This window comes from Enterococcus sp. AZ048 (assembly GCF_051715125.1).
Taxonomy (GTDB): domain Bacteria; phylum Bacillota; class Bacilli; order Lactobacillales; family Enterococcaceae; genus Enterococcus_A; species Enterococcus_A gilvus.
Genome location: NZ_JBIOTD010000001.1, coordinates 2,737,181 through 2,785,000, shown reverse-complemented (window position 1 = coordinate 2,785,000; position 47,820 = coordinate 2,737,181). Strand labels below are relative to the sequence as shown.

General features: G+C 44.1%; 41 protein-coding genes (2 of these 41 only partly in view). 25 read left to right on the top strand and 16 right to left on the bottom strand.

Going from position 1 to position 47,820, the window contains the following annotated elements; all coding sequences use genetic code 11:
- The 4 genes from IGI66_RS13625 to gor form a co-directional block, all read left to right on the top strand.
- On the top strand, nucleotides 1-2,117 hold the 3' portion of the coding sequence (locus IGI66_RS13625) for an ATP-dependent Clp protease ATP-binding subunit (protein ID WP_086306239.1). Its footprint begins 385 nt before the window's first position; 2,117 of the gene's 2,502 nt are visible here — the last part of the coding sequence; its start codon lies beyond the left edge, outside the window; its stop codon occupies nucleotides 2,115-2,117.
- 105 nt (nucleotides 2,118-2,222) lie between these two features.
- On the top strand, nucleotides 2,223-3,137 hold the full coding sequence (locus IGI66_RS13620) for a peptidase U32 family protein (RefSeq protein WP_086306240.1): 915 nt from the start codon (nucleotides 2,223-2,225) through the stop codon (nucleotides 3,135-3,137).
- A gap of 13 nt (nucleotides 3,138-3,150) precedes the next feature.
- Complete coding sequence (locus IGI66_RS13615; RefSeq protein ID WP_010779370.1) at nucleotides 3,151-4,392, top strand: peptidase U32 family protein; 1,242 nt, start codon at nucleotides 3,151-3,153, stop codon at nucleotides 4,390-4,392.
- A gap of 164 nt (nucleotides 4,393-4,556) precedes the next feature.
- Entirely contained in the window at nucleotides 4,557-5,906 is a 1,350-nt protein-coding gene (gor, locus tag IGI66_RS13610; RefSeq protein WP_438849259.1) for a glutathione-disulfide reductase, read from the top strand.
- A 32-nt stretch (nucleotides 5,907-5,938) separates the two neighbouring features.
- Here the strand turns inward: gor and IGI66_RS13605 are convergent, their stop codons facing one another.
- The 4 genes from IGI66_RS13605 to IGI66_RS13590 all read right to left on the bottom strand — a co-directional run bounded on the left by IGI66_RS13605 (nucleotide 5,939) and on the right by IGI66_RS13590 (nucleotide 9,703).
- Nucleotides 5,939-6,892, bottom strand: a complete 954-nt coding sequence (locus tag IGI66_RS13605; RefSeq protein ID WP_438849258.1) for a biotin--[acetyl-CoA-carboxylase] ligase — start codon at nucleotides 6,890-6,892, stop codon at nucleotides 5,939-5,941.
- Nucleotides 6,893-6,994: 102 nt separating this feature from the next.
- Nucleotides 6,995-7,798: an ABC transporter ATP-binding protein gene (locus IGI66_RS13600; protein WP_010779373.1), complete on the bottom strand. Its 804-nt coding sequence runs from the start codon at nucleotides 7,796-7,798 to the stop codon at nucleotides 6,995-6,997.
- The gene (locus tag IGI66_RS13595; protein ID WP_010779374.1) at nucleotides 7,773-8,696 is read right to left on the bottom strand and encodes an ABC transporter permease; all 924 of its coding nucleotides are present in this window, start codon (nucleotides 8,694-8,696) and stop codon (nucleotides 7,773-7,775) included. Before IGI66_RS13595 ends, IGI66_RS13600 begins: the two co-directional genes overlap by 26 nt.
- Before the next feature lie 41 nt (nucleotides 8,697-8,737).
- Nucleotides 8,738-9,703: an ABC transporter substrate-binding protein gene (locus IGI66_RS13590; protein ID WP_010779375.1), complete on the bottom strand. Its 966-nt coding sequence runs from the start codon at nucleotides 9,701-9,703 to the stop codon at nucleotides 8,738-8,740.
- Between the two features lie 781 nt (nucleotides 9,704-10,484).
- On the opposite strand from IGI66_RS13590, the gene rpoB reads away from it, so the two are divergent.
- From rpoB to msrA, 4 genes are all read left to right on the top strand, one after another.
- A complete protein-coding gene (gene rpoB / locus IGI66_RS13585) occupies nucleotides 10,485-14,099 on the top strand; it encodes a DNA-directed RNA polymerase subunit beta (RefSeq protein WP_010779376.1) in 3,615 nt (1,204 codons plus the stop codon).
- A 141-nt stretch (nucleotides 14,100-14,240) separates the two neighbouring features.
- A complete protein-coding gene (gene rpoC / locus IGI66_RS13580; protein WP_010779377.1) occupies nucleotides 14,241-17,894 on the top strand; it encodes a DNA-directed RNA polymerase subunit beta' in 3,654 nt (1,217 codons plus the stop codon).
- 249 nt (nucleotides 17,895-18,143) lie between these two features.
- Nucleotides 18,144-19,244: an LCP family glycopolymer transferase gene (locus tag IGI66_RS13575; protein ID WP_114525160.1), complete on the top strand. Its 1,101-nt coding sequence runs from the start codon at nucleotides 18,144-18,146 to the stop codon at nucleotides 19,242-19,244.
- Between the two features lie 123 nt (nucleotides 19,245-19,367).
- Nucleotides 19,368-19,892 carry a peptide-methionine (S)-S-oxide reductase MsrA gene (gene msrA / locus IGI66_RS13570; protein ID WP_438849257.1) on the top strand — a complete coding sequence of 175 codons (525 nt, stop codon included), beginning with the start codon at nucleotides 19,368-19,370 and terminating at the stop codon, nucleotides 19,890-19,892.
- Here the strand turns inward: msrA and IGI66_RS13565 are convergent.
- Complete coding sequence (locus tag IGI66_RS13565) at nucleotides 19,889-20,578, bottom strand: prepilin peptidase (protein WP_438849256.1); 690 nt, start codon at nucleotides 20,576-20,578, stop codon at nucleotides 19,889-19,891. The genes msrA and IGI66_RS13565 overlap by 4 nt on opposite strands.
- 112 nt (nucleotides 20,579-20,690) lie before the next feature.
- Between IGI66_RS13565 and IGI66_RS13560 the strand changes: the two genes are divergently transcribed.
- On the top strand, nucleotides 20,691-21,158 hold the full coding sequence (locus tag IGI66_RS13560; RefSeq protein ID WP_010779381.1) for a Dps family protein: 468 nt from the start codon (nucleotides 20,691-20,693) through the stop codon (nucleotides 21,156-21,158).
- 56 nt (nucleotides 21,159-21,214) lie between these two features.
- Here the strand turns inward: IGI66_RS13560 and IGI66_RS13555 are convergent, their stop codons facing one another.
- The 3 genes from IGI66_RS13555 to IGI66_RS13545 are packed head-to-tail and all read right to left on the bottom strand — an operon-like array spanning nucleotide 21,215 to nucleotide 24,228.
- Nucleotides 21,215-21,925 (bottom strand): transposase, encoded by a 711-nt coding sequence (locus IGI66_RS13555; protein ID WP_438849255.1) that lies wholly within the window; start codon nucleotides 21,923-21,925, stop codon nucleotides 21,215-21,217.
- Complete coding sequence (locus IGI66_RS13550; RefSeq protein ID WP_010779383.1) at nucleotides 21,912-23,444, bottom strand: DUF1538 domain-containing protein; 1,533 nt, start codon at nucleotides 23,442-23,444, stop codon at nucleotides 21,912-21,914. Before IGI66_RS13550 ends, IGI66_RS13555 begins: the two co-directional genes overlap by 14 nt.
- A 34-nt stretch (nucleotides 23,445-23,478) precedes the next feature.
- A complete protein-coding gene (locus IGI66_RS13545; RefSeq protein ID WP_010779384.1) occupies nucleotides 23,479-24,228 on the bottom strand; it encodes a MurR/RpiR family transcriptional regulator in 750 nt (249 codons plus the stop codon).
- A 149-nt stretch (nucleotides 24,229-24,377) separates the two neighbouring features.
- Here IGI66_RS13545 and pfkB point away from each other — a divergent pair, with 149 nt between their 5' ends.
- From pfkB to lacD, 4 genes are read left to right on the top strand one after another with little or no spacing between them, the layout of a single operon-like run.
- Nucleotides 24,378-25,328: a 1-phosphofructokinase gene (gene pfkB, locus IGI66_RS13540; protein ID WP_010779385.1), complete on the top strand. Its 951-nt coding sequence runs from the start codon at nucleotides 24,378-24,380 to the stop codon at nucleotides 25,326-25,328.
- Complete coding sequence (locus IGI66_RS13535) at nucleotides 25,310-26,752, top strand: PTS fructose transporter subunit IIC (protein WP_114525155.1); 1,443 nt, start codon at nucleotides 25,310-25,312, stop codon at nucleotides 26,750-26,752. The genes pfkB and IGI66_RS13535 overlap by 19 nt, the downstream gene beginning before the upstream one ends.
- 13 nt (nucleotides 26,753-26,765) lie before the next feature.
- Entirely contained in the window at nucleotides 26,766-27,224 is a 459-nt protein-coding gene (locus IGI66_RS13530) for a fructose PTS transporter subunit IIA (protein ID WP_431380754.1), read from the top strand.
- Complete coding sequence (gene lacD, locus IGI66_RS13525) at nucleotides 27,221-28,195, top strand: tagatose-bisphosphate aldolase (RefSeq protein WP_438849254.1); 975 nt, start codon at nucleotides 27,221-27,223, stop codon at nucleotides 28,193-28,195. The genes IGI66_RS13530 and lacD overlap by 4 nt, the downstream gene beginning before the upstream one ends.
- Nucleotides 28,196-28,230: 35 nt before the next feature.
- On the opposite strand, the gene argH is transcribed toward lacD, so the two are convergent.
- Nucleotides 28,231-29,601, bottom strand: coding sequence for an argininosuccinate lyase (gene argH, locus IGI66_RS13520; RefSeq protein ID WP_301516835.1), 1,371 nt, complete (start codon nucleotides 29,599-29,601; stop codon nucleotides 28,231-28,233).
- 375 nt (nucleotides 29,602-29,976) lie between these two features.
- A complete protein-coding gene (locus IGI66_RS13515) occupies nucleotides 29,977-31,185 on the bottom strand; it encodes an argininosuccinate synthase (protein ID WP_086306254.1) in 1,209 nt (402 codons plus the stop codon).
- Nucleotides 31,186-31,537: 352 nt separating this feature from the next.
- On the opposite strand from IGI66_RS13515, the gene rplM reads away from it, so the two are divergent.
- From rplM to IGI66_RS13490, 5 genes are all read left to right on the top strand, one after another.
- Nucleotides 31,538-31,966, top strand: a complete 429-nt coding sequence (gene rplM, locus IGI66_RS13510) for a 50S ribosomal protein L13 (protein WP_071875867.1) — start codon at nucleotides 31,538-31,540, stop codon at nucleotides 31,964-31,966.
- A 16-nt stretch (nucleotides 31,967-31,982) separates the two neighbouring features.
- Nucleotides 31,983-32,375 (top strand): 30S ribosomal protein S9, encoded by a 393-nt coding sequence (gene rpsI, locus IGI66_RS13505; protein WP_010779392.1) that lies wholly within the window; start codon nucleotides 31,983-31,985, stop codon nucleotides 32,373-32,375.
- 174 nt (nucleotides 32,376-32,549) lie between these two features.
- The gene (locus tag IGI66_RS13500) at nucleotides 32,550-33,695 is read left to right on the top strand and encodes an efflux RND transporter periplasmic adaptor subunit (RefSeq protein WP_438849253.1); all 1,146 of its coding nucleotides are present in this window, start codon (nucleotides 32,550-32,552) and stop codon (nucleotides 33,693-33,695) included.
- A complete protein-coding gene (locus IGI66_RS13495; protein WP_010779394.1) occupies nucleotides 33,688-34,365 on the top strand; it encodes an ABC transporter ATP-binding protein in 678 nt (225 codons plus the stop codon). Before IGI66_RS13500 ends, IGI66_RS13495 begins: the two co-directional genes overlap by 8 nt.
- Entirely contained in the window at nucleotides 34,362-35,567 is a 1,206-nt protein-coding gene (locus IGI66_RS13490; RefSeq protein ID WP_438849252.1) for an ABC transporter permease, read from the top strand. Before IGI66_RS13495 ends, IGI66_RS13490 begins: the two co-directional genes overlap by 4 nt.
- A 150-nt stretch (nucleotides 35,568-35,717) precedes the next feature.
- Here IGI66_RS13490 and IGI66_RS13485 read toward each other — a convergent pair whose 3' ends face one another.
- Genes IGI66_RS13485 through larA form a run of 6 tightly spaced genes read right to left on the bottom strand, consistent with a single transcriptional unit; the run spans nucleotide 35,718 to nucleotide 41,625 of the window.
- Entirely contained in the window at nucleotides 35,718-36,713 is a 996-nt protein-coding gene (locus IGI66_RS13485) for a HoxN/HupN/NixA family nickel/cobalt transporter (RefSeq protein ID WP_438849251.1), read from the bottom strand.
- A gap of 54 nt (nucleotides 36,714-36,767) precedes the next feature.
- Entirely contained in the window at nucleotides 36,768-37,490 is a 723-nt protein-coding gene (locus tag IGI66_RS13480) for an MIP/aquaporin family protein (RefSeq protein ID WP_438849250.1), read from the bottom strand.
- Between the two features lie 6 nt (nucleotides 37,491-37,496).
- Nucleotides 37,497-38,333 carry an ATP-dependent sacrificial sulfur transferase LarE gene (larE, locus tag IGI66_RS13475; protein WP_314579258.1) on the bottom strand — a complete coding sequence of 279 codons (837 nt, stop codon included), beginning with the start codon at nucleotides 38,331-38,333 and terminating at the stop codon, nucleotides 37,497-37,499.
- A gap of 16 nt (nucleotides 38,334-38,349) precedes the next feature.
- Entirely contained in the window at nucleotides 38,350-39,582 is a 1,233-nt protein-coding gene (gene larC, locus IGI66_RS13470; RefSeq protein WP_438849249.1) for a nickel pincer cofactor biosynthesis protein LarC, read from the bottom strand.
- On the bottom strand, nucleotides 39,579-40,340 hold the full coding sequence (gene larB, locus IGI66_RS13465; protein WP_438849248.1) for a nickel pincer cofactor biosynthesis protein LarB: 762 nt from the start codon (nucleotides 40,338-40,340) through the stop codon (nucleotides 39,579-39,581). The genes larC and larB overlap by 4 nt, the downstream gene beginning before the upstream one ends.
- Nucleotide 40,341: 1 nt before the next feature.
- A complete protein-coding gene (gene larA, locus IGI66_RS13460) occupies nucleotides 40,342-41,625 on the bottom strand; it encodes a nickel-dependent lactate racemase (protein WP_438849247.1) in 1,284 nt (427 codons plus the stop codon).
- Nucleotides 41,626-41,821: 196 nt separating this feature from the next.
- Here larA and IGI66_RS13455 point away from each other — a divergent pair, with 196 nt between their 5' ends.
- From IGI66_RS13455 to IGI66_RS13425, 7 genes are all read left to right on the top strand, one after another.
- On the top strand, nucleotides 41,822-42,508 hold the full coding sequence (locus IGI66_RS13455; RefSeq protein ID WP_010779403.1) for a Crp/Fnr family transcriptional regulator: 687 nt from the start codon (nucleotides 41,822-41,824) through the stop codon (nucleotides 42,506-42,508).
- A gap of 166 nt (nucleotides 42,509-42,674) precedes the next feature.
- Entirely contained in the window at nucleotides 42,675-43,268 is a 594-nt protein-coding gene (locus tag IGI66_RS13450; RefSeq protein WP_438849246.1) for a helix-turn-helix domain-containing protein, read from the top strand.
- A 112-nt stretch (nucleotides 43,269-43,380) separates the two neighbouring features.
- On the top strand, nucleotides 43,381-44,349 hold the full coding sequence (locus tag IGI66_RS13445; RefSeq protein ID WP_438849245.1) for a tRNA dihydrouridine synthase: 969 nt from the start codon (nucleotides 43,381-43,383) through the stop codon (nucleotides 44,347-44,349).
- A gap of 142 nt (nucleotides 44,350-44,491) precedes the next feature.
- Entirely contained in the window at nucleotides 44,492-44,992 is a 501-nt protein-coding gene (locus IGI66_RS13440; protein WP_438849244.1) for a macro domain-containing protein, read from the top strand.
- 75 nt (nucleotides 44,993-45,067) lie between these two features.
- The gene (locus IGI66_RS13435; RefSeq protein ID WP_438849243.1) at nucleotides 45,068-45,451 is read left to right on the top strand and encodes an ASCH domain-containing protein; all 384 of its coding nucleotides are present in this window, start codon (nucleotides 45,068-45,070) and stop codon (nucleotides 45,449-45,451) included.
- Nucleotides 45,452-45,894: 443 nt separating this feature from the next.
- The gene (locus IGI66_RS13430; RefSeq protein ID WP_438849242.1) at nucleotides 45,895-46,554 is read left to right on the top strand and encodes a pilin N-terminal domain-containing protein; all 660 of its coding nucleotides are present in this window, start codon (nucleotides 45,895-45,897) and stop codon (nucleotides 46,552-46,554) included.
- Nucleotides 46,551-47,820, top strand: the 5' portion of a protein-coding gene (locus IGI66_RS13425) for a SpaH/EbpB family LPXTG-anchored major pilin (protein ID WP_438849241.1). Its footprint extends 347 nt past the window's final position; 1,270 of the gene's 1,617 nt are visible here — the first part of the coding sequence; the start codon lies at nucleotides 46,551-46,553; its stop codon lies off the right edge, out of view. The genes IGI66_RS13430 and IGI66_RS13425 overlap by 4 nt, the downstream gene beginning before the upstream one ends.

The following is a 47,820-nucleotide window of genomic DNA, read 5'->3' as shown; positions in this document are numbered from 1 at the left end:
ATCTGGGGTTGAGTTTACCTAAAATGCGCCAGCTTTTGCTTAAAAAAATGGGCGTAAATGAGGCATCTAATGCAGGTCAAGGAGCGGGGAACCGACGTAAAGCGCCAACGAAAGCTACACAACAAAGCAATTCTCAAGGGACGCCAACCTTAGACGGTTTAGCGCGTGATTTAACTAAATTGGCGCGGGAAAAACGCTTAGACCCTGTAGTAGGAAGAGATGGGGAAGTGCGACGTGTCGTTCAAATCTTGAGCCGTCGTACAAAAAATAATCCTGTGTTAGTTGGTGAACCCGGTGTAGGGAAAACGGCTATTGTTGAAGGTCTGGCGCAACGGATTATTACCGGAGATGTCCCAGAGGATATGCGAGAGAAACGATTGATGATGCTGGATATGGGTGCCTTAGTTGCTGGTACGAAATATCGTGGAGAATTTGAAGATCGCTTGAAAAAAGTGATTGATGAGATTTATCATGATGGACAAATCATTTTATTTATTGATGAATTGCATACATTAATCGGTGCTGGCGGAGCAGAAGGTGCTATTGATGCATCCAATATTTTAAAACCTGCGCTTGCTCGTGGAGAACTACAAACAATTGGTGCGACTACATTAGATGAGTATCAAAAATACATCGAAAAAGATTCTGCTTTAGAACGTCGTTTTGCTCGTGTACAAGTCGAGGAGCCTACACCGGAAGAAGCAGAGGAAATCTTGAAGGGGTTGCGACCTCGTTACGAAGAGCATCATGGGGTGGAAATCACGGATGAAGCATTGCACACAGCGGTGTCATTATCTGTACGATACATCAACTCACGTCAACTGCCAGATAAGGCCATTGATCTGATGGATGAATCTTCAGCTAAAGTACGGTTAGATTCTACGGATGAAGTATCCGAGTTAACAGAGCTTGAAGAAGAAGTTCAAGAATTGGTGATTGAAAAAGAGAAGGCGATCCAAAATCAAGATTTTGAATCAGCAGCTCGCCTGCGATTAAGGGAGAAACAATTATCTGAGACGTTAGAACAAGCGAAGGTCAAAGCCGCTAAGCAAGAGAATGGTTATATTGATCAGGTAACGGATGAGGATGTAGCAGCGGTGGTTTCTCAATGGACGGGTGTTCCATTACAACAACTAGAGAAAAAAGAAAGCCAACGTCTATTAGATTTAGAGAATGTTCTTCATAAACGTGTCGTTGGACAAGAAGAAGCGGTTAAGGCTATTTCTAGAGCTATCCGTCGGGCGCGTAGCGGATTGAAAGATCCAAATCGACCGATTGGCTCCTTTATGTTCTTAGGACCTACAGGGGTTGGTAAGACGGAGTTAGCAAAAGCATTAGCAGAGGCAATGTTTGGTAGTGAAGAAGCGTTGATTCGTGTCGATATGTCTGAATATATGGAAAAATACAGCACAAGCAGACTAATTGGGTCGCCTCCAGGGTATGTTGGTTATGAAGAAGGCGGGCAATTGACAGAAAAAATCCGTCAAAAACCTTACTCCGTTATTTTGCTGGATGAAGTAGAGAAAGCCCATCCCGATGTTTTTAATATTCTATTACAAGTCTTAGATGACGGTCATTTGACGGATTCTAAGGGCCGTAAAGTGGACTTCCGCAACACGATTTTAATTATGACATCAAATATTGGTGCGACAGAAATTCGTGAAGAGAAAAATGTTGGTTTTAATGTAAAGGATATTACAAAAGATCATCAAGCAATGGAAAAACGAATTTTGGAAGAATTGAAAAAAGCCTTTCGTCCAGAATTCTTGAACCGAATTGATGAAACAGTTGTCTTTAAATCATTGGACCAAGAACAAATTCACGAAATCGTGAAAATCATGAGTCGTTCTGTATTAGATCGCATGAAAGAACATGAGATCAAAGTAAAAATCACCCCTGCTGCTTATGATGTGATTGGAAAAGTTGGTTTTGATCCTGAATATGGGGCACGGCCAATCCGTCGAGCCTTGCAAAAGGAAATTGAAGATCGACTGGCAGAAGCATTGTTGTCAGGTCAAATTCAATTGGGCGACGCCGTTACGATCGGTGCTAGTAAGGGAAAGATCACACTGACTGTGAAGAACCCTAATGAAGAGAAAATACCAGAAAAAGTTTAAGAGCATAGAGGATAGCGCAGAGGCGTTATCCTCTTTTTTTATGGAGTCAGTTGGAAACTATTGAAAGCTATGATAGTATGAGAAAGTCTAAAAGGAGGATATACCATGATCGAATTAATTGCGACAGCAGAATCAATGGCGCAAGCTGAAGAATTGCTAGCTGCTGGCGTAGATACTTTATACATAGGGGAAGAAGCTTTTGGTTTGCGATTGCCGCATTCTTTTTCTCGTGAAGAACAACGAGCGTTGATTGAAATGGCCCATGCGCAAGGAAAAAAAGTGAATGTAGCAATAACTGGCATTATGCATCCAGATAAGATGAAAAAAATACCAGAATATTTAGCTTTTTTATCAGAGGTTGGACCGGATCACGTCGTTGTTGGCGATACGGGTGTCATTTATTTACTTCAAGAATATGATTTGCCTTATATCTATGACGCGGAAACATTAGTAACGAATGCAAGACAAATTAATTTTTGGCAGAAAAAAGGTGCTGTTGGGGCTATCCTCGCTCGCGAAGTTCCTTTTGAAGAGATGCAGCGTTTAAGTCAGCACGTGGATGTTCCTGTCGAAGTGCTTGTTTATGGCGCAACATGCATTCATCAATCCAAACGACCTTTGCTGGAAAATTATTTTAATTATACAAACCAAACAGAAGTTTCTTCAAAAGAACGGGGCCTGTTTATTTCAGAGCCGAAAAAAACGGAAACGCACTATTCTATTTATGAAGATCAGCATGGCACACATATTTTTGCGGACAATGATCTAAATTTGATTAAGGAATTGGCTGAATTAAATCAAGCGGGCTACCAGACCTGGAAATTGGACGGGTTGTTTACACCTGGCGCGGATTTTGTTGCGATTGCAAAAACATTTGCACATGCGAAAAAAGCGATTGAATCGGATTCTTGGGATGAAGCAGCGGCAACCGCTGCACAACAAGATATTCAAAAATATCATCCTGTTGGTCGAGGAATGGATACAGGTTTTTACCATTTAGACCCAACAGCGATTAAATAGGAGTAATAACAGCATGACAAAGAGAACTTTGAAACGTCCAGAGGTTTTAGCACCTGCTGGAACTTTGGAAAAATTGAAAACGGCGATTCACTATGGCGCAGATGCCGTGTATATTGGCGGAGATGCTTACGGCTTGCGCTCTCGAGCAGGCAACTTCTCATTTGAAGAAATGGAGGAAGGGGTAGCTTTTGCCAATCACTATGGGGCAAAAGTATATGTAGCTGCCAATATGGTGACGCACGAAGGAAATGAAGAAGGCGCGGGAGCATTTTTTAAGAAGCTGCGCGATATCGGCATCTCAGCAGTGATTATTTCTGATCCGGCGTTAATTGAGATTTGTGCCAGTGAAGCTCCAGGTCTAGAGATCCATTTATCGACTCAAGCGTCAGCAACAAATGCAGAAACATTGAAATTTTGGCAAAATGAAGGATTGGAACGTGTGGTCTTGGCGCGTGAAGTATCCATGGAAGAGCTGGCGGAAATTCGTCGCAATACAGACATTCAAATTGAAGCTTTCATTCATGGTGCAATGTGCATTTCCTATTCAGGTCGTTGCACGCTATCTAACCATATGTCGATGCGTGATGCCAACCGCGGCGGCTGTTCGCAATCGTGCCGCTGGAAATATGAATTGTTTGATATGCCGTTTGCACAAGAACATCGGTCACTGACAGAAAATGGAGACGTGACGGAAGAGTTTTCAATGAGCGCGGTAGATATGTCAATGATCGAGCATATCCCTGACTTGATTGAAAACGGTGTGGACAGCTTGAAGATTGAAGGGCGGATGAAATCCATCCATTATGTTTCCACAGTAGCGAATGTCTATAAGGCGGCTGTAGACAGCTACATTGCGGACCCGGAAAATTATGTCTGCAAACAAGAATGGATCGATGAATTATGGAAGGTCGCGCAACGGGAGTTGTCTACAGGATTTTATTATCATGTTCCCACAGAAAATGAACAGCTTTTTGGCCCGCGTCGAAAAATCCCTGTTTATAAATTTATCGGTGAAGTATTAAGCTATGATGAAAAGAGTGGTATTGCCACCGTACGTCAACGTAATCACTTTAGAGTAGGCGATGAAATTGAATTTTATGGGCCGAAATTCCATCATTTTGAACAAACAGTGACGGAAATGAAGAATGATGAGGGTGAAAGGATCGACCGAGCACCAAATCCTATGATGGTATTGACGATGCCTGTTGCTCAACCTGTACACCCAGGAGATATGATTCGTAAGAAAAAAGATTGAGAATTTCTCAGTCTTTTTTTAATGAATTTCTATCATCAGGGCAAAAAGTAAATCTTTTTTCCAAGAATGTATTAAAATGGATGTATTGAGTTTAAATTAATCAGGTCATTTTTTTTATTTACATAGTATAACTAAGCAATTCATGCTAACTAGGAGGCAGATGAATGAAAGAATATGATTACATTGTAGTTGGTGGCGGAAGCGGCGGTATCGCTTCGGCAAATCGTGCGGGGATGTACGGTGCAAAGGTACTGTTGATTGAGGGAAATAAAATTGGTGGAACGTGTGTCAACGTTGGCTGTGTTCCCAAAAAAGTAATGTGGCAGGCGAGCACGATGCTGGAAACGATCGAGCGAGATGCGTCTAGTTATGGTGTTCAAGCGGATGTCACAAAATTTGATTTTAAAGAGTTGGTTGAACGTCGCGAAAAGTATATTGACTTCTTACATGGGGCTTATTACCGTGGGTTGGATAGTAACCATGTTGAGCGAATCGAAGGGTATGCTACGTTTAAATCGGACCACATTGTTAGCGTTAATGGAACGGAGTATACGGCGGCTAATATTTTGATTGCCACTGGCGGGCGTCCGAGTCAAATGCAAATACCTGGTGGTGAATTTGCGATTGATTCCAATGGATTCTTTGAATTGACAGAACAACCGAAAGAAGTCGTTGTTCTAGGTGCAGGATATATTGCAGCAGAGCTGAGCGGCGTTTTGCAAGGGATGGGCACGCAAGTCCATTGGGCCTTTCGTCATCGTCGTCCGTTGCGAACATTCGATACTATGCTTGCAGATAATTTGGTCGAGATTTATCGCGACAATAAAATGAAGCTGTATGATCATCATGTAGCCAAAGAAATCAAACAAAATGCCGATCGAACATATACTGTGTATTTTGAGAACGGAAATACTTTAACAGGAGACAAGGTCTTGTTTGCTGGAGGGCGGTTGCCAAACACGGATAAATTAGGACTGGAAAATACATCGGTGACGTTAAACGAAAAAGGGTTTGTCATCGTCGATAAATTCCAAAATACAACGAGTGAAGGCGTTTATGCTGTTGGGGATGTGATTGGTAAGATTGACTTGACGCCAGTGGCGATTGCAGCAGGCCGTCGTTTGTCTGAACGAATCTTCAACGGTAAATCAGAAGAGTTTTTAGATTATGAAAATGTTCCAACGGTGATTTTTACACATCCAACGATCGCAACGATCGGGTTGACGGAAGAAGAGGCGATTAAGCGCCATGGAAAAGATACTATCAAGACGTACCACTCGCGTTTTACCCCAATGTATTTTGCGCTAAGCGAGTACCGTCAAAAGTGTGAGATGAAATTGATCTGTCTTGGTGAAGAAGAAAAAATCATCGGACTCCATGCTATTGGTATCGGTGTAGATGAGATGCTGCAGGGATTTGCTGTAGCTATTAAGATGGGTGCTACGAAGAAAGACTTTGATGATACAGTTGCGATTCACCCAACAGGCAGCGAAGAATTTGTGACTATGAGATAAATAAAAAAATGTGTCCGAATGGGCACATTTTTTTATTTAATCGAGCTTAAGCTGATCTCTCCAGAGGAAAGAGAAAGGTGTTCGTTTCCTAGATCAACGACTAATTCGCCAGTGTCAGTGATGGCAATCGCTGTTCCCAAATAGGTGCGGTCCTTGCGTTTAAACGTGACTTTTTTCCCAAGTACGAAAGATTTTTTTCGATAAGAAGCTAAATACGTGCTTGGTTCTGCTAGTAATTCAAAGAATCGATTCCAGATCAGGACAATCAACTGGTTTCGTGTCGCACTTGCCTCACCTGTTGGAAAGAGGGAGGTTGCTTTCTCTTGTAGTGCTGCAGGGTAGTTTTCTTGCGGAATTGAAAAATTGATCCCCATGCCGATAATGATATGCTTTAAGGAATTTGTTTCGATATCCGTCATTGCTTCTGAAAGAATCCCCGCTACTTTTTTATGATTCAAATAGATATCATTGACCCATTTGATCTGGCTGTCCACGCCTAATAATTCATCGATCGCTTCAGCCACGGCAACGGCCATTAAGAGGGTATATTGCGGCAGTTCTTGCAATTGCTCTTTTGGCTCCAATAACAAACTCATATAGATCCCTTGTTGTTTCGCTGCAAAAAAGGGGCGGTTGAAACGGCCGTGAGGAGCTTCTTGCATATCCGCGACGATCAATAGAGGCGTTTTTTTTCCTTCAACCACAGCCAGCTGCGCATCTTTCATTGTTGACGCCGAAGTTTCTAGCACAGATACTTTCATCGGAGGATAAATATTTTCCTGGATTTCTTTTGCATCCAAAATATCAGAAGGACGATACCGGTACCCATTGCCTAAGTGTTGGATTTGGTATCCTTTTTTTTCTAATTCTTTAATGGCTTTCCAAATCGCTGTGCGAGAGACGCCTAATTCTTGAGCCAACGATTCGCCAGATAACACAGCATTTTCAGCTTTTAAAAAGGCCAAGACTTTTTCTTTTGTTGCCAATCGAACACCTTCTTCCTTTTTCTATTCTGGGCTCAGTGTAACAAAAAAACAGGCTACATAAAAGTAGCCTGTCACAAAAGAAGGAAGTAAAGCATGTAATTTTTACCCTAATAATAACGCATCGTCTTTCAATTCGACACCCGAATTTTGATGGAAAAGTTCCATTAATTTTGGCACAGTCAGGTGTTTTTTTTCTTCTTGTTTCAAGTCTAATGCGATTTGACCTTGGTGGAGCATGATCAGACGGTTGCCGTATTGGATAGCATCTTCCATATTATGGGTAACCATGAAAGCCGTCAGTTCCTGCTCACGAATCAGGCGATCCGTCAATTCCATCACTGTCAGCGATGTTTTTGGATCTAGTGCAGCCGTATGTTCATCTAGTAAAATCAAATCAGGTCGTTGCAGGGTTGCCATCAATAGAGTAATCGCTTGGCGTTGTCCGCCGGAAAGCAAGCCGATCTCTGCATCAAGGCGATTTTCCAAATTTAGATTCAACATCGCTAATTGTTCTTGGAAAAAGCTGCGGTCTTTGCTTTTAACACCAAGAGAAAATCCACGCTTATGCCCACGTTTCATTGCTAAGGCTAAATTTTCTTCTACAGATAAGCGTACGGCAGTCCCCATCTTCGGGTCTTGGAAGACACGGCTGATTTTTTTTGAGCGTCGAGTCACGGAATGTTTCGTGATATCCTCTTCGTTTAAAAACATTTGGCCTTCTTCAATCGGCAACGTTCCTGCCACACTGTTTAGCAGGGTGGATTTACCGGCCCCGTTTCCGCCGATGATCGTCACGAATTCACCAGGGGCTAAACTTAAGTTGATGCCGCGCAAGACATGATTTTCATTGACTGTTCCACGTTCAAAATATTGATGAAGATTACTGATTCTTAGTACCGGTTGCATGGACGTCCGCCCCTTTCTTTTTGGATTTAATGGTAAATTTTGAGCGAATTTGCGGTAACGATAAGCAAATAACTAAAACGATCGCTGAAGCTAACTTAGAATCGGTCGGCTCCACATTCATTTCGAAAACCAATGCTAAGATGAAACGGTAAATAATAGCGCCGGCAACGATCGTGATCAAGCGAATAAAGATAGGCCTATTACGAAGCAGGACTTCTGCGATGATGATAGACGCTAATCCTATAACGATCGTCCCTACTCCTGAATTTAGATCAGCAAACCCGTTGTTTTGCGCGAGTAAGGCACCAGAAAGCGCGATGCTGCCGTTTGAAATCATGTACCCTAACAGCTTCATATTCTCGGTTTTGATTCCATTGGCCTCACTCATATCAGGATTGTCTCCTGTTGCTCGAACCGCTAAACCAATCTCTGTTCGGAAAAATAAAACCAATAGTAAAATAGCCAGCAGTACGATCACTAATCCTACTAAAATTACGGCATTATTTTTAGTCAATCCCATATTCTGAGCTGCGGTGAATACAGTATCTTCACCGAGCAATGCGATGTTTGGTGCGCCCATGACGCGAGACGTAATCGAATATAGCCCCGTCATAGTAATAATCCCGGCAAGCAGTGCAGGAATCTTAAATTTCGTATTTAAAATTCCTGTGACCAAGCCAGCCAACATCCCGCCGCCAAACGCAAGCAACGTAGCCACTACGGGATGCATTCCATTAACGATAGCGATGGCTGCGATCCCGCCGCCAAGGGGAAAACTACCCTCGGCAGTCAGATCGGCAATATCTAAAATTCGAAAAGTCATGTAGACCCCAATCGCAAGTAACGACCAGAGCATACCTTGTGACGTCGCTGATAATAACAGAGTGATAACATTCATGATTCTTCCTTCTTTCTTCGTCGAGCTATATTAAAGGGTGATTATTTCGGTTCTTTGATGCTGTTCGGATCGATTCCTAAAGCTTCAGCCATGTCTTTGTTAACGACTAATTTAAGGGAGTCTGCGGATTCAACAGGCGTATCTGCAGGTTTTGCATCGCCGTCTAAAATTTTAGCAGCCATTTTCCCGGTTTGTTTTCCGAGGGATTTGTAGTCGATCCCTACAGTTGCTAAGCCGCCGCCGTCAACTTGGTCTGTTGATCCAGCAACGAGCGGGATTTTCTTTTCTTTTACGACATTTCCAACCACCGGTGCTGCACTGGCGAAGGTATTGTCTGTAGGAACATAGATGCCGTCTGTTTCATTCGCTAAAGATTCCGTTACTTGTTGCACATCGTTGGTAGTATTTGCCGTTTTGACTTTTACTTCGACCCCAGCTTTTTTCAATGCCTTTTCAGCTAAGTCTGCTTGGATTTTTGAATTGGCTTCGCCGGCGTTATACATAATGCCAATTGATTTTGCATCAGGAACGATGGACAACAGCAAGTCGATTTGTTTGTCGATAGGGACCATGTCAGTTGTTCCTGTGACATTTCCGCCTGGTTTTTTATCGCTCTTCACGAGTTTTGCTTCTTTTAGATCCGTTACGGCTGTAACTGTGATCGGAATATCTTGTGTTGCATTCAAAAGCGATTGCGCGGCGGGAGTAGCAATCCCTAATAACAAATCTGCTTTATCTTTAACTAATTTTTCGCTCATACTTTTTAGATTGTCTTGATTGTTTTGGGCGTTTTGATATTCGATCTTCAAATTATCGCCTTCTTTATAGCCGCCTTCAGCCAGCCCTTCTTTGAAACCGTCGTACGCACTATCTAATGACGCGTGCTGTACCAACTGTAAAACACCCACGGTTTTCACATCATCGTTACTTGCTGCTTCTTTGTTGCCGCAAGCCCCCAACATCAATAAACTTACTAATCCAATTCCTGCTAATACTGTCTTTTTCATCATCTTTTCTCCTCTTTCGTTTTAAAGTTTTTCCTTTTCTCTAGGAAAAGGCCTCTGCTGCTCAAACTGTTCAACCTTCATCGAACCCTTTTTCAATAAAAAAATCACCCGCTTAGAAGTCTAAAACTCTAAGTGGGTGATACGAATACAAAAATAGTATGATCCCTCAGCCACTTAGATTTCTCTATGCGGCCGTTGGTACGTTGAAATGCTCTAGCCATCATAGATACAAAAAACACTCAAGTCGTTTGTATCCATCGTGATGAATACAAACCTATCTAAAATAGCTAAAGTAATAGCGGTTATTCAGTTGTGAGTTTTTATGATTTATCATAGGAATAACCTCCAACTTGTTAAGATGTAGATTAGTATACGTTAAGAAAAATGAGATGTCAATAACAAAGAGAAGAATATTCTGAATATTCAAAAATGTAAAACGATTTGAATCAATTGATACTTGCAGAAAGTTTTAAGAAAACATTATGCAAAGTGAAGGCATTCGTTGAGGCTATTGACTTTTATGTTCGGAGCATGTATTATATTAATTTGCTAAAACTATCTGAACTGATAAAGGGCAGGAGCGAAATATTGTCCGTTCCGGCTTTTAAATAAGGAAACAAAAGTAGAAGCTCATGAATATTTTCAAGAGAACGTTCTATTTTTGGTTTTTTTTTGCCTAAAAGCCGCAAAAAATGTCGCGCGTTACAGTAATTTAATTTTTGTAATATTATTGTAATTTATCTTCGGATCGGTTTTCAAACTTTTAAGAGGGGTGAAGAACTTGGCTGGACACGTAGTAAAATACGGGAAACACCGAGAACGTAGAAGCTTCGCACGAATCAGTGAAGTGTTGGAATTACCGAATTTGATCGAAATTCAAACAGATTCTTATCAATGGTTCTTAGATGAGGGCTTGCGAGAAATGTTTGAAGACATTTTGCCAATTGAAGACTTTAATGGAAACTTGTCACTTGAATTTGTTGACTATGAATTGAAAGAACCTAAATACACGGTTGCAGAGGCTCGTTCACACGATGCAAATTATTCTGCACCATTGCATGTTGTTTTACGTTTAGTGAACCGCGAAACGGGCGAAATCAAATCTCAAGAAGTATTCTTTGGAGATTTTCCATTAATGACAGAACAAGGAACATTCATCATCAACGGAGCAGAACGGGTTATTGTATCCCAGTTGGTTCGTTCTCCTGGTGTTTATTTCCACGGTAAAGTGGATAAAAACGGGAAAGAAGGTTTCGGTTCTACGGTCATTCCTAACCGTGGCGCATGGTTAGAAATGGAAACTGACGCAAAAGATATCTCTTATGTGCGTATCGACCGTACACGTAAAATTCCTTTGACCACGTTAGTTCGTGCCTTAGGATTTGGTTCAGATGATACGATCTTTGAAATCTTTGGCGAAAGTGATTCACTTCGCAACACGATCGAGAAGGACTTGCACAAAAACCCAAGTGATTCTCGTACAGAAGAAGGGTTGAAAGATGTATACGAACGTTTACGTCCCGGCGAACCAAAAACAGCAGACAGCTCTCGAAGCTTGTTAACTGCTCGTTTCTTCGATCCAAAGCGTTACGACTTAGCAAATGTTGGTCGTTACAAAGTAAATAAAAAATTAGACCTTAAAACACGTCTTTTGAACCTCACTTTAGCTGAAACATTAGTGGATGCTGAAACAGGCGAAATCGTTGTTGAAAAGGGTACAGTTCTTACCCATCAAGTAATGGAAGAATTAGGGCCAAAACTTGAAGCTGGTTTGAACTCAGTAACCTATTATCCATCTGAAGATGCAGTTGTAACAGATCCGATGACGGTTCAAGTCATCAAAGTCTTTTCACCAAAAGATCCAGAACGTGAAGTCACTGTGATCGGAAACGCGTACCCAGATTCTTCTGTACGTACGGTTCGTCCTGCTGACATCATTGCTTCAATGAGCTACTTCTTGAACTTGATGGAAGGTATCGGCAATGTCGATGACATCGACCATTTAGGGAACCGTCGCATTCGTTCAGTGGGTGAGTTATTACAAAACCAATTCCGTATTGGATTAGCTCGTATGGAACGTGTTGTTCGCGAACGTATGTCGATCCAAGACCAAGAAACATTGACGCCGCAACAATTGATCAACATTCGTCCAGTTGTTGCCAGCATCAAAGAATTCTTTGGTTCTTCTCAGTTGTCACAGTTCATGGACCAAACCAATCCATTAGGGGAATTGACGCATAAACGTCGTCTATCTGCCTTAGGACCTGGTGGTTTGACTCGTGACCGTGCCGGATATGAAGTTCGAGACGTTCACTATTCTCACTATGGCCGTATGTGTCCGATTGAAACCCCCGAAGGTCCAAACATCGGGTTGATCAATAGCTTGGCTTCTTATGCGAAGGTCAATAAATTTGGATTCATCGAAACACCTTACCGTCGAGTGGACCGTTCAACAGGTCGAGTAACGGACACGATCGACTATTTAACAGCTGACATCGAGGACCATTACGTAGTAGCCCAAGCGAACAGTAAATTAAACGATGACGGCACGTTTGCAGAAGAAGTCGTTATGGCTCGTGCCACTTCTGAAAACTTGGAAGTAACGATCGATAAAGTCGATTACATGGATGTGTCGCCAAAACAAGTAGTCGCAGTCGCTACTGCGTGTATCCCGTTCTTGGAAAACGATGACTCTAACCGTGCCTTGATGGGTGCCAACATGCAGCGTCAAGCTGTGCCGTTGATCCAACCACGTTCTCCTTGGGTCGGTACAGGGATGGAATATAAAGCAGCGCATGACTCAGGGGCCGCTTTATTATGTAAAAATGACGGTGTCGTTGAATTTGTTGATGCGCACGAAGTTCGTGTACGTCGCGACAACGGTGCATTAGATAAATACGACATCACAAAATTCCGTCGTTCAAACTCAGGAACAAGTTATAACCAACGTCCATTAGTAGGACTAGGTGAACAAGTAGAAGTCGGCGATATTTTAGCTGACGGACCTTCTATGGAAAACGGCGAATTGGCTTTAGGTCAAAACGTGGTCGTAGCCTTCATGACTTGGGAAGGGTACAACTATGAAGATGCCATCATCATGAGCCGTCGTTTAGTGAAAGATGATGTTTATACATCAATCCATATTGAAGAATACGAATCAGAAGCCCGTGATACGAAATTAGGACCTGAAGAAATCACGCGCGAAATCCCTAACGTAGGGGAAGACGCACTGAAGAACTTAGATGAAATGGGTATTATCCGTATCGGTGCCGAAGTTCACGATGGTGACTTATTAGTTGGTAAAGTCACTCCTAAAGGGGTAACGGAATTATCAGCAGAAGAACGCTTATTGCATGCGATCTTTGGTGAAAAAGCCCGCGAAGTTCGTGATACCTCTCTACGTGTGCCTCACGGCGGCGGTGGGATCGTTCATGACGTGAAGATCTTTACCCGTGAAGCAGGCGACGAATTATCTCCAGGTGTGAATATGTTAGTGCGCGTCTACATCGTGCAAAAACGTAAAATTCACGAAGGCGATAAAATGGCCGGCCGTCACGGAAACAAAGGGGTCGTTTCTCGCATCATGCCAGAAGAAGACATGCCATATTTACCAGACGGCACACCAGTGGATGTCATGTTGAATCCATTAGGGGTACCTTCTCGTATGAATATCGGGCAAGTACTGGAATTGCACTTAGGGATGGCTGCTCGCCAACTAGGTATCCATGTAGCTACACCTGTCTTCGATGGTGCGCAAGATAGCGATGTTTGGGAAACAGTACGTGAATCTCGTATGGCGGCAGACGCTAAGACTGTCCTTTATGATGGACGTACAGGTGAACCATTCGATAACCGTATTTCTGTCGGAGTGATGTACATGATCAAATTGGCCCACATGGTCGATGATAAATTGCACGCTCGTTCAATTGGACCTTACTCTCTTGTTACACAACAACCATTGGGTGGTAAAGCGCAATTTGGTGGACAACGTTTCGGGGAAATGGAAGTTTGGGCACTGGAAGCTTACGGTGCTGCGTATACGTTACAAGAAATCTTGACTTACAAATCAGATGATGTGGTTGGTCGTGTGAAAACTTACGAAGCCATCGTCAAAGGTGAACCTATTCCAAAACCAGGCGTGCCTGAATCTTTCCGTGTATTGGTGAAAGAATTACAAGCTCTTGGTTTAGATATGCAAGTCTTAGATATTAATGACAAAGAAATCGAGTTGCGAGACATGGATGACGATGATGATGACTTGATCACAGTAGATGCCTTAACGAAGTATGCAGAACAGCAACAATCTGCAAAACAAGTGGAAGAGCAAGCTGCTGCTGAAAAAGCGGAACAAAAATCTGACTTGATCCAAGAAATCGAAACTGCCGAAGACTTATAAGCAACACACTTGTCTGAAGAGGATGTGCCAGAAGTGCTCAGCTTATTTCCAAAAAAGCTACTTCTGGAACACCGTTTATGCATATGTAAGTCAGCTAGATGTTAGCTGACTTACGATAAAATGAAATGGAGGGAAACCCTTTTGATCGATGTAAATAAATTCGAAAGTATGCAAATAGGTTTGGCTTCTCCTGAAAAAATCAGAAGCTGGTCATACGGTGAAGTAAAAAAACCGGAAACCATTAACTACCGTACACTAAAACCTGAACGCGAAGGGTTATTCGATGAAAGAATTTTTGGGCCAACCAAAGACTGGGAATGTGCCTGTGGGAAATACAAACGGATTCGTTATAAAGGAATCGTCTGCGACCGTTGTGGTGTCGAAGTTACACGTTCGAAAGTTCGTCGTGAACGTATGGGCCATATTGAATTAGCAGCGCCTGTAACACACATCTGGTATTTCAAAGGAATTCCTTCTCGGATGGGTCTTGTGTTAGACATGAGTCCACGTGCGTTAGAAGAAATCATCTACTTTGCATCTTATGTCGTGATCGATGCAGGGAATACTAGTTTAGAAAAGAAACAATTATTGACTGAACGTGAATACCGTGAAAAACGGGATCAATACGGTCAAGAATTCCATGCGGCTATGGGTGCCGAAGCCATCAAACAATTGTTAGATCAAGTCGATCTAGATGGCGAATCTGCAGAATTAAAAGAAGAGTTGAAAACCGCTCAAGGACAAAAGCGTACTCGCGCTATTCGTCGTTTAGACGTGTTAGAAGCTTTCCGTTCTTCTGGCAACCTGCCAGGCTGGATGGTTATGGATGTTATCCCTGTCATCCCGCCAGATCTACGTCCGATGGTTCAATTAGAAGGTGGTCGTTTTGCGACTTCTGACTTGAATGACCTATACCGTCGTGTCATCAACCGTAACAACCGTTTGAAACGTTTGTTAGACTTGAATGCACCAAACATCATCGTTCAAAATGAAAAACGGATGCTGCAAGAAGCCGTGGATGCATTGATCGATAATGGTCGTCGTGGTCGCCCAGTTACTGGACCAGGTAACCGTCCATTGAAATCTTTGTCTCACATGTTGAAAGGGAAACAAGGTCGTTTCCGTCAAAACTTGCTGGGTAAACGTGTTGACTACTCTGCTCGTTCCGTTATCGTTGTTGGACCGTTCTTGAAAATGTATCAATGTGGTCTGCCAAAAGAAATGGCGATCGAATTGTTCAAACCTTTCGTAATGAAAGAATTAGTCCAACGTGAAATTGCCTCAAATATCAAAAATGCGAAACGTAAAATCGAACGTCAAGAAGACGTTGTTTGGGACGTTCTAGAAGAAGTTATTAAAGAACACCCTGTTTTACTGAACCGGGCGCCTACATTGCACAGATTAGGTATCCAAGCGTTTGAACCGATCTTAGTTGAAGGTCGTGCTATTCGTCTTCACCCACTTGTGTGTGAAGCCTACAATGCCGATTTCGATGGTGACCAAATGGCTGTCCATCTACCTCTAGGTGAAGAAGCGCAAGCAGAAGCTCGTATGCTGATGTTAGCTGCAACCCACATCTTGAACCCTAAAGACGGAAAACCCGTTGTTACACCATCTCAAGATATGGTCTTAGGTAACTATTACCTAACAATGGAAGAAGAAGGCCGTGAAGGGGAAGGAATGATCTTCCGTGACATGAATGAAGCTGTTTTAGCATGGCGCAATGGCTATGTTCACTTGCATTCACGCGTGGCTGTTGACCCTAATACATTAGGCGACAAACCATTCACAGAAGAACAAAAGGAACGTATGCTGATCACTACCGTTGGGAAAATCATTTTCAACGAGATCATGCCGCAAGAGTTCCCTTACTTGAACGAACCGACTGATTTCAACTTGACACAATATACACCTGACAAATACTTTGTCGAAAAAGGTGCAGATATTCCTGCAGCGATCAAACAACAAGAAATCATCTTGCCATTCAAGAAGAAAAATCTTGGGAATATCATCGCTGAAGTCTTCAAACGTTTCAAAGTCACTGATACATCAATGATGTTGGACCGTATGAAAGACTTAGGGTATAAACATTCTACACATGCTGGTATGACTGTTGGTATCGCAGATATCATGGCGCTAGCTGAAAAACAAGAAATCATCGACAATGCCCACAAACAAGTCGGCACGATCACGAAACAATTCCGTCGTGGATTGATTACGGATGATGAACGGTATGAACGTGTTATTGCCGTTTGGAATGCAGCCAAAGATGAAATCCAACAACGACTAATGGAATCCTTAGATGCGAAGAACCCAATCTTCATGATGTCTGATTCTGGAGCCCGTGGTAACATCTCCAACTTTACTCAGCTTGCTGGTATGCGTGGATTGATGGCCGCTCCGAATGGACAAATCATGGAATTGCCGATCATCTCAAACTTCCGTGAAGGTCTATCTGTCTTGGAAATGTTTATCTCGACTCACGGGGCGCGTAAAGGGATGACCGATACTGCCTTGAAGACAGCCGATTCAGGTTACTTGACTCGTCGTTTGGTTGACGTTGCCCAAGACGTTATCGTACGTGAAGAAGATTGTGGTACTGACCGTGGTCTTGAAATCTCTGCGATTCGTGAAGGAAACGAGATCATCGAATCCTTGGAAGAACGTTTAGTTGGACGTTATACACAAAAATCTGTAAAACATCCTGAAACAGGCGAAGTTCTATTGCCTGCAGATGCATTGATCAGTGAAGCAGATGCGAGACGTCTAATTGACGCTGGCGTTGAGAAATTAACGATTCGCTCCGTCTTCACATGTAATACCAAACATGGTGTATGTAAACATTGTTACGGCCGCAACTTGGCGACTGGTGACGACGTTGAAGTTGGTGAAGCTGTTGGTACGATCGCCGCGCAATCAATCGGTGAACCAGGTACTCAGTTGACCATGCGTACATTCCATACCGGCGGGGTTGCCGGAGATGATATCACACAAGGTCTTCCTCGTGTCCAAGAAATCTTCGAAGCACGTAATCCTAAAGGTCTAGCTGTCATTACTGAAGTGACGGGTGAAGTTGTTGAGATCGCTGAAGATGCTGCGACACGTACGAAGGAAGTTACTGTCAAAGGTGAAACCGATACTCGTACCTACACGGTTCCTTATACTTCTCGTATGAAGGTCGTTGAAGGGGACATGATCCACCGTGGTGCACGATTGACAGAAGGTTCGATCGATCCGAAACACTTGCTGCAAGTCCGCGATGTGATCTCAGTTGAAACATACTTGCTTCGTGAAGTACAACGTGTTTACCGGATGCAAGGGGTAGAAATCGGCGATAAGCATATTGAAGTAATGGTTCGTCAAATGTTGCGTAAAGTCCGCGTAATGGACCCAGGTGACACAGATATCTTGCCAGGTACATTGCTGGATATTGCTGACTTTAAAGATCAAAACTACAATACCTTAGTTGCTGGCGGCACACCTGCGACATCTCGTCCAGTCTTGCTTGGTATCACGAAAGCTTCATTGGAAACAAACAGCTTCTTATCTGCTGCATCCTTCCAAGAAACAACACGTGTCTTGACGGATGCTGCGATTCGCGGTAAGAAAGATCCGTTACTTGGATTGAAGGAAAATGTTATCATCGGTAAGATCATTCCTGCTGGTACAGGTATGGCAACTTACCGTAACATGGAACCAAAAGAAGTCGTTGTAGCTAGCGAAAATGTTTACAGTATCTCTGATATTGAAGCGCAAATGGCTGCGGAAGACGCTTTGAACAATCCATTAAACTAAATCCAAAGGCTTCACGAATTCGTTTATGAAGCTAGATATAGTTAACATGTAAGACCATAAGATTCAAAAGAATCTTGTGGTCTTTTTGTTTTCGCGCTATTATAGGAAGGTATCTGGCAAAATGAGAGCGGTCACTTTAAACAGATATTAAATTTCGTTTAGAGCATCAGGCAAATGCTATTGCCGACGGTCTTTTTGTGAGAAAATGACGGAAACTCTACGGAGACGTAAAAATTTTTGAGGTGCTACATGAGCAGAACAAAGAAAATCATCTTGATTGTCATTGGAATTATCGTACTATTTGTCGGAGGCGCCACTGTCTATTTATTGAAAGTAAATAACGATGTGGATCAGGCAATCACTAAAATGACAAAAAAAATTGACTATAAAAGCAAGCGATCAGACGCAGTGGATTTAAAAAGCGGCGAGCCTTTTTCTATTCTCTTGATGGGGACGGATACGGGAGACAAGGGACGAACATACCAGGGGCGTTCGGATTCGATGATGTTGGTCACGATCAATCCGAAAGAAAAGCAGACCTTGATGACCAGTCTAGATCGAGACATTTATACGCAGATCGTTGGGTATAAAGGCGATGAGAACAATTACGTTGCCAAAGGGGATACCTATTATGATAAATTGAATGCGGCGTATTCGTTGGGCGGAACAAAAATGGCGATTGAATCTGTCCAAAAAATGATGGATGTCCCGGTGGATCATTATATTGAGATCAATATGAAGGGATTAAAAACATTAGTAGATGCCGTTGGCGGGATCGAGGTCGACAATAAAATCGACTTTACCTTAGATGGGGTGCACGTGAAAAAAGGGGAGCAGGTCTTAGATGGCCGGCACGCGTTAGAGTATGTGCGGATGCGCCACGAAGATCCAAAAGGGGATGTCGGCCGACAAGCGCGACAACGTGAGATTCTTTCAAAGCTTGTCCATAAAATCCTCTCCGTCGATTCTGTGACGAAATATAAAAAATATTTACGTGCAGTAGAAGATTACGTGCGGACAGACCTTACTTGGAACGAGATGCTGACTGTCGCAAAAGACTATACACCAGCGGCTGAGAATATCAAGCAAACACAAGTAGAGGGACAAGGCGAGATGATCAACGACATTTACTTCCAAGTCCTGGGATTGAACAATTTATTGGAAGAACAAAACGTTGTGAAGAAACAGTTGGGACTGCCAACGAAGAAAAAATTACCGAACTTAGATGAAGACGATGACAATCAATTATTCTTTGATGACAGCGAGGTAGACAAAATAAGCGCGGGAACACATTACGATTATACTGGCTACGGAAAGATCCTGTATCCAATTGATAAGGACAATTATTAGGAAAATAGCGGCTGCCAAAATTTCGGCAGCCGCTATTTTTTTTATTTTGGAAAAATCGGTTGAGCAGATTCGTTTCAATTTCTCTCAAATTGGTTATGATGAAGTCAAAAGGGGGATTCTCTCATGAAAGAAGAAAAAGCAATTTTTGCCGGCGGCTGCTTTTGGTGTATGGTGAAACCATTCGACCAAATGCCTGGCATCAAGGCCGTGGTTTCAGGATATACAGGCGGGCACGTACCGAATCCGACGTACGAAGAAGTTTGCAGCGGTACGACAGGTCACACAGAGGCAGTCGAGATCACATTTGATCCATCTGTTATTTCGTATCGGCAATTGGTAGATATTTATTGGCAGCAAACAGATCCGACAGACGCTTTTGGACAATTTGCGGATCGCGGAGATTCTTATCGTCCGGCCATTTTTTATGCATCCATGGAACAAAAAGAAGCGGCCGAAGCTTCGAAGGAACAATTACAGGCTAGCGGACGCTTCAACGAACCTATTGTGACTTCAATCGAACCGGCACAACCCTTTTATCCAGCGGAAGAGTATCACCAAGACTTTTATCAAAAAAATCCTGGGCACTACAATGCGTATAGTGAAGGGTCTGGACGCAAAGGCTTTATTCGTCAGCATTGGGAGGCTTAATGCTTTTTGATCAGCAGGAACAGCAGCCCGATAAACAAAAAGGGGAGAAAAGGAAGCTGTTTTGGCTTCTTTTTTCGAAAGGCTTCCAGAGCGAAAAAGGCCAAGCCGCTGAATGAAGCAATGAATAAGATTTGCAGCAGTTCATAGCCGGACAAAAAGAAACTCCATAAACCAATCACCCAAAGATCTCCCAGACCTAAGCTGTTTGGGAGAATTTTTTGACTAAGATAAAACAAAGCACCGACGATCAGCGGGTGAAGCCAATTCAGATGAAATAGATATGCCCCGCTGAGCAGCAGCAGACCCCCTGTACAATAAAAAATCCGCATCTCGACAATCAAATAATCCCAGTCGATCACTGCTAAAACCAAGGTGCTTAGCAACCAAAAGAGTTGCCAGAGAGCGACCCATTGAAAATTCGGCAAGAAGATCGCAAATAGAATGCCGCATCCGAGTTCTATCCCAAAGCTCCTTGCAGGAAATGGCTGATGACATTGTGTACAACGAAAGCGCAGAAAGACGGCGGAGACCAGCGGGACCAGTTCCACTGGTCTAAGTGTATGTCCACACTGTTCGCAATGTGACGGGGGGGAAAGCAGGGATTCTCCTTTTGGGATGCGGGAGCAAACGACAGCTAAAAAGGAGCCAATGATTGTACCAAAAATAAAGTGTATGATTTTTTTCACCTTCCTTCTCAAATAAAGTACGAAAAAAAATCAATTTTACAGCATTTCCTTTGTGCTTTTGCCATAATTGTATTATGCTTTTATTGGAGCAAAAATTAGGAGGTATAAAGGAATGAAATTCGAAAAAACAAAAGAAGTACTGAACCAACTAGTTGCAGACTTGAGTCAAATGTCCATGGTCATTCACCAAACACATTGGTATATGCGTGGTCCTGGTTTCTTGACATTACACCCAATGATGGATGATTTTATGGATGATGTGAATGATCAATTGGATGAAATCTCAGAACGCTTGATCACATTAGACGGCTCACCATTTTCAACATTGCGTGAAATGGCTGACCAAACAAAGATTCCTGATGAAGTAGGACGTTGGGATCGTACGATGGAAGAACGCTTGTCAACACTTGTTGAAGGCTACCGTTATTTAGCAGATCTTTACCAAAAAGGAATTGAAGTTACTGGTGAAGAAGGCGATGATCCAACACAAGATATCTTCATCGAATTCAAAACAGCGACTGAAAAACGTATTTGGATGATCCAAGCGCATTTAGGAAAAGCACCAGAAATTGATGCGTAAGTCTATTTAAAAATGGAAAGAGGCACCTATCGTGAATTCGATAGGTGCCTCTTTTTTTATGAAGAGGATGTATCTATGTTTAGTCCGATCACACCATCTACAGGAATAGACATTAAGATTCCTTGCGCCTCACTGAGCAGTCCGCACTGTTCACTGATGGCTGTCATGATCGCCAATTTCTTTTCTTGTTCGACTAAGATATACACCATTTCTTTTTCTGGCTGAACACTGATGCCCCATTTTTTTAGTGTTTCTTGAGAATCCAATCGGCGGGCATGGACAACGGTTCCGCCAGCCGCACCAGCCGCAGTGGCCGCGATCATGACCTCTTCGCTAAATCCTTGATTGATAGTGACCATCAGTAAGCAATGCTTTGCTTCATGAATCATTTTTCTTTCCTCTCCTTCATGTTCCTTCTGACTCGTTTTTGGCAGTTCAGAGGCCAAAATTTTCTTGATATATGAACTTGCTCCTGAGATAGGAAATGTGAATGCGCACCCTCGATTGGGTTTATGCAAACACAGACCTTCAGCGAGTGCGCGGAATAGCTCCGGTACTTGAAGCTTTAAAACAGGACAAAAGAGAATAACTTTTTCAGAGATTCCTAAGCCTAAAACATCCATGACTTCGCTTGTTGCTGTTCCTTCACCAATACAGAGATATTGGACGGGGGCATTGTGGGCATCAAAGATCGCATGCGCCTTTTTTGTATCCTTGTGGCCGATAATCAAGACCAGCATTCGGATCGCAGGTTTATTCTGTGTCATCCTCGGAGTCCTCCCATTCTTCAATTTCATTTAGTTCTTCTACAGATAACGCGGCATTTCCTGTCGCGCGTGCGTCCTTCCATTTATAAACGAGACCCATGATCTGCACCGCGATCAAAGGCGTCAATGCGACAAGGGCTACGACCCCAAAGGCATCCGCCATGATATTTCCGCCAAGGGATTCGCTGACCCCTATACAAAGAGGCAGGAGAAAGGTGCTGGTCATGGGGCCGCTGGCGACACCGCCAGAGTCAAAGGCGATCCCGATAAATAGTTTCGGAACGAATCTGGAGAGAAGCAAGGCGATGATGTACCCGGGAATGATGATCCAGTAAATACTGAGTCCAGTCAATGCCCGCAACATTGCCAATCCGACACTGATGGCGACACCGATCGAAAGGCTGGCATTCATAGCAGTCGCGGAAATGGCCCCGCCTGTGACATTATCGACTTGATGGTTCAAAACTTGGATCGCCGGTTCTGCTTTTACAATAAAGTAGCCGATCAACATGCCGATCGGGATCAGCAGCCATTTGAATGGGCTCGTCGCTAATTCGCTGCCTAGCAGACTGCCGACAGGTGCGAAGCCGATACTCACGCCCGTTAGAAAAAGGACCAAGCCAATATAGGTATAGATGAGTCCGACGATCATTCGCAGGTATTGTCGATGATGGTAGCGTCGGCTGATTAATTGAAAAATAAAAAATAAAAGAGCGATAGGGAGGATGGAAATGAAGACTTCTTTTGCGTAATGGGGCAGTTCCCACATAAATTCACGCATGACGTCTTGTGTTGTGGTGACGTTCAAAAATTCAATAGGCGAGTAAGAGGCATCGGTAGGTCGGAAAAAGATCCCTAGCAGCAATACTGCCAGAATAGGCCCGATACTGGAGATAGCGACGAGTCCGAAGCTGTCTTCGGAAGCATTTTTGTCACTACGAACAGAAGCCAGACCAACGCCTAATGCCAGAATGAAAGGGACAGTAATGGGACCAGTCGTTGCCCCGCCGGAATCAAAGGCTACGGGAACGAAATCATTTGGGGTTAAGAAGGAAAGCAAAATCACGACAACGTACAAAATCATTAGTATCAAGGATAAATTGATTTTAAATAAAATCCGTAGGACAGCGATCGTTAGACAAAGCCCGACCCCGATGGCGACAGTCCACACTAATAAATCGCTGGGAATGGCCGGCATTTGATCCGCCAGCACTTGCAGGTCAGGTTCGGCGATCGTAATAACTGCGCCAATAATAAATACACTCACTGCTAGGATGCCGATTTTTTTACTTTTGGATAATTGGACCCCCATTCCTTCTCCAAGGGGTGTCATGGCGATTTCAGCACCTAGCTGAAAGAATCCCATGCCGATGATCAGCATGACAGCCCCCATCAAAAACATCGCGAATGTCCCGATTTCCATAGGGACTAAAAGGACGCTTACGAATAGAACGATCACTGTGATCGGGAGGACAGAGGATAAGGATTCAGAAATATTCTCTTTTAATTTTTGATTCATTGATTCACTCCTTTGACTGAGTTCTGTACGTAGTTCAATTATCAGTGACGCGCAGCGCATAGGAATCAAGTAAAATACGTGCGATGATTTGCAGCGGCAATCTTGAACGAACTTCATAATCGGGGAAGTAGGAACCTTCGGATTTGAAGCCAACTAAAGGAATTTCACAATAGTTCATTAGACTGGACGTGTTGCTTGCCGTTAGTAAAATCGTGCCGATCTCCGCGTCATAACAATTTTTAGCTGCAATTACGAGCTCCTTCGTCTCCCCGTTCAAGGAAATGAACAGGACAATGTCTCGTTTCGTTAATTTTCGGCTGATATTTTTGATGATCTCTGGATCTGTGTGCATCTGACAATTTTTTCCGGTCAGTTGAAATTTTACCATCATTTCCTGTCCGATCATTTCTGAGAACCCTCTGGCAAAAATAATGACCCGTTCCGCAAATTTGATTTTTTGGATGGCGTCCTCAATATTTCCGATTTTCATCATGTTAATGGTACGAACCACTTCTTGTTCATTTTTGAGGATCGCTTGTCGAATACCTTTGTCTACCTTATCTAAAGAAGAAAAATTGATGTTTTTATTTTCCTGCTCCTTTAAATGATGCTTAAAGGCGGTGAATCCTTCATAGCCTTTCTTTTTCATCGTGCGAACGATCGTGGCCGTGGAAACATTGGCTTGTTCACTCAGTTTGACGATGGAATAGTTCGGGATCTCGAGAATATGACTTTCAACAAAGTCCCAAAGATAGTGTTCAGTACTGCTCAATTTAGAGTCCATGGTTTCGTTTACCCTTCTTTCACATGTAACGCTACTTAAAAAGTATCACGTTTCGTGAAAAAATGTAAAGCTTTTCATGGAAATCTCTTGATCGTGAAAACCTTTTCTGCGTCTTATCCCTCATAATAAGGTCAAGGAGGTCATCATTCATGTCTATTTATACATGCACTATGAATTTAGCGATTGATCTATTTATTGAAACAGATACTATGATTCCTTTCACCGTAAATCGAACGAAAGACGATGACATACAAGCGAATGGCAAAGGGGTGAATGTGTCCCTCATATTGAACATGTTGGGAACGCCCACTACTGCATTGGGATTTCGTGCGGGATTTACAGGGAATTATATAGAAGATTATTTACAGGAAAAAGCAATCAACACAGCGTTTATTGAGGTTCCGGGCATGACCCGCATCAATGTCTTCACGCAAGTCAATCAAACGGAGGAGGAGTATAAATTAGTCAATCAGGGGCCAGCGATCCCGCCTGAAAAAGTCCAAGAATTTTTGACTCAAATCAGAAGTCTTAAAGCAGACGATTACCTTTGCTTTTCGGGGAGTTTGCCAAAAGGCGTGGAGCCTGGGATTTTAGTGGAGATCAGTCGTATCTGCCAGGAGCGAGGCGTTCACTTAATTATTGATAGCAGTTATCACGAGATCATGGATTGTCTGCCGTACCATCCCTTTTTACTGAAGCCCAATGAGGAGGAATTGTCTGACTGGTTTGGACAAGTGATCGATACTGAAGAAGCTTATTTATTTTATGGGCAGCAATTATTGGAAGCAGGGGCACAAAATGTACTGCTGTCTCTTGGTGAAAAAGGAGCCATTTTCTTTACACAAGAAAAGATCCTTCGAGGCAATTCGCCCAAGGGAAAAGTCGTGAATACTGCTTGTGCCGGCGATACATTATTAGGAACGTTTTTGGCGGGGTATTTATCGGAGCAGCCGTTAGAAGAAACATTAAGAAAAAGTCTAGCTGCTGGAAGCTCCACAGCGTTTCGCAAGGGATTGACCGATTTTTTAGATGTGGAAGAATTAAGCAAACAAATTGAAATCAAAGAAGAGGAGTTACAAACATGGGAAATTATCAATTAATTGCAGCAACTGGTTGTCCGACAGGCATTGCTCACACCTATATGGCTCAAGAAGCTTTGGAACAAGCCGCTAAAAAGAAAGGCGTCACGATCAAGGTTGAGACACATGGACAGATTGGTGTCGAAAATGAGTTGACTCCAGAGGAAATCAAGCAGGCTGAGGCAGTCATTATCGCAGCGGATAAAGACGTGCATCCAGAAAGATTTGCGGGGAAACGAATCATTGATGTCTCTGTCAGCACGGGCATCAAAGACGCGGAACGTTTGATCGATGACGCCTTGGCTGGAAAAGGTGTTCTTTCTGCTGAGAATCAAGCTGTGGATGCATTAGAGCAGGAAACGGGAAATAAGACCAGCTTTGGGCGCAGCATATATAAGAACTTGATGAATGGGGTATCCCATATGCTGCCTTTCGTCGTTGCTGGCGGTGTGTTGATCGCGATATCTTTTGCTGTTTGGGGAATTTATTCGTTTGATCCAGACAATGCACAGTATAACGCGACGGCGGCAATGCTGAAAAGTGTCGGGGATGCGGCGATGGGAATGATGGTTCCTGTGTTGGCCGCGTATATCGCTGAAGGCATCGCTAAACGTCCAGGATTAGTGGTCGGTTTTGTCGGCGGTATCGTTGCGATGAATGGCGGGACAGGATTCTTAGGCGGGATCTTGGCTGGTTTCTTAGCAGGCTATTTCATTTTACTGCTGCAAAAAGTTTTGGATGTTCTACCGAAACAGCTAGATGGGCTGAAAGCAATCTTCCTGTATCCAGTGATTGGAGTAGCTGTCATAGGTATCGTCATGTCTTTATTGGCAGGTCCGATGAAAGCCGTGAACGAGGGAATGATGAGCTTCTTAGCTGGATTTGAACATTCGAATCCATTGGTTCTGGGAGTGATCGTCGGCTGTATGTGTGCCTTTGATATGGGCGGGCCGATCAACAAGGCAGCCTATGTTACAGGGACAGCCTTGTTGGCTCAGGGAAACACGACCTTTATGGCTGGCGTTTCTGCGGCCTGTATTGCACCGCCGCTGATCACAGGATTTGCCACGCTCTTTTTTGGCAAGTATTTTGATACGAATGATCGGAATGCGGGATTAGTCAATTTCATTCTCGGCTCCACGCATATTACGGAAGGGGCGATTCCATTTGCTGCAAAAGATCCGATTCGGGTCTTGCCAACAATGATGTTAGGGTCTTCTATTGCGGCGGTACTGACCTATATGTTTGGTGTCCAAGTACCAGCACCACACGGCGGCTTCTTAGTACTGCCAGTCGTAACGGGGAAAATCCAATGGGTCCTTTCTATTTTAATTGGTTCCATCGTCGGTGGAGTCATTCTAGGATTGATTCAAAAGAGCAGTGTCGCGGCAAAGGAAAAGAAAGCGAACGCCGAACAAGCAGATAAATCAGCGATCGCAGAATAGAGAGGAAGTCAGGATGGAAATACTTCGAGAAGAGAATGTCTTTTTAGACCAAGCGCTAGCGACACAAAAAGAAACCTTCGAGTTTTTAGCAAAACAAGCTGTTCAGTTGGGGATAGCTACTGAGGAAGAGCAAGTTTTTCAAAAACTGGTTGAACGAGAAAACGAGGGCACGACAGGAATGATGGACGGGTTTGCGATTCCCCATGCCAAAGATGCCTCCATCGTTGAACCCAGTCTCCTCATCGTTACATTGGAGCAAGGGATCGAGTGGCACAGCATGGATGGCCAATTGATAAATTTTGTCATTGCGTTGTTCATTCCAGACTCAGAAGCTGGAACGACCCACTTAAAACTATTGTCGGCGGTTGCACGGTTATTGATGCGAAAGGAAGTAACGGAGCAATTAAACGCAGCACAAACGGAAAAAGATATCGTGACATTATTAAATGAAAACATAGGAGATCGTAAATGAAGACAATGAGTACAGGAAAAAAGAAGTATTTAGACCAATTAACGAATGAAGAGGGGATCATCGGGGCGTTGGCGATCGACCAACGAGGGGCCTTGAAAAAAATGATCGGCAAGTATAAAGAAGCGACGACAGAGGATGTCATTAAATTTAAGGAACTGGTCTCTCAGCAATTAACACCCTATGCCTCCGCGATCTTATTAGACCCAGAATATGGCTTGCCCGCAGCCCAAGTGCGTGAGCAGACCTGCGGCTTGCTGCTTGCTTATGAAAAAACAGGCTATGATGCGACCACGCCAGGACGATTGCCAGATGTGCTAAATGTTTGGTCTGTCAAACGCCTGAAGGAGTCTGGTGCCGATGCGTGCAAATTCCTGCTCTATTATGATGTGGATGAACCGGAAGAAATCAATGAGCAAAAGCGTGCGTACATGGAACGGATCGGTTCAGAATGTACAGCAGAAGATCTACCGTTTTTCTTAGAGATCGTTTCCTATGACGCGACGATCACAGACACGACATCGTTGGAATATGAGAAAGTGAAGCCGCGAAAAGTCATCGAGGCGATGCGGGAATTTTCACAAGCGCGTTATCAAGTCGATGTGTTAAAAGTGGAAGTACCCGTAACGATGAACTATGTTGAGGGATACGGACAAGAGGTCTGCTACAGTCGCTCCGAAGCAGCAGACTATTTCAAAGAACAATCGGACGCGACAGAATTGCCATTCATCTTTTTAAGCGCAGGTGTGAGTGCAGAATTGTTCCAGGAAACGTTGCGCTTTGCGAAGCAGTCCGGCTCAACCTTTAACGGCGTCTTATGCGGACGGGCAACTTGGGCCAATGGTGTCGCGCCTTTTGTAGAAGAAGGGGACGAGCAAGCTATCACCTGGCTGTCTGAGCAAGGGAGAAAAAATATTGAAGAATTAAATGCGGTATTAAAAGAAACTGCGACATCTATTTATACCAATGTATAAGAAAACGACTATCCCACTCGGATAGTCGTTTCTTCTTATAGCTCTGTTTTGGCGAATGCAATTTGTTTTTTGACTTGATCAAAGCCCGTACCGCCGAAGGAATGACGACGAGTCACTGCTGTTTTGGAGGACAGCGTGTCATAGATGTCGTCTTCGATCACAGCATTGATGGCCTGATAGTCTTCCAATGGGACATCTTGTAAGTAGATGCCTTTTTGTGTACAAGCTAAGACCAGCTTTCCAACGATTTCATGGGCTTGACGGAAGGGAACACCTTTTGTTGCCAAATAGTCGGCTAATTCCGTTGCGTTGGAAAAATCTTTTTCTGTGGCATCGTGCATGGTTTGCGTGTGCACCTTCATCGTGTCGATCATACCCGCCATGATATCTAGGCTTGTTGCTACCGTGTGGACGGTATCGAACATGCCTTCCTTGTCTTCCTGCAGATCTTTGTTATACGCCAGTGGCAATCCCTTCATCACGGTTAATAAGCCGATCAAATCACCAAACACTCGTCCAGATTTTCCCCGGATCAATTCGGCCATGTCAGGATTTTTCTTTTGCGGCATGATCGAGCTGCCTGTCGAGAAGGTGTCTGTCAGTTCGACAAACTTAAATTCATGGCTGCACCAAAGAATGATCTCTTCACAAAAACGTGAAAGATGCATCATCAAGATCGAGCTGTTGCTCAAAAATTCAAGAATGAAGTCACGATCACTGACACCGTCAAGACTGTTTCGATATAGATCACTAAACCCAAGTTCATCTGCGGTCATTTGACGGTCGATCGGGAAGGTCGTTCCTGCTAAGGCCGCGCATCCTAAGGGGGAAATATCCACACGCTTCATACTTTCTTCCAGTCGTGCCTGATCACGGGTAAGCATGCCGTAATAGGCCATTAAATGATGACCGAAAGAAATCGGCTGTGCATGCTGCAAATGGGTGTAACCCGGCATGATCGTATCGACCTGTTCTTCGGCTTTATTGACTAGGATAGTTCTGAAATGATGCACTTTTTCAATGATCGCCTGTAAATGTTCCTTCAAGTATAAATGCATATCGGTGGCGACTTGATCGTTTCGACTGCGGGCAGTGTGGAGTTTGCCGGCGACAGGTCCGATCTCGTCGTGAAGCATTTTTTCCAAGTTTAAATGAATGTCTTCATTTTCAATCGTAAAATGAAGATCATCCTGTAAAGCTTTTTCTGCTAAGATGTGCAATCCAGCGGAAATTTGCTGCGCTTCTTCTTTCGTAATAATGCCTGTTTCGCCAAGCATGTTGACATGGGCTAAGCTGCCGGTGATATCTTGTGTCGCTAATTGCTGATCGAAGGGAATCGAAGCGCCAAATGCGTCGATCCATGCTTCGTTTTTTCCATCAAAGCGTCCACCCCATAATTTTGCCATTGGTTTATCCTCACTTTTATCTGCGAATTTTTAACAAAAAAGACCGCATAGACGGTCTTTTTTTACTATCCAGCTTTACGAACGGGCTTTTTGCGCAAGTGACTATCCGATGACTGCTAAATCTGATGTTAGACAGAATAATCATCGCGCAAAAAGCAGCACGTGTTCGTAAAACGTGTTCTTTAGGGAGGAGGCATCTTTTCAGACACCTCAGGATGAAAACATTGCTGGTTTCCTTATTTCCTGACAGGAAAAGAAACTCTCCTAAGAGCAATGGCAAGATGTGAAACCGGACGGCTTTATTTACCGGCAAGTAAAAGCCGCCTCACATCTGGTTTCTCTTGCACTTTCATAGCTGTCTAGCCGTTCTTGCGACTAGACAGTTGTTTGTTTGCTTTCCGCTTGTACTTCTGCGTTCACCTTTGTTGGCAAGCCCCAGAGTTTAATAAAGCCGATCGCTGCATCTTGATCGAAGGTGTCTGCTGAGGTATACGTCGCCAAGTTTTCGTTGTATAAGCTGTTGTCAGACTTCCGTCCTTCAACGATCACATTGCCCTTGAATAATTTCACACGCAATACGCCATTTACCACTTCTTGTGATTGCTTTAAGAAGGCGATCAAGGCATCCATCGTTGGATTGAACCAGAGGCCATCATAGATCATTTGGCATAATTGCTGTTCGATCACGGGTTTGAAGTGCGCCATTTCACGGACAAAAGTCAAATCTTCCAGTTCTTTATGAGCCTTCATCAACACCTCTGCACCTGGACATTCATACACTTCACGAGATTTGATTCCCACTAAACGGTTTTCGATATGGTCGATTCGGCCGATGCCATGGACACCAGCGAGTGTGTTCAATTTCATAATTAATGAAGCTAAAGAAAGTTCTTCTCCATCTAAAGCTGTCGGTACACCTTTTTCAAAAGTGATCTCAACGATCGTCGGTTTATCAGGCGTATCTTCTAATTCAGCAGTAATAGCGTAAGCACCCGCGGGCGGTGTCGCCCATGGATCTTCTAAGATGCCGCATTCACAGGCACGTCCCCATAAGTTTTGGTCGATCGAATAAGGATTGTCCAAATCCGCTGGGATCGGTACTCCCTTTTCAGCGGCATAATTGATCTCTTCTTCACGGGACCATTTCCACTCACGGACCGGCGCGATGATCTTCAAGTTCGGATCAAGTGCGGCGATGGAAACTTCAAAACGGACTTGGTCGTTTCCTTTTCCTGTACAGCCATGAGCGATGGTCGTTGCTCCAGTATCATGAGCCAACTCAACCAATTTCTTCGAGATCAGCGGGCGAGACAATGCAGAAACCAATGGGTAAGAATTCTCATAGTAGGTGTTTCCTTGCAAGGCGATCAAAACGAAATCCTGCGAGAACTCCTCACGAGCATCAATGGCATAAGATTCAGTTGCGCCGACCTGTAACGCTTTATTCTTAATAAACTCCGTGTCGCGTCCTTCGCCGATGTCTAAACAGCACGCAATCACATCATATCCTTCGTCAACGAGCCATTTGATAGAGACAGACGTATCTAAACCACCTGAATAGGCTAAAATCACTTTTTCTTTCATCCTGCATTGCTCCCTTATCGCTTTTTCATTAAATTCTAATTAATGTGTTGAAGCCATATTAGCATCGTAAAATACAAAAAGCAAGCACTTTTTAAATATTTATGCAAAAATATTTTGATATTTCGTTTCTTTATTCATTATTACCTGTATATATCGAAAGAAACTGTATAGTAGAAGAAACATAAAGAAATGAAACTATTTTGCGTTTTCAAGGAGAAAAACATTGACATGACAAGGCTTTGCAAGTATTATGGTAAATGGTATTGTTTGCCCCACAAGAGCCCCGGAAACTCAAGTGTTTGTCAAACATTCGAAATTGAAATTGGAGGAAAAAAACGTGCGTACAACATATATGGCTAAGCCAGGCGAAGTAGATCGCAAATGGTACGTAGTAGACGCAACTGATGTTCCTTTAGGACGTCTTTCAACAGTTGTTGCATCTGTACTACGCGGAAAAAATAAACCAACATTCACACCACATATTGACACTGGTGATTTTGTAATTGTAATTAATGCAGATCAAATCAAATTAACAGGTAAGAAAGCAACTGACAAGATTTACTACCGTCACTCAAACTTCCCTGGTGGATTGAAATCAATCTCAGCAGGCGAATTGCGTGCTAAAAATTCTCGCCGTTTGGTCGAAACTTCTGTTAAAGGTATGCTTCCTAAAAACACTTTAGGCCGCGCTCAAGGCATGAAACTTCACGTATACGGTGGAGCAGAGCATCCACATGCAGCACAACAACCAGAAGTATTAGACATCACAAACTTAATTTAAATAGGAGGGAAATTCATTGGCACAAGTTCAATATAACGGCACAGGCCGTCGTAAAAATGCAGTTGCTCGCGTACGTTTAGTACCAGGAACTGGTAAAATTACTGTAAATAAAAAAGACGTTGCAGAATATATCCCACATGCTGACCTACGTTTAGTAATCAACCAACCATTTGGTGTTACTGAAACTGCTGGTTCATACGATGTATTTGTAAACGTTGATGGTGGGGGCTACGCAGGTCAAGCCGGCGCTATCCGTCACGGTATCTCACGTGCTTTATTAGAAGTAGATCCTGATTTCCGTGCACCACTAAAACGTGCTGGATTGCTTACTCGTGATTCACGTATGGTTGAACGTAAAAAACCAGGTCTTAAGAAAGCCCGTAAAGCTTCACAATTCTCAAAACGTTAATCCGTTTATACAGAAGATCAAAACACTTTCCAATTTTGGAAAGTGTTTTTTTGTATGGAAATAAACGTGTTCTTCAATATTACTTTTTTGTTCGTTTAAAGAAAGAGGATTCGATGTTGGAGAGGGGCGTCCCCCTATAAACTGAGGATAGAACGATTAATTTGGGGGATGGACATGAAGAAGAAGACAAAGATCATTATTGCTGGCGTCACTGGTTTGGTTATAGCAGGGGGTGCTTTTTTTGCATTCAGTGGTAAAAAAGATGCGGCTTCGTATCAGGTGTATACAGTAAAAACAGCAGATCCTTTGCAGTTGAAGGGGAAAGTGGAACCGCTGAAGCGTCAGCTTTATTTTTTAGATGCGAATAAAGGAACGATCAAAAATGTTCCTGTAAACAATGGGCAAGAAGTGGCGGTGGGCACGCCTTTGATCGAGTATCAGAATGATACGGCTCAAAATGAAACGATCACGCAGCAGCATGCGGTGAATAAGAGTTCTCTTGATGCGTCTCAGGCTGAAGCGACTGTTGCTGCTGGGGAAAGACAAGTGCAAACGCTATCGAACCAAATTGGTGAGACGCAGCAGAAGCTGGCTCGTGCGAAAGATGAGGAAGAAAAGGCTGCTTTGAATGAACAATTAAAGCAGCAGCAAGTGGAATTGCAGACGGCCAATGACCAGTTGAGTCAGTCTCGTTTTGCGGTGCAGGGGGCTTATGAGGAAGTCCAATCTGCTAAAGATGTGCTTGCTGGGCAGCAAAAGCAAGCGTCAGCGACGGTGAGTGCTGAAATTGCGGGCGTGGCGTCTGTGGATGAAAAGGGAAAGGGCTCTCCAGAGGTTCCAGTAGTCGCAGTTTCCAGCAAAGAAAAGCAAGTCAAAGGTACCGTCACGGAATACGATCTAGACAAATTGGTGCCGGGGCAAACCGTTCAAGTCACGACGGTGGGCAATGACAAAAAAGTGGAGGGAACGATTAAATCGATTGCTGCGAGTGCTATACCGACGAGCGGGGACAACAGCAATGTTGCCTCTTATGCATTTACTGTGGAGGGGAATTTCCCTTGGACGGATGATTTATCGACATTGATCACGTTGCAGCAAAAGCAGCTTTTATTACCGTCGTCTGCACTTAAGAAAACAGGAAATGAACAATATGTCTATAAGTATGAGGATGGAAAAGCGAAGAAAACGGTCGTTCAAACGTTGGCTGTCAATGGGCGCATGATCATTCAAAAAGGATTGAAGGACAAGGATCAAATCATTGAAAATCCAGATGACGCGTTGAAGGACGGATCAGAAGTTCAGGTGAGTGCCAATGATTAGCTTGGCACATATCTATAAGTATTATGAAACAGGGGAAACAAGAGTGCCTGTTTTAGACGACATCAATTTTTCGATCGAAGCTGGAGAATTTGTGGCTATTATGGGGCCTTCTGGCTCAGGAAAATCCACGTTGATCAATTTGCTGGGGTTCATCGATCGACAGTTTGAAGGGGAGTATTTGTTTAATGGTCGGGAGATCACGCATTTCAAAGACGATGAATTGTCTGAGATACGGAATCGTTCTGTTGGCTTCGTTTTTCAAAATTTTAGTTTGATCGAGAATTTAACGGTTGCGGAAAATGTTGAATTGCCTCTTTTGTACAGCGGTGCGAAACACAATGAGACGCAGAAGAAAGTGAAGCATGCGTTGGCTAGGGTCGGATTAGCAGACAAGTTAGATCAATTGCCGAAGCAGTTATCCGGTGGGCAGCAGCAGCGTGTGGCGATCGCTCGGGCATTGATCAATCGTCCCAACTTTATTATTGCGGATGAACCTACGGGGGCGCTAGACACCCATACGACAGAGGACATCATGCAATTGTTTAAACAGTTGAATGAGGAAGGGGTGACGATCATCTTGGTGACGCATGACCCAGAGACGGTCGTCTACTGTGACCGCTTATTGAAAATCCGAGATGGAAAGATGATCGAGGAGGTGCTGCAATCATGAGAAAATACATTCTCTGGCGGACTGCCTTTCGTTCGATCTTCAAGAACAAACGCCGCAGTTTTTTAACGATGGTGGGTATCATTATAGGAATTGCCGCTGTGATTACGATCGTGGCTTTAGGAAATGGGTTTAAACGAAATATTTTATCTGAGACGACGGGCGCGGATGAAACTGGACAAACGAAGTACGTCAACATCAAGTACAACGACTTTGATAATCTAGTCAGTGAAGATAGCGGGATCTCGCAGACCGATAAAAATATGGTCGCCAACCTTCCAGAAGTGAAGGAGGTTTCTTATTACAAAGCGATGAAGAAGGACGGGAATCCTACCGTTGATTTTTATGATAAAAATACAAAATTAACGATGACGGTCCATCCGGCGAAAGAAACCGCCGTGTCTCTTTTAAATGGTCGCCAATTGAACGCCGCGGACAGCGATGGGCTAAATAAGGTAGTCGTTCTTGATGAGGCCGTCGCAAAGCAAGTATTTGGGTCGAAGGAGACCGCTTTAAATAACGGATTCGAGTTAAAGGGGCAGGTCTTTACCGTTGTGGGTGTTTCTGCGAATACTTCTGGAGAGATCGGTCCGCAAAATTATGAACCGCTTGCTTATTTTCCGAAAAAAACCTATACGCATTATTTAGGAAAAAAAGACGACCATTCCGTATTGGCCCTTAAATTTAATGCAGGGGTCAATCAGGATACAGCGATGAAGAAAGTCTTAAAGCAGTTGAACATGAACGGAGAAAGTCGTGCGCAGGGGGAGTATCAAGCCTATGATCCGACTTCTGAAATCAAGCAGTTGGGATCTATGCTGGATCAAATGACTCTTTTCATCAGTGCAGTCGCAGCGATCTCACTATTTATCGCCGGCGTGGGCGTCATGAATATGATGTACATCTCCGTTTCTGAGCGGACCAAGGAAATCGGTATTCGACGTGCACTTGGTGCGAATGCGAAGTCGATCAAACGCCAATTTCTATTTGAAGGGATCGTTCTGACAGTGAGCGGCGGTGTGATTGGGTATATTCTTGGTATTTTGATTGCTTTCGCAGCGTCCTTTGCCTTGCCGTTTTCTGTGCGGCCAGACATGATGACCGTGCTGATCTCGATTGGGACTTCCGTGGTGATCGGCGTATGCTTCAGCTACTTGCCCGCTTCAGCAGCCGCGAAAAAAGAATTGATCGATATATTGAAATAGCAGAAAATCCAGATTGGGTCGCGGGTAACCGTTGCTCAAGGGACGGTGTTTTAAAAATAGATAAGAACTTCCCTTCAAGCTAGGCGTAGTCCAATGACTAAGACTTAGCTTGAAGGGAAGTTCTGTTTGTAATGGATACTTTTCAGTTCATTACGCGTTCGCTTTTCTGACTTGCCACACAAAGTAGGAGCCGAGCCAGAGGGCAGCGAACAGAAGGATCATGTAGAGTCCAGCTTTATTAAAATCGATCGTTGAGATCCAGAGCTCAAAGTTGTTGAGGGGTCCTAGGGCGCTGATTCCGACTTGCGCCAATTCGACTGCTCCGATCGTAAAGGCCACGATGATTGAGACAGAGGTGACGATCAGATTGTAGTTCATTTTACGTTCGGGCATGGCAAAGGCCCAATTGTATGCGCCGGACATCATGACGGAATCACTGGTATCCATGAGAGACATCCCTGCTGCGAACAATAACGGAAAGACCATGCTGTTCCAGCCTATCAGTGTGTGATTGTTTTCGGCAGAAAGGGAAATCAGACCGATCTCCGTAGCGGTATCAAAGCCTAAGCCGAATAGGAAACCGATGGGGTACATATGCCAGGCTTTCGTGACCATATGTAAAAAGGGTGTCAGAATTTTTGCCAGCAGTCCTCTTGAATTTAAGAGATTTTCCACGTTTTCGTGTTCGAGTTGTTCGTCTGTTTTTTTCTTACGGATAGTTATCAGATGGATGAGAATGATCAAGTTATTGACAGCTAGAAAGAGTAAGAATGTTCCAGAGATGATGCCGCCTGCTGTTCCGCCCAATACTTTTAAGAAAGATAAATGCTCTTTAAAAAAATCAGCGGATAGATTAACTAAAAAAATAATGAGGAGCACCACGCTTGAGTGTCCCAAGGAAAAGTAGAAACCTACGCCGCAGGATTTTTGTTTCTGATGGATTAATTTTCTGACGGTATTATCGATCGCGGCAATATGATCGGCATCAAATGCGTGTCTCAGGCCCAATGTATAGGCGACAAGTCCTAAGCCGATCAGAGAGGGTCTTTGTCTTGCGATCACCCATAGCCATGAGAACGTACAAAGATGCAGGGCTAAAATGGCTAAATAATAAGGAACAGAAGCGATCGCTATCTGTTTTTTCATGAGTATCTCCTTTCAGGAAAAGCAGTCCAGCGACAGGTGCCGGCTGAACTGCCTTTAGTTGACGATGAGTTTGTACAGCATTGTAGCGGTGATGGCACCGCAAATGGGCGCAAGGACTGGGACCCAGCTATAGTGGAATTGAGAGCTTCCTTTAAATTTAAAAGGCCACAAGGCGTGCAAAAGTCTGGGTCCTATATCTCTAGCGGGATTTAGCGCGGGTCCAGTAGGCCCGCCGAAAGAGATGACTAAACACATGACCAAGAACCCTAACCCAAGAAAGTCGGCACGGGGGTCGATCGTGTCAGCCGTGATGAATAGTGCGCCGAATACTAATAAAAACGTGCCGATGTATTCATTGATAAAGCCGTTTAATTTACTGTTCGCGGCATCGATCGTTGCGAAGGTCGCTAAAATCGCTTCGGAATTTTCAGTTTGATCATAATAGGGCTTATAGGCGAAGACGACGAGCAACTGGCCTAAAATTGCACCGAGGACTTGCGCAAGAACGTAGGGCAGTACGTCTTTCCAAGGAAAGCTGCCGCTGACGGCTAAGGCGATGGTCATGGCTGGATTGATCTGGGCGCCAGATATGGCAGCGAACATGAGGGCAGGGATCATCACACCGATCCCGTACCCAAAACCAATCAAGATCCAGCCGCCTTGAAAGCCTTTTGTTCCACGTAGTTCAACATTTGCTACCGAACCATTTCCCAAAGCGACCATAATGGCTGTGCCCATCAGTTCGGTGAGGGAACGTATAAATAATGAGTCATGCATTTTTTTCTACCCCGCTAATATGGTTGATTTTTCTTCTTCTGAAAGTGTCTGATTCATTCGACCGCTGATAAACCCGTCAAGGTCGACTGAAATATAGTCGTAGCCTAGTTCGCTTAATTTTTTAGTGATCGCGGCGCGTTGAGCCACCACTTGCGCGATAGCTTCTTCAGGGACTTCGATGCGGGCCAATTTTTTATGGACACGGACTCGTACTGTAGGAAATCCTAGTTCCTTTAAATATTTTTCAGCAGCTAAGACTTGCCGCAGCTTTTTGCTCGTCAATTTTGTATTGTAGGGAAAGCGTGAGGAAACTGAACATGAGGGAGCCTTGTTCCAGTTTTTCAAGCCTAAGAGTTGTGCGAGCTGGCGGACTTCGTCTTTGTAAAGGGTCGCTTGCTGCAAAATGGAGACCGCTCCTGCTTCATTCCTCGCACGAAGACCTGGTCGGAAATCCGCGTCGTCATCCATGATGATGCCGTCAACTACAGCATTCGCCCCAAATTCTTCGGCGATTTCTGTCAGCTTGGTATAGAAGATTTTTTTCATGTAATACCACGAATCCGGCTGGTTGTTTTTGATATGCTCATCTGCTAAATAATCTAGTTGCACCCCCATCACTCGCGCACCCATTTCTTCGGCTAATTGAAGGGCTTCTTCGTATTCATCGTCCGCAAAAAATTCAGAGTCGGCAACGACAGCGAGAACATTTTCTTTGCCTAGTGTGTCGAGAGACTCCTTTAATGCGAGTGTCGAGTCGATCCCGCCGGAAAAACTAACGACGACTTTTTGATAATGGGATAAAATTGCTTGCAGCTTTTTTTCTTTTTCTTTTAATAAGGTCATTTGAAGGCTTCTTTCTTTATTCGTTCTTTTGAAGTTGTTCCATTAATTGCTTTTTTACCTCAGTGATCGTGCACCTTTTTTCTTTGGCTAAGGCGAGAAGCTCGTCATGTTCAAAGGAAATCTTTGAAAAGCCCTGATAAGACAAGTGTTTAACATGAACATCGCCAAGGGCTGTTTTTTCTAAACGAACAGTTCGTTGCATGATTTTTCTGTCTAGCAGTTGTTGCCTAACGCCGATCGAAGAGGTCGTTTCAAATAAGATTTTGACCATTTCGTCGTTTTGGGCAGGGGCCGCTAAGAGACTCAGCTTGTAGGCAGGACGGCCTTTTTTCATGGTAATGGGTGCTGTCCAAACGTCTTTTGCTCCTTTTTCAAGCAGGAGCTGCATCACGTCGGATAATTCCTGTCCTGTAGCATCATCTAAATTCGTCTCGATCAACAACACATGATCTTGTTCGCGGGGGACTTGCTGATTGCTCAGCAGGGAGTTACAGAGACAGCCTCTGAGGGCGTTCAAGCTGCCGGTCTCTCGCGTTCCAAACCCGTATCCGATCTTTTCGATCATCACATTTTCCGGGAGGGTGCCGAAGGTCTCTGAGGTGTGCTTGATCAGTCCAAATCCAGTTGGTGTAACCAGCTCAGTGAGGACATCTTCTCGCTGCCGAAAAGGGATGTTGCTATTCAACCGCATCTGCATGACTGCGGGAACTGGAACGGGCATGACGCCGTGAGCCACAGTGATCGTCCCAGTTCCATCGACAAGAGTGCCGCAAAGGACGTGCTGGATTTGTAAAAGTTCTAGCCCAATAAAAAAGCCGACGACGTCCACGATCGAATCGATCGCACCGACTTCATGGAAATGGATCTCATTGATCGTTTTTCCGTGGACACGCGCTTCCGCTGCTGCGATCTCTTCGAAGACGGCACAGGCGCTCTGTTTGATGGACGCACTCAGCTCTGAAGCATGGATAAGTCCTTCGATGGCCACAAGATTTCTTCCGTGATGATGGATCATTTCCGCACCTTCATCAGGGTGATGCCCCTTGAACTCGTCGCTTAGCACGACTTCAAATAAATGCCCGTCGATCGCTGATTTTGTTGTTTTGGTCAGTGATAATTGGTATCCTGTCAGCTTTAATTTGGCTAATTCGTGGGTGAAGTCCTCAACGTCCAGCCCAAGGTCAAACAAGGTTCCTAGTAACATATTTCCGCTGACGCCTGAAAAGGGGTCAAGATAGAGAGTTTTCATTTCGCAGCCTCCGCTAAATGGTTGATTTTACTAGCCGCATATCCGGCACCGAAGCCGTTATCAATATTTACGACCGTGATACCTGTGGCACAGCTGTTGAGCATTGTGAGGAGCGCGGCCAAGCCATTGAAGGCTGTTCCGTAGCCTACACTTGTCGGTACTGCAATGATCGGCGTACTGACCAGTCCTCCAACCACGGAAGCCAGCGCCCCTTCCATTCCAGCAATCACGATCACCACTTGTGCCGCCCGGATTTGTTCAAGGCGAGCAAACAAGCGATGGATTCCTGCAACACCGACGTCATAGATTCTGTCTACGCTGTTTCCGAAGGCTTCTGCTGTAATCGCAGCTTCTTCAGCAACCTTCAGATCGGAGGTTCCTGCGGTGACTATGGCAATCTTTCCTTGTGTCTTCATTTGCGGATTTCTTTCCCACAGCAAGATTTCTGAAGCCGTATCGTAGTGCAGGCAGGGGAGTTTCGTTCTAACAGCCGCAGCTTTTTTTCCGTCGACTCTTGTGACTAGGATGTTGTTTTGTTCTCCTAGCATGGCTTCGACGATCCCGATGATTTGATCAGCGGTTTTTCCTTCCCCATAAACGATTTCAGGCATTCCTGTTCGCTGGCCTCTCTCTGTATCGATCTTGGCAAAGCCTAAATCAGTGAAGCCGTCATTATGAATCGTTTCTACTGCGTCTTCTGGGCTTAGTTTTTGTTCCGAAACAAGCTGTAAGAGTTCTTTTATTTTTACTGCGTCCATCTTAATGCGTTCCTTTGACGATGACGCCGAGTCCATCTGGGATAACGACGACCTTCGCTTCTTTTCCTTCACGCTCGTAGGCCTTTTCTAGCGCATCCTCTAAGGATGTCGAAAGCGCCATGTGCATATCGGTGACTAATTGAGGATCCACGAGGTCAGACACCAAGATGACGTGATGGTTCACCAAAATACGAGCAAGGATCTGAGACGTCCATTGATCTGGGACGGTTTCTAGTCGCGGGGTGTGGATGGCTTTGTCGAGAAATTCCTTAGGATCGGCAACATCCGCAATATTATGATAGAAGCCTTCGCCGCCGTGTCCGTCTCGACAGCCGGCAACCATGATGATCGTTCCCCCCAGTTTATTTGTAGCTTCAGCCGAGGTCATGCCTTTTACTGCTTGATAGATGTTTTGATCAAGGGGATACCCGCCATTGGTAGAGATCGTGATGTCGGATTCGATCGCGTCGACTTGAGATAAGGAATCAACGAATACTGTGCCTTTTTTATGAGCTTTTTCCAAGTCGCCGGCAAAGGAGCCGATGATTTTCTTATCTTCATCAAGGACGACGTTCAGGATAAAGGCTAAATGCGCCGCTTTGGCCGCGTAAGCCATGTCTTCATGGATCAAATTATGCTTGAGGTTCCCTGTCCGCGAATGTTTATCATTGATAAACTCGCCTGAATGATTGGCCATGATCGTTTTATAAGAAGAAATACCCGGTAAGACAGATTTTCTGCCGCCAGAAAAACCAGCGAAGAAGTGAGATTCAATAAATCCTTCTGAAAGTAGTAAATCTGCCTCCATTGCCACTTTATTAATGATCAGATCACCGCCAGAAGGGAGTTTACCGAGGGTCACCATGTCTTCGTCTCGTTCGGAATAATGCATAGCGATTTCTTCATGGGCAACGATGTCTTCGCCATATTTACTGATCAGCTCTTCTTTTGTGGAAGGTCTGTGGAAACCTGTGGCGACTAAAATTCGGATTCGTGCATCAGGAGCAACGGAACGAATGCGGCGTAAAAGAATCGGTGTGATGATCTTTGAAGGAACGGGTCTCGTGTGGTCGGAAGAAATAATGACGATGTTTTTCTTTCCCTTCGCCAGCTCTTCTAGTTTGGGGGAAGCGATAGGAAAATCTAAAGAGCGTTCGACTAGCTCCTCTTCTGAATACCCCGCACGGTAGGTAGCGGCTTGAGAAACGAGAGATCCCGCAAAACGGTCGTCTTCTATTTTTGCAGTTATTGTTTTGTTGTCGTAAGGAAGTGCTAATTCAATCATTTGTTCTTCATCCTCTTTCTATTTGGTACAAGACTTATGATAAGGCTCAAGAACGACGCTCACCTTGTTGATAGGCATTGTTTCTGAGCATTATCGAGAAGCATCGTCCTTTGACATTACCAAATGGTAAGAGGATATGATAAAATACAACAGATTCTTTCATTCATAAATGAAAGTAGGGATTGGAAGGAAAACTATGAATAATAAAGACATCGATTACCTCGTTAATTTTCTGGAAGATAAACAAATTCCGGTTATTACGAAGGACTATCATACGTATCTAACTTTTCACGGCTTGAAAGCAGCGAGTGTGTTTATCCTGAAGGAGGGCGTTATCAAAACGTCGGTCATTTTGCAGGATGGTCGGGAATTTAATATTTCCTATATCAATCAGCCGGACGTTATTTCACTGCTGCATGACGAAGCGCTTCAATATGATGAACAGCCCTTCAACGTACGGATCGAATCACCGACGGCTACTTTTTATCAGATCAATCGGGTGCAATTTTGGAAGTATGTCAACAACGATCCGTATCTTCAAAACTATGTAAAACAATATTACCGCCATCGCTTGTCTGAAAATTTTTCGCGTTTGCAGCGTTTGACCATGAATGGCAAATTAGGAGCGTTGGCGAGCTTTTTAAGAGATCTGGTCCTGAAATTTGGACGCGAATTGGACGGCGGATCAAAGATCTTGATTGATTTTGAGGTCACTAATGAGGATATTGCAGCATTTTGCGGCATCGCCACGTACGCAAGTGTCAGCAGAATGATGAAGAAGCTGAAGGAAGAGGGCGTGATCGCATTTACCAATAGTGACAATGGCAGACGAAGAATCATTGTCTGCAATGTCCAGAAATTGGATGATTATATCGCCTATTGAGAAATAGCTGCTCCGTTTGCAAAGAGCCCAGTAAAAATGAATAAACTTTATCGATGTAAACCTTCTGGTCATGGTAAAATTTAAGTACTCAACGCATGGTTGAGCTTAGTTTTCGCTATTTCAACAGAAGGTTTATTGTCTGTTTACACACTGGAGGGCTATAGTCATGGTAGAGATCGGAGCAAAAATCAGGGAATTAAGAGAAGTAAAAAAGATGTCACAGAAAGACTTGGCTGATTTTCTAAGCGTCACACCGCAGGCGGTTTCGAAATGGGAACGGAATAAGAGCTACCCCGATTTGGATATGCTGGTGAAGTTAAGTGATTTTTTTCAGGTGACGGCAGACGAACTGCTGGGAAATTCCAAGCCGTCCTTTTTTGCCTCTTTCTTTTCTAAAACAAAGGGAGACGAGGAGATGGATAAATCGATCGAGATAAAACAGTATCCAGAAGGTGACGTACCGAAAGCGACAAAAGTGGAAAATGTCTCTAGTTTTTTACGAATCACGTTCGACACTGGTGAGATTCGCTATCTGAGGTCGCATCTTTACAAGGATATTGTTGATGTTTTTTCTCCTTGGCGCTGGAAACGCAAAGGGGGACTGTGGATGTTCGGCGGTCCGAAAGCCCACTATTGGTTGGGCTCAGAGTTTGAGATCAAGGAGACGGGAGAAGTCATCCTCAATGGGACGGATCATTACTCACCGGAAGAAATGTGGTACGACAGCAAAGAACATATCCATGAGATCAAGTACACTTAGTTAAAGCTGAGTGTATTTTTATTTTGTGATTTGTATTTTTGCTTCTTCCCGCAAACCTTAGTATAATAACGTTGTTTTGTATACATAGCGATAGTAGGAGGAAATCTACATAATGAAGAATAATTTTTGGGCGGAATTGCCGAAGCCCTTTTTTGTTTTAGCTCCGATGGAGGATGTGACGGACGTGGTCTTCCGTCATGTGGTGAAGGAAGCGGGCGCACCGGATGTATTTTTTACGGAATTTACGAATTCGGATAGTTTTTGTCACCCTGATGGGATCGAGAGCGTTCGCGGCAGGTTGATGTTTACTGAGGATGAACAGCCGATGGTGGCGCATATCTGGGGAGACAAGCCTGAATTTTTCCGCGAGATGAGTCTTGCGATGGCGGAGATGGGCTTCAGCGGAATCGATATCAATATGGGCTGTCCGGTGCCGAATGTGGCGGAACGAGGAAAAGGCAGCGGCTTGATTTTGCGACCAGAAGTGGCGGCGGAATTGATCCAAGCAGCAAAAGCTGGGGGATTGCCTGTAAGTGTGAAGACGCGTCTTGGATTTACAGATACCGAGGAGATGACGGAGTGGATCAGTCATTTGCTGGAGCAGGACATCGCCAATCTTTCTGTTCATATGCGGACGCGCAAAGAGATGAGCAAGGTGGATGCGCATTGGGATTTGATTCCTGAGATCGTGAAGCTGCGGGATGCGCTGGCACCGAAAACGCTGATCACGATCAATGGGGATATTTTGGATCGTCAGATGGGCTTGGAGCTGGCGGAAAAATATGGTGTAGATGGTCTGATGATCGGCCGTGGGATTTTTAAGAATCCTTATGCCTTTGAAAAGGAAGCTAAAGAACATTCCCCCGAAGAATTGATTGGACTGCTGCGTTTACAGCTTGATTTGCAAGACCGTTATGCGGAGAAAGTCCCTCGTTCGATCGTTGGCTTGCACCGATTCTTCAAAATTTATGTTAAAGGGTTTCCCGGTGCGAATGACTTACGCGTGCGCTTGATGAATACGAAATCGACGGCTGAAGTTCGTGAGATTTTAGACGCCTTTGAGCAGGCTGAACAGCACTAATGGAGGATTGCCTTCAAAGACACTTTTTTCCGTTGAGGAGAAGGTGTCTTTTTTTTTATGACAACGGTCTGAACGTTAACAGTTGCCCCGCAAGCTAGAAGGACTGTAGGATAGAAGGAGCAGAACAAAGGAGGAGAAGACGGTGATTCAAGTAGTAGTGGGAGATATCGCGCATTTGACCTTTCAAGTAGAAGCTATCGTCAATGCGGCGAATGCGGCTTTGATTCCCGGAGGCGGTGTGGATGGCGCATTGAACCGAGCAGCTGGACCAAATTTGAAAAAGGCGATGGGTGCGATTGGCGGAACATCGACAGGGACGACGGTGATCACGCCAGCTTTTGAACTGTCTGCGACGTATGTGATTCATGCGGTTGGCCCGCGTTATCAAGATGGCGAACACGAGGAAGAAAAGTTGCTTTACAGTGCCTACGAAGCGGTCTATCAGCTAGCGCAGGAATACAAGCTCGAGAGCCTTGCAGTGCCCGTGTTGAGTGCAGGAATCTACGGTTATCCAAAAAAAGCAGCGGCGCGGGTGCTTTATGAAGTAGCGGGACGCCCTGAAAATCAAGGGATCGCTACGACCATTGTTGTCTTTGAGGAATCGTGGCTGGAAATTTTCGCGGCGCTCCAACAGGGCAGCTGATGGAACTGGGGATTTTTTCTTGGTGTTCAAATAAGTGATAAAATAGGGATAAATAAGAAAAGTGAGGCGAATCATTTGAAAGCTATTTCGATTCATCCTGAGCCGGTCATGGACATTCTTTCTGGGAAGAAAACCGAGGAATACCGTTCGTGGTCTACGCATCATCGCGGCCCGTTATTGATCTGCTCAACAGCCATCAAAACACCTGGATGTATCTCTGGTCATGCTATCTGTATCGTTGATCTGGTCGCTGTAAAGGAAACGCCCCATTCCTATGCGTGGGTGTTTGAAAATGTGCGCTGCATCAAGCCTTTTCCTATCAAAGGTCAGCGTCGTCTGTACCATGTTCCTGATGATCGAATCGTCGAACCTGAAAAGGGCGAGTTTGTGATTGAGGATGGAGAACGGGTCGTTACGGACGAATTTTGGGAGAAATACTACGTAAATTTGATCAATTAAGCCTGTCTAAAACACCTCTCCTAATAACGAACAAGCAAATGTAATCGCTGTTATAACGGGGAGAATAGCCGGTTTTAAAAACACTCATTGAGGAAATGAGTGTTTTTATTTTGTCTAAACAAGCGATTTAAAAAAACTTAATTCGTAATTAAAAATAATAAAAAAAGGTTTATAACGGATTCTTTCCAATATTAGTGATAAATGCCTTTAAACAAGCGGTTTTAAATCTTTAAAAATAACTACGATCGATTTTTTTGTGAAAAAGCACGTAGAAAAGAAGTTGTTTAAAATATTATTTGTGCAGGTGGGGAAGGTCATTCCGTTGAAAAATAAGAATTCTGAGCGTTCAGTTTTTGCTGGGGGAAGATTCTTCTATATAAAGGGAGAAATCGTTGAAACGGTGGCGCAGGCAGTGGAGGAAGAATAGAGAGAGGGGCTCGTACTTGAAAAAATTAAGTCTTATTTGTTTAGTGATCGTCTATTTTTTTTATGGGAATTCGGCCTTTGCTTCAGAAGCCGCCGTTTCGGTGTCGATCGATACGAAGCGCGCTGGAGAATTCGTTGCTGGAACGGAAGCGCTCACCTTTGATGTATACGATTTGACCGAGTGGTGTCAAAAAAACAATCAAAGCGAAAAGAAGAGCAAGCAATTTTGGCTGGATCAGTATCAAAATAAACAACAATTCCAACGGGTCATCCAACAGGCGGCGTTAACCAAAGTAAATGAGCGCCCTTTAGCTGTTGGCTCTGACGGGCTTATGCAAGCAGCGCTTCCTTATCATCAGCAAGGGAAGCCGGCCGTTTATTTATTTTCAGCTTTGGGGGAAACGGGGAACCAAGAGTTTCTGCCACTGGTTTTGTTTCTGCCGACAGAGTGTCCGGCGGCAACGGTGTATCTGTATGGAAAATACCAAACGGCTGCGCTGCCAGAAGAAAGGATCGAAGAATCACCCAATCGCGAGAATAAGCCATCTACAACGGCATCATTGCCTCAAACAAACGAGCGCCTTAGTAATTTTCTGTATAGCGGAATCCTGCTAACGCTGGCTGGAGGCGGTGGCTTGGCTTATCAAAAACAAAAAAACAGGAGGAAAAATAAATGAAAAGAAAGAAAATAGTTAGGGTTGTCGCAGCGATCGTGTGTCTGCTTCCGCTGATCGCCGGAGTGTTTGGGTTTGGGGGCGCCGTACAGGCCGCTGCTGAAGGAAAAGTGGATGTCACACTTCACAAGAAAAAAATGGACCAATTCCCAACGAATCCAGTAGAGAATACAGGGAAGGAAATGGCCGAATTTGAGCAATACGAAGGTCTGGCTGAAGTCACCTTTGAGGCGTGGGACATCACCACTGATTTTTACACACAATTGAATAAACTCGTAGCGCCGAATGCGTCGAAGGACGTATACGAGGCGGCTGTGAAGGATTTAATGAAGAACTTTAAATTGAACAAGGACGCAGCCGTATCAAAGGGTTCTGAAACTACGGATAAATTGGGCTTGGCTACTTTTGCTGATTTGGATAAGCGGACAACAGAGGGAACGTACAAGGTCTACCTGTTTGAAGAAACCGACAGTAAAGGCGCGACGGCTTCGGCGGTACCATTGATTTTAGTATTGCCTGTTGTCGATGAAGCGGGTGAGAATACGGATATCCATTTGTATCCAAAAAACAAGATCAAAGGTGAGATCGACAAAGAGCTTGTGGACGAAGACGGGAAGGAATTGACGGGGAAAGATCGCTACGATTATGAAGTAGGCAAAAAAATCTACTACCATGCGAGCTTTACGATCCCGAGCCAAATTGGTGAGATTCTTGACTCAGAGGGCAGTTTGCAGACACGTTACACGAAATTGCAATTCAAGGATGAGGTGTCACAAAATGGCGTGAAATTTGAAGGGATCGAACGAATCTCGATCGCGGATAAAACAGACGATATCAAAGCGGCCTTCCTCTCTCACGGAACAGCGAGCTATACGAGCACTGCGGCTCCTTACAATGAAAAAGCAGGATTCACGATCGATATGAATTTGTCTGACGCGAAAAGCGATGGAGATGCTGCTAAGTTTGCTTCATCGAAGGAGACAGCGGAGTATCTGAAGCCCTTTGGCGGAAAGACACTGCATATTTATTACGCGATCTCCTTTACGGATAAAACGCCTGTCGACGTTGACATCAATAATAACTTCTCCGTTGAGCTGACCCATGATGGACAAACAGAAACGGACGACCATACAACCGTACCGCCTGTCGTTACTGGCGGTAAGAAATTCATGAAGCATGAATCCGAAAAAGAGAAGCAAGGATTGGATGGCGCTAAATTCGTTGTTATCAAAAAAGAAGATGGAAAAGACTACTATTTAACGAATAAAA

Excerpts from the sequence above, each read along its gene's own strand:
- IGI66_RS13620 (WP_086306240.1), top strand. The coding sequence starts at position 2,223 with ATGATCGAATTAATTGCGACAGCAGAATCAATGGCGCAAGCTGAAGAA.
- IGI66_RS13615 (WP_010779370.1), top strand. The coding sequence starts at position 3,151 with ATGACAAAGAGAACTTTGAAACGTCCAGAGGTTTTAGCACCTGCTGGA.
- gor (WP_438849259.1), top strand. The coding sequence starts at position 4,557 with ATGAAAGAATATGATTACATTGTAGTTGGTGGCGGAAGCGGCGGTATC.
- IGI66_RS13600 (WP_010779373.1), bottom strand. The coding sequence starts at position 7,798 with ATGCAACCGGTACTAAGAATCAGTAATCTTCATCAATATTTTGAACGT.
- IGI66_RS13595 (WP_010779374.1), bottom strand. The coding sequence starts at position 8,696 with ATGAATGTTATCACTCTGTTATTATCAGCGACGTCACAAGGTATGCTC.
- IGI66_RS13590 (WP_010779375.1), bottom strand. The coding sequence starts at position 9,703 with ATGAAAAAGACAGTATTAGCAGGAATTGGATTAGTAAGTTTATTGATG.
- IGI66_RS13575 (WP_114525160.1), top strand. The coding sequence starts at position 18,144 with ATGAGCAGAACAAAGAAAATCATCTTGATTGTCATTGGAATTATCGTA.
- msrA (WP_438849257.1), top strand. The coding sequence starts at position 19,368 with ATGAAAGAAGAAAAAGCAATTTTTGCCGGCGGCTGCTTTTGGTGTATG.
- IGI66_RS13560 (WP_010779381.1), top strand. The coding sequence starts at position 20,691 with ATGAAATTCGAAAAAACAAAAGAAGTACTGAACCAACTAGTTGCAGAC.
- IGI66_RS13555 (WP_438849255.1), bottom strand. The coding sequence starts at position 21,925 with ATGACACAGAATAAACCTGCGATCCGAATGCTGGTCTTGATTATCGGC.
- IGI66_RS13550 (WP_010779383.1), bottom strand. The coding sequence starts at position 23,444 with ATGAATCAAAAATTAAAAGAGAATATTTCTGAATCCTTATCCTCTGTC.
- IGI66_RS13545 (WP_010779384.1), bottom strand. The coding sequence starts at position 24,228 with ATGGACTCTAAATTGAGCAGTACTGAACACTATCTTTGGGACTTTGTT.
- pfkB (WP_010779385.1), top strand. The coding sequence starts at position 24,378 with ATGTCTATTTATACATGCACTATGAATTTAGCGATTGATCTATTTATT.
- IGI66_RS13535 (WP_114525155.1), top strand. The coding sequence starts at position 25,310 with ATGGGAAATTATCAATTAATTGCAGCAACTGGTTGTCCGACAGGCATT.
- IGI66_RS13530 (WP_431380754.1), top strand. The coding sequence starts at position 26,766 with ATGGAAATACTTCGAGAAGAGAATGTCTTTTTAGACCAAGCGCTAGCG.
- lacD (WP_438849254.1), top strand. The coding sequence starts at position 27,221 with ATGAAGACAATGAGTACAGGAAAAAAGAAGTATTTAGACCAATTAACG.
- argH (WP_301516835.1), bottom strand. The coding sequence starts at position 29,601 with ATGGCAAAATTATGGGGTGGACGCTTTGATGGAAAAAACGAAGCATGG.
- IGI66_RS13515 (WP_086306254.1), bottom strand. The coding sequence starts at position 31,185 with ATGAAAGAAAAAGTGATTTTAGCCTATTCAGGTGGTTTAGATACGTCT.
- rplM (WP_071875867.1), top strand. The coding sequence starts at position 31,538 with ATGGCTAAGCCAGGCGAAGTAGATCGCAAATGGTACGTAGTAGACGCA.
- IGI66_RS13500 (WP_438849253.1), top strand. The coding sequence starts at position 32,550 with ATGAAGAAGAAGACAAAGATCATTATTGCTGGCGTCACTGGTTTGGTT.
- IGI66_RS13495 (WP_010779394.1), top strand. The coding sequence starts at position 33,688 with ATGATTAGCTTGGCACATATCTATAAGTATTATGAAACAGGGGAAACA.
- IGI66_RS13490 (WP_438849252.1), top strand. The coding sequence starts at position 34,362 with ATGAGAAAATACATTCTCTGGCGGACTGCCTTTCGTTCGATCTTCAAG.
- IGI66_RS13485 (WP_438849251.1), bottom strand. The coding sequence starts at position 36,713 with ATGAAAAAACAGATAGCGATCGCTTCTGTTCCTTATTATTTAGCCATT.
- IGI66_RS13480 (WP_438849250.1), bottom strand. The coding sequence starts at position 37,490 with ATGCATGACTCATTATTTATACGTTCCCTCACCGAACTGATGGGCACA.
- larE (WP_314579258.1), bottom strand. The coding sequence starts at position 38,333 with ATGACCTTATTAAAAGAAAAAGAAAAAAAGCTGCAAGCAATTTTATCC.
- larC (WP_438849249.1), bottom strand. The coding sequence starts at position 39,582 with ATGAAAACTCTCTATCTTGACCCCTTTTCAGGCGTCAGCGGAAATATG.
- larB (WP_438849248.1), bottom strand. The coding sequence starts at position 40,340 with ATGGACGCAGTAAAAATAAAAGAACTCTTACAGCTTGTTTCGGAACAA.
- larA (WP_438849247.1), bottom strand. The coding sequence starts at position 41,625 with ATGATTGAATTAGCACTTCCTTACGACAACAAAACAATAACTGCAAAA.
- IGI66_RS13455 (WP_010779403.1), top strand. The coding sequence starts at position 41,822 with ATGAATAATAAAGACATCGATTACCTCGTTAATTTTCTGGAAGATAAA.
- IGI66_RS13450 (WP_438849246.1), top strand. The coding sequence starts at position 42,675 with ATGGTAGAGATCGGAGCAAAAATCAGGGAATTAAGAGAAGTAAAAAAG.
- IGI66_RS13445 (WP_438849245.1), top strand. The coding sequence starts at position 43,381 with ATGAAGAATAATTTTTGGGCGGAATTGCCGAAGCCCTTTTTTGTTTTA.